Annotated in this window: 50 protein-coding genes, 1 tRNA gene and 1 pseudogene (2 of these 52 cut by a window edge); 26 read left to right on the forward strand and 26 right to left on the reverse strand. The window is 59.7% G+C overall.

What is annotated here, in order from left to right:
* Together AC0L14_RS09770 and AC0L14_RS09775 are read left to right on the forward strand one after the other, a co-directional pair.
* On the forward strand, nucleotides 1-265 hold the 3' portion of the coding sequence (locus AC0L14_RS09770; protein ID WP_473749308.1) for a hypothetical protein. Its footprint begins 32 nt before the window's first position; the window shows 265 of its 297 coding nt (coding positions 33-297); its start codon lies off the left edge, out of view; its stop codon occupies nucleotides 263-265.
* Nucleotides 258-1,790: an FAD-dependent oxidoreductase gene (locus AC0L14_RS09775; protein WP_473749309.1), complete on the forward strand. Its 1,533-nt coding sequence runs from the start codon at nucleotides 258-260 to the stop codon at nucleotides 1,788-1,790. The genes AC0L14_RS09770 and AC0L14_RS09775 overlap by 8 nt, the downstream gene beginning before the upstream one ends.
* Before the next feature lie 40 nt (nucleotides 1,791-1,830).
* Here AC0L14_RS09775 and AC0L14_RS09780 read toward each other — a convergent pair whose 3' ends face one another.
* Nucleotides 1,831-2,601, reverse strand: coding sequence for a TIGR01458 family HAD-type hydrolase (locus tag AC0L14_RS09780; protein WP_473489105.1), 771 nt, complete (start codon nucleotides 2,599-2,601; stop codon nucleotides 1,831-1,833).
* A 102-nt stretch (nucleotides 2,602-2,703) separates the two neighbouring features.
* Nucleotides 2,704-2,964: a hypothetical protein gene (locus AC0L14_RS09785; RefSeq protein ID WP_473749310.1), complete on the reverse strand. Its 261-nt coding sequence runs from the start codon at nucleotides 2,962-2,964 to the stop codon at nucleotides 2,704-2,706.
* A 770-nt stretch (nucleotides 2,965-3,734) separates the two neighbouring features.
* On the opposite strand from AC0L14_RS09785, the gene AC0L14_RS09790 reads away from it, so the two are divergent.
* The 5 genes from AC0L14_RS09790 to AC0L14_RS09810 all read left to right on the forward strand — a co-directional run bounded on the left by AC0L14_RS09790 (nucleotide 3,735) and on the right by AC0L14_RS09810 (nucleotide 11,082).
* Entirely contained in the window at nucleotides 3,735-4,943 is a 1,209-nt protein-coding gene (locus AC0L14_RS09790; RefSeq protein ID WP_473749311.1) for an acyltransferase family protein, read from the forward strand.
* A gap of 1,094 nt (nucleotides 4,944-6,037) precedes the next feature.
* On the forward strand, nucleotides 6,038-6,733 hold the full coding sequence (locus AC0L14_RS09795) for a Crp/Fnr family transcriptional regulator (RefSeq protein ID WP_473637406.1): 696 nt from the start codon (nucleotides 6,038-6,040) through the stop codon (nucleotides 6,731-6,733).
* A gap of 411 nt (nucleotides 6,734-7,144) precedes the next feature.
* Nucleotides 7,145-7,915 (forward strand): response regulator transcription factor, encoded by a 771-nt coding sequence (locus AC0L14_RS09800; protein WP_473489101.1) that lies wholly within the window; start codon nucleotides 7,145-7,147, stop codon nucleotides 7,913-7,915.
* 118 nt (nucleotides 7,916-8,033) lie between these two features.
* Nucleotides 8,034-9,917, forward strand: coding sequence for a GNVR domain-containing protein (locus AC0L14_RS09805; RefSeq protein ID WP_473489100.1), 1,884 nt, complete (start codon nucleotides 8,034-8,036; stop codon nucleotides 9,915-9,917).
* Between the two features lie 298 nt (nucleotides 9,918-10,215).
* Nucleotides 10,216-11,082 carry a sugar transferase gene (locus tag AC0L14_RS09810; protein WP_473528716.1) on the forward strand — a complete coding sequence of 289 codons (867 nt, stop codon included), beginning with the start codon at nucleotides 10,216-10,218 and terminating at the stop codon, nucleotides 11,080-11,082.
* A 72-nt stretch (nucleotides 11,083-11,154) separates the two neighbouring features.
* On the opposite strand, the gene AC0L14_RS09815 is transcribed toward AC0L14_RS09810, so the two are convergent.
* The gene (locus tag AC0L14_RS09815) at nucleotides 11,155-11,397 is read right to left on the reverse strand and encodes a hypothetical protein (RefSeq protein ID WP_473489098.1); all 243 of its coding nucleotides are present in this window, start codon (nucleotides 11,395-11,397) and stop codon (nucleotides 11,155-11,157) included.
* 150 nt (nucleotides 11,398-11,547) lie between these two features.
* Here AC0L14_RS09815 and AC0L14_RS09820 point away from each other — a divergent pair, with 150 nt between their 5' ends.
* Entirely contained in the window at nucleotides 11,548-13,023 is a 1,476-nt protein-coding gene (locus AC0L14_RS09820) for a hypothetical protein (protein WP_473749313.1), read from the forward strand.
* Between the two features lie 12 nt (nucleotides 13,024-13,035).
* Here AC0L14_RS09820 and AC0L14_RS09825 read toward each other — a convergent pair whose 3' ends face one another.
* The 3 genes from AC0L14_RS09825 to AC0L14_RS09835 all read right to left on the reverse strand — a co-directional run bounded on the left by AC0L14_RS09825 (nucleotide 13,036) and on the right by AC0L14_RS09835 (nucleotide 16,267).
* A complete protein-coding gene (locus AC0L14_RS09825) occupies nucleotides 13,036-13,809 on the reverse strand; it encodes a TylF/MycF/NovP-related O-methyltransferase (RefSeq protein ID WP_473489096.1) in 774 nt (257 codons plus the stop codon).
* A 140-nt stretch (nucleotides 13,810-13,949) separates the two neighbouring features.
* Nucleotides 13,950-15,272, reverse strand: coding sequence for a polysaccharide biosynthesis/export family protein (locus AC0L14_RS09830; RefSeq protein WP_473749376.1), 1,323 nt, complete (start codon nucleotides 15,270-15,272; stop codon nucleotides 13,950-13,952).
* A gap of 128 nt (nucleotides 15,273-15,400) precedes the next feature.
* Nucleotides 15,401-16,267, reverse strand: coding sequence for a glycosyltransferase family 2 protein (locus AC0L14_RS09835; protein WP_473749315.1), 867 nt, complete (start codon nucleotides 16,265-16,267; stop codon nucleotides 15,401-15,403).
* Between the two features lie 342 nt (nucleotides 16,268-16,609).
* Between AC0L14_RS09835 and AC0L14_RS09840 the strand changes: the two genes are divergently transcribed.
* The 4 genes from AC0L14_RS09840 (at nucleotide 16,610) to AC0L14_RS09855 (ending at nucleotide 21,196) form a co-directional block, all read left to right on the forward strand.
* A complete protein-coding gene (locus tag AC0L14_RS09840) occupies nucleotides 16,610-17,893 on the forward strand; it encodes a glycosyltransferase (RefSeq protein WP_473528778.1) in 1,284 nt (427 codons plus the stop codon).
* 233 nt (nucleotides 17,894-18,126) lie between these two features.
* A complete protein-coding gene (locus AC0L14_RS09845) occupies nucleotides 18,127-19,110 on the forward strand; it encodes a class I SAM-dependent methyltransferase (protein WP_473749316.1) in 984 nt (327 codons plus the stop codon).
* A 30-nt stretch (nucleotides 19,111-19,140) separates the two neighbouring features.
* A complete protein-coding gene (locus tag AC0L14_RS09850; protein ID WP_473749318.1) occupies nucleotides 19,141-20,100 on the forward strand; it encodes a glycosyltransferase family 2 protein in 960 nt (319 codons plus the stop codon).
* Between the two features lie 40 nt (nucleotides 20,101-20,140).
* A complete protein-coding gene (locus tag AC0L14_RS09855; protein ID WP_473749319.1) occupies nucleotides 20,141-21,196 on the forward strand; it encodes a DUF707 domain-containing protein in 1,056 nt (351 codons plus the stop codon).
* Here AC0L14_RS09855 and AC0L14_RS09860 read toward each other — a convergent pair.
* The 5 genes from AC0L14_RS09860 to rfbF form a co-directional block, all read right to left on the reverse strand.
* Nucleotides 21,183-22,355, reverse strand: coding sequence for an acyltransferase family protein (locus AC0L14_RS09860; RefSeq protein ID WP_473749320.1), 1,173 nt, complete (start codon nucleotides 22,353-22,355; stop codon nucleotides 21,183-21,185). The genes AC0L14_RS09855 and AC0L14_RS09860 overlap by 14 nt on opposite strands.
* Nucleotides 22,356-22,500: 145 nt before the next feature.
* On the reverse strand, nucleotides 22,501-23,718 hold the full coding sequence (locus AC0L14_RS09865; protein WP_473749321.1) for a class I SAM-dependent methyltransferase: 1,218 nt from the start codon (nucleotides 23,716-23,718) through the stop codon (nucleotides 22,501-22,503).
* Nucleotides 23,715-24,968 carry a class I SAM-dependent methyltransferase gene (locus AC0L14_RS09870; RefSeq protein ID WP_473489089.1) on the reverse strand — a complete coding sequence of 418 codons (1,254 nt, stop codon included), beginning with the start codon at nucleotides 24,966-24,968 and terminating at the stop codon, nucleotides 23,715-23,717. The genes AC0L14_RS09865 and AC0L14_RS09870 overlap by 4 nt, the downstream gene beginning before the upstream one ends.
* Nucleotides 24,969-24,987: 19 nt before the next feature.
* Entirely contained in the window at nucleotides 24,988-26,031 is a 1,044-nt protein-coding gene (locus AC0L14_RS09875) for an NAD-dependent epimerase/dehydratase family protein (RefSeq protein WP_123149260.1), read from the reverse strand.
* On the reverse strand, nucleotides 25,967-26,806 hold the full coding sequence (rfbF, locus tag AC0L14_RS09880) for a glucose-1-phosphate cytidylyltransferase (RefSeq protein WP_077381112.1): 840 nt from the start codon (nucleotides 26,804-26,806) through the stop codon (nucleotides 25,967-25,969). The genes AC0L14_RS09875 and rfbF overlap by 65 nt, the downstream gene beginning before the upstream one ends.
* Before the next feature lie 134 nt (nucleotides 26,807-26,940).
* Between rfbF and AC0L14_RS09885 the strand changes: the two genes are divergently transcribed.
* From AC0L14_RS09885 to AC0L14_RS09895, 3 genes are all read left to right on the forward strand, one after another.
* Complete coding sequence (locus AC0L14_RS09885) at nucleotides 26,941-27,333, forward strand: PIG-L family deacetylase (RefSeq protein WP_473749378.1); 393 nt, start codon at nucleotides 26,941-26,943, stop codon at nucleotides 27,331-27,333.
* A 373-nt stretch (nucleotides 27,334-27,706) separates the two neighbouring features.
* Nucleotides 27,707-28,459 carry an FkbM family methyltransferase gene (locus tag AC0L14_RS09890; RefSeq protein ID WP_473489087.1) on the forward strand — a complete coding sequence of 251 codons (753 nt, stop codon included), beginning with the start codon at nucleotides 27,707-27,709 and terminating at the stop codon, nucleotides 28,457-28,459.
* Nucleotides 28,460-28,632: 173 nt separating this feature from the next.
* Nucleotides 28,633-30,717 (forward strand): oxidoreductase, encoded by a 2,085-nt coding sequence (locus AC0L14_RS09895; RefSeq protein WP_473749322.1) that lies wholly within the window; start codon nucleotides 28,633-28,635, stop codon nucleotides 30,715-30,717.
* 285 nt (nucleotides 30,718-31,002) lie between these two features.
* Here the strand turns inward: AC0L14_RS09895 and AC0L14_RS09900 are convergent, their stop codons facing one another.
* The gene (locus AC0L14_RS09900; protein WP_473749324.1) at nucleotides 31,003-31,545 is read right to left on the reverse strand and encodes an oligosaccharide flippase family protein; all 543 of its coding nucleotides are present in this window, start codon (nucleotides 31,543-31,545) and stop codon (nucleotides 31,003-31,005) included.
* A complete protein-coding gene (locus AC0L14_RS09905; RefSeq protein ID WP_473637474.1) occupies nucleotides 31,484-32,941 on the reverse strand; it encodes a DUF4214 domain-containing protein in 1,458 nt (485 codons plus the stop codon). Before AC0L14_RS09905 ends, AC0L14_RS09900 begins: the two co-directional genes overlap by 62 nt.
* Nucleotides 32,942-33,349: 408 nt before the next feature.
* On the opposite strand from AC0L14_RS09905, the gene AC0L14_RS09910 reads away from it, so the two are divergent.
* Nucleotides 33,350-34,504 carry a glycosyltransferase family 4 protein gene (locus AC0L14_RS09910; RefSeq protein WP_473749379.1) on the forward strand — a complete coding sequence of 385 codons (1,155 nt, stop codon included), beginning with the start codon at nucleotides 33,350-33,352 and terminating at the stop codon, nucleotides 34,502-34,504.
* An 8-nt stretch (nucleotides 34,505-34,512) separates the two neighbouring features.
* Here AC0L14_RS09910 and AC0L14_RS09915 read toward each other — a convergent pair whose 3' ends face one another.
* Genes AC0L14_RS09915 through AC0L14_RS09925 form a run of 3 tightly spaced genes read right to left on the reverse strand, consistent with a single transcriptional unit; the run spans nucleotide 34,513 to nucleotide 37,419 of the window.
* Nucleotides 34,513-35,466, reverse strand: coding sequence for a dihydrodipicolinate synthase family protein (locus AC0L14_RS09915; RefSeq protein WP_473749326.1), 954 nt, complete (start codon nucleotides 35,464-35,466; stop codon nucleotides 34,513-34,515).
* Nucleotides 35,456-36,451, reverse strand: coding sequence for a Gfo/Idh/MocA family protein (locus tag AC0L14_RS09920; protein ID WP_473749327.1), 996 nt, complete (start codon nucleotides 36,449-36,451; stop codon nucleotides 35,456-35,458). Before AC0L14_RS09920 ends, AC0L14_RS09915 begins: the two co-directional genes overlap by 11 nt.
* On the reverse strand, nucleotides 36,448-37,419 hold the full coding sequence (locus AC0L14_RS09925; RefSeq protein ID WP_473749329.1) for a Gfo/Idh/MocA family protein: 972 nt from the start codon (nucleotides 37,417-37,419) through the stop codon (nucleotides 36,448-36,450). The genes AC0L14_RS09920 and AC0L14_RS09925 overlap by 4 nt, the downstream gene beginning before the upstream one ends.
* Before the next feature lie 112 nt (nucleotides 37,420-37,531).
* Between AC0L14_RS09925 and AC0L14_RS09930 the strand changes: the two genes are divergently transcribed.
* The 7 genes from AC0L14_RS09930 (at nucleotide 37,532) to AC0L14_RS09960 (ending at nucleotide 44,759) form a co-directional block, all read left to right on the forward strand.
* Nucleotides 37,532-38,281, forward strand: a complete 750-nt coding sequence (locus AC0L14_RS09930; RefSeq protein ID WP_473546187.1) for a FadR/GntR family transcriptional regulator — start codon at nucleotides 37,532-37,534, stop codon at nucleotides 38,279-38,281.
* 41 nt (nucleotides 38,282-38,322) lie between these two features.
* Entirely contained in the window at nucleotides 38,323-39,909 is a 1,587-nt protein-coding gene (locus AC0L14_RS09935; RefSeq protein WP_473749331.1) for an ABC transporter substrate-binding protein, read from the forward strand.
* Between the two features lie 82 nt (nucleotides 39,910-39,991).
* On the forward strand, nucleotides 39,992-40,951 hold the full coding sequence (locus AC0L14_RS09940; RefSeq protein ID WP_473749332.1) for an ABC transporter permease: 960 nt from the start codon (nucleotides 39,992-39,994) through the stop codon (nucleotides 40,949-40,951).
* The gene (locus AC0L14_RS09945) at nucleotides 40,951-41,841 is read left to right on the forward strand and encodes an ABC transporter permease (protein ID WP_473749333.1); all 891 of its coding nucleotides are present in this window, start codon (nucleotides 40,951-40,953) and stop codon (nucleotides 41,839-41,841) included. The genes AC0L14_RS09940 and AC0L14_RS09945 overlap by 1 nt, the downstream gene beginning before the upstream one ends.
* 19 nt (nucleotides 41,842-41,860) lie before the next feature.
* Complete coding sequence (locus AC0L14_RS09950; RefSeq protein WP_473749334.1) at nucleotides 41,861-42,778, forward strand: dihydrodipicolinate synthase family protein; 918 nt, start codon at nucleotides 41,861-41,863, stop codon at nucleotides 42,776-42,778.
* Nucleotides 42,779-42,780: 2 nt separating this feature from the next.
* A complete protein-coding gene (locus AC0L14_RS09955; protein WP_473749336.1) occupies nucleotides 42,781-43,788 on the forward strand; it encodes an ABC transporter ATP-binding protein in 1,008 nt (335 codons plus the stop codon).
* 2 nt (nucleotides 43,789-43,790) lie between these two features.
* Nucleotides 43,791-44,759 (forward strand): ABC transporter ATP-binding protein, encoded by a 969-nt coding sequence (locus tag AC0L14_RS09960; RefSeq protein WP_473749337.1) that lies wholly within the window; start codon nucleotides 43,791-43,793, stop codon nucleotides 44,757-44,759.
* Between the two features lie 32 nt (nucleotides 44,760-44,791).
* On the opposite strand, the gene AC0L14_RS09965 is transcribed toward AC0L14_RS09960, so the two are convergent.
* Nucleotides 44,792-45,280: a nucleoside deaminase gene (locus AC0L14_RS09965; RefSeq protein ID WP_123149285.1), complete on the reverse strand. Its 489-nt coding sequence runs from the start codon at nucleotides 45,278-45,280 to the stop codon at nucleotides 44,792-44,794.
* A gap of 17 nt (nucleotides 45,281-45,297) precedes the next feature.
* On the opposite strand from AC0L14_RS09965, the gene AC0L14_RS09970 reads away from it, so the two are divergent.
* A complete protein-coding gene (locus AC0L14_RS09970) occupies nucleotides 45,298-45,534 on the forward strand; it encodes an RES family NAD+ phosphorylase (protein WP_473749338.1) in 237 nt (78 codons plus the stop codon).
* A gap of 86 nt (nucleotides 45,535-45,620) precedes the next feature.
* Here the strand turns inward: AC0L14_RS09970 and AC0L14_RS09975 are convergent, their stop codons facing one another.
* From AC0L14_RS09975 to AC0L14_RS10010, 8 genes and pseudogenes are all read right to left on the reverse strand, one after another.
* Nucleotides 45,621-47,261 (reverse strand): ABC transporter ATP-binding protein, encoded by a 1,641-nt coding sequence (locus AC0L14_RS09975; RefSeq protein WP_473749339.1) that lies wholly within the window; start codon nucleotides 47,259-47,261, stop codon nucleotides 45,621-45,623.
* The gene (locus tag AC0L14_RS09980; protein WP_473749340.1) at nucleotides 47,258-48,181 is read right to left on the reverse strand and encodes an ABC transporter permease; all 924 of its coding nucleotides are present in this window, start codon (nucleotides 48,179-48,181) and stop codon (nucleotides 47,258-47,260) included. Before AC0L14_RS09980 ends, AC0L14_RS09975 begins: the two co-directional genes overlap by 4 nt.
* 3 nt (nucleotides 48,182-48,184) lie before the next feature.
* Nucleotides 48,185-49,099: an ABC transporter permease gene (locus AC0L14_RS09985; protein ID WP_473488775.1), complete on the reverse strand. Its 915-nt coding sequence runs from the start codon at nucleotides 49,097-49,099 to the stop codon at nucleotides 48,185-48,187.
* A gap of 82 nt (nucleotides 49,100-49,181) precedes the next feature.
* Nucleotides 49,182-50,693 (reverse strand): ABC transporter substrate-binding protein, encoded by a 1,512-nt coding sequence (locus AC0L14_RS09990; RefSeq protein WP_473749343.1) that lies wholly within the window; start codon nucleotides 50,691-50,693, stop codon nucleotides 49,182-49,184.
* A 107-nt stretch (nucleotides 50,694-50,800) separates the two neighbouring features.
* On the reverse strand, nucleotides 50,801-51,706 hold the full coding sequence (gene kdgD, locus AC0L14_RS09995; RefSeq protein ID WP_473749344.1) for a 5-dehydro-4-deoxyglucarate dehydratase: 906 nt from the start codon (nucleotides 51,704-51,706) through the stop codon (nucleotides 50,801-50,803).
* Between the two features lie 62 nt (nucleotides 51,707-51,768).
* The gene (locus tag AC0L14_RS10000) at nucleotides 51,769-52,521 is read right to left on the reverse strand and encodes a FadR/GntR family transcriptional regulator (RefSeq protein ID WP_473528736.1); all 753 of its coding nucleotides are present in this window, start codon (nucleotides 52,519-52,521) and stop codon (nucleotides 51,769-51,771) included.
* 159 nt (nucleotides 52,522-52,680) lie between these two features.
* On the reverse strand, nucleotides 52,681-53,130 hold the full coding sequence (trxC, locus tag AC0L14_RS10005; RefSeq protein ID WP_473488779.1) for a thioredoxin TrxC: 450 nt from the start codon (nucleotides 53,128-53,130) through the stop codon (nucleotides 52,681-52,683).
* Between the two features lie 31 nt (nucleotides 53,131-53,161).
* A pseudogene (locus tag AC0L14_RS10010) lies at nucleotides 53,162-54,723 on the reverse strand (bifunctional aminoglycoside phosphotransferase/ATP-binding protein).
* Between the two features lie 383 nt (nucleotides 54,724-55,106).
* Between AC0L14_RS10010 and AC0L14_RS10015 the strand changes: the two are divergent.
* Nucleotides 55,107-55,943 carry a universal stress protein gene (locus tag AC0L14_RS10015; RefSeq protein ID WP_473528737.1) on the forward strand — a complete coding sequence of 279 codons (837 nt, stop codon included), beginning with the start codon at nucleotides 55,107-55,109 and terminating at the stop codon, nucleotides 55,941-55,943.
* 227 nt (nucleotides 55,944-56,170) lie between these two features.
* Here AC0L14_RS10015 and AC0L14_RS10020 read toward each other — a convergent pair.
* Nucleotides 56,171-56,247 (reverse strand) — tRNA-Pro (locus AC0L14_RS10020).
* 203 nt (nucleotides 56,248-56,450) lie between these two features.
* Here AC0L14_RS10020 and AC0L14_RS10025 point away from each other — a divergent pair.
* Nucleotides 56,451-57,671: the 5' portion of a phosphomannomutase/phosphoglucomutase gene (locus AC0L14_RS10025; RefSeq protein ID WP_473488782.1), read on the forward strand. It continues 300 nt past the right edge of the window; 1,221 of the gene's 1,521 nt are visible here — the first part of the coding sequence; its start codon is at nucleotides 56,451-56,453; its stop codon lies beyond the right edge, outside the window.

The raw sequence follows: 57,671 nt of genomic DNA on the forward strand, positions 1-57,671 counted from the left end.
TTTGCGTCAGTCCCGCGATGCGTTCGACAAGCGACGTTGCAGCCGCGGCAACGCGTCCAAAACGCCAGGAAATCGACGGCGTGTACTGCCCAACCGGCAACGAAAGAGGCGGCCGGACGTTTGGGCACCAGCGGTGTCCGAGAACCTGAAGGCGCGCCAGCCCGGCAGAAGGTATTCCGAGGCTGGTGACCTGAAGATTTCCCGCTTCTCGGCCGTACAGGCGATCTTGTCACTGGATCGCGCCAAGGGAGAGGAAAATGGCTGAAGGTCATACCAAACCAACCGGGCCGGATCTGGTCGAGGGCATCGCGTTATCCGACCTTGCCGATGGCGCAAAGCTCCTCGGCCATTGCGGCGATGAGCAGGTGCTGCTGGTGCGCCGCGGGGCTGAGATCTTCGCCATCGGGGCGACATGCACACATTATGGCGGGCCGCTCGTCGACGGTCTTGTGGTGGGAGACACCGTCCGGTGTCCTTGGCATCACGCGTGCTTCGATTTGCGTACAGGCGAGGCCTTGCGCGTTCCAGCTTTCAGTCCACTCGCTTGCTGGTCGGTGGAACAACGCGATAATTGGATATTCGTGGGCGAGAAGCGCAAACGGACGGCACCCAAGCAGCGCGATGGAGGCTCCGGCCAGGTTCCGGAGAAGATCGTCATTGTCGGTGGCGGCGCGGCCGGTTTCGCGGCGGCAGAAACACTGCGGCGCGAACATTATCAAGGCAGCCTTGTCATGCTCAGCAACGACGAAGCGCCGCCCGTTGATCGGCCCAATCTTTCCAAGGACTACCTCGCCGGCAAAGCACCGGAGGATTGGATTCCGCTGCGCCGAGAAAGCTTCTACTCGAAGAACGATATCGACCTGCGTCTCAATGCGAACGTCGCCAGCATCGATGCACGTTCTGGCGAAGTTGTATTAGCGGACGGGGCCCGGACTGCTTACGACAGGCTGCTGCTTGCGACCGGAGCCGAACCGGTTCGCCTGACCATACCCGGCGCCGACCAACCACATGTTCACACGCTGCGCTCGTTCGCAGATTGCAAGGCGATCATCGAGCGAGCCACGACTGCGCGCTGCGCCGTCGTGCTTGGCGCCAGTTTCATTGGCCTGGAGGTTGCCGCGGCCCTGCGCTCGCGCGAGATCGAAGTTCATGTCGTGGCGCCGGAAAAACGGCCCATGGAACGGATCCTGGGTCCGCAAATGGGCGACTTCATCCGCGCCCTCCATGAGGAGAATGGTGTCGTATTCCATCTCGAGGACACCGCGAGCAGCATCGACGGCAGTAAGGTGAAACTCAGCAGTGGCGATACGTTGGCGGCGGATTTCGTCGTCGTCGGCATCGGCGTGCGACCGCGGACAGGGCTTGCCGAAACGGCGGGGCTCATCCTTGACCGCGGTGTCGTAGTAAACGCCTTTTTGGAGACGAGCGTACCAGGCATCTTCGCGGCCGGCGACATTGCGCGGTGGCCAGATCCTCACAGTGGTGAGAACATTCGGGTCGAGCATTGGGTAGTTGCCCAGAGGCAGGGGCGAACCGCGGCCCTCAACATGCTCGGCCGTCGCGAGAAATTCGTCGCCGTGCCGTTCTTCTGGAGCCAGCATTACGATGTTCCCATCAACTACGTCGGCCATGCCGTGCAATGGGACGAGATCGCGATCGATGGAGACATCATTGCCAAGGATTGCCTGCTCCGCTTCAAGCTCGAAGGGCGCACGCTGGCTGTCGCTTCGATCTTCCGCGACATCGAAAGTCTAGGGGCCGAGGTGGAAATGGAGCGCCAAATCACCTAGCGAAGCGCTCGCTGTACGGCCGGTTCAGCCCGCGCGACGATCAGTCTCGGCGCGCAATGATCCAGTCGGTTGCCGCCGCGAGATCGGCGACGGTTGCGGTCGGGCGCGGATCAAACCGTTTCTCATCGCCCTGCCGGTATTTGCCTGTCCGCACCAGCAGCGCGCCCGAAAGTCCGGCGCGCAGGGCGCCAGCTATATCGGCCTCGGCGTCGTCGCCGACCATGATCGCCTGATCTGGCGGACAGTCCATGCTTGCCAGCGCCGACAGAAAGAATTCCGGCGAGGGCTTGCCGAGAACGGTTGCGCGTTTCAGGGAGGCAAATTCCAGTGCCGCGACGAATGGCCCTGCATCGAGGCTGAGCTCGCCGTCAGCATCCCGAAACGTCCGGTTAGTGGCAAGAGCCAGCAATTCGGCCCCCGCGCTCAGTTCGCGGAACGCGTCATTCAACGCCGCATATGTGAAGGCCTCTCCGGCATCGCCGACGATGACGGCGCGCTTGTCGCGATCCGGCAGGTCGCAAAAATCCGGCGCAAGGCCGGGGTGAACCAACAAGTATGGCGCGCGGCCATTGCGAAGCAGCCATTCGCGTGCAGCGTGCGCCGGCGTGAAAACATCTGCATTGGTAACGGTCAGTCCCATCGCCTCCAGACGTTCGAGAACCCTCTGTTTTGACGAGCGCGTGGTATTGCTTATGAAGCGTATGGCCAAACCGGCCTGACGCAAACGCGCGACGGCGTCGATCCCGCCTGGTATGGCGATCTCGCTATCGTAGATAACGCCTGCGAGGTCCAGCAGTACACCCCTTGTCATTGGTCCAGCATGACCACGAGTCCGCCATGCGTCAAATCCGGAACAAGGCCATTGTTGTTCCGTTTGGATCAGGGCGGGCAGGCGCACTCGATTAACCGACGGTCACTGCCACCATTCGCGGAAGGCCGTGCGGGCGGCTTCGGCCAGCGTCGCGATCTCCCTGTCGGGAACCGTAGGGCCAGAGTCGCGGGCCAAGCGGCGCCCAGCCGCCGCCATCGCTTTGTCGAGGGTGAATTGCACCGCCGCCGGGCGAAGTGCCAACACCCGCATCAGGCTGATGCCGATCTGGAAGGGCAGGCGCGCGGTCGGCCATCGCGGCCACCAAGTCGCTAAGCCGGTCGACTCCGCAAGCGCAGGAGGCACCTCTTCGCGCCGCAATGTGTGTGGACCCGCAGACAACGAGGCCGGACGCGACCCGCAACCGACAACGATCCCTGCCGGGCGGCGGTGAACGGCGACGTTGGGCCCTATCGGAAATCCGCCGGGAGCGATCTTTACAGTTGGCCGCCCAGCCATTCCCGCAAATCGCGGTCTTGCTGACTTTCGGCAATGGGCGGCGAGGGCCGCATCCGGACATACCAGATGGCGGCAAGCACTCCGGCAGCCCACGCGCCGGCGAAAACATTCGCAATGAGGTCGATTGGAACCTCCCAAGCCGGCCAGAACATTAGCACGGCATCATTTAGGGGCGCGACACCAATTAGGAGTAGAGCAGGTGGAGCCGTGGGAGCAGAGGGAGCGTCACCGCAGTCCACCGTCTCAACCAGCTTGCGAGGATGCAGCCAGCCGGCCAAGGCCTGGATGGGCGCTTGTGAATCGGAACAATCGTCGCGGCCAAGATGGCGATGAGCAACAGCCATGCGGCCTTGAAGGCGGCGCGTAGCATTCTCAGTCAATAGCAATGATCGGAGGATCGGTCGCAACGCTCAACGTATTAAGGCGCCGAACAATCCATAAGTTATTAAACCTCACTTGGAGGAGGCCATGCGTAGCAGATCGGTGGATCTGCCGCAGGAAACAGGTCATATCCGACGGTTAATCAATTCGGCTTATGTCCGAATGTAGTAGCAGGTGTACTGACCGTTTCACGATAGTATTCGACCTTGGCCTCTGGCAAGGTTCGGAAACATTATATGGAACGCAATGTCCACTACCACGTCATGGACTTCTTGCGCATTTTTGCAGCGCTTTTGGTGTTACTGAACCATTTCGCGACATTCGCCTGGAGCAGTGCGTCAGTCGCCGAGGGAAGCGATGTCGCCTTTGGTTTTCTGTCGGCGTTTGCCGGTTTGGGTGCTGTAGGGGTCGAAGTTTTTTTCGTAATTTCCGGGTTTGTCATTGCCATGAGCGCCTCAGGCGAAGGGGGCGCGTCGCACGCGCTGCGTTTCGCGCGCATGCGCGCTACGCGTATATTGCCCGCCTTGTGGCTGTCCGCGCTCGTCAGTCTGGCCGCACGAGCTCTTTATGGCGAGGATTTTTCCCATCTTCTGATGGATTTTTGTAGATCCGTAATATTATCCCCTAAAGGCCCTTATATCGACGGGGTCGTATGGTCTCTCGTCGTCGAAGCCGTATTTTACGTCTTGGTGGCCGGGTCAATTTTGTCGAGGTTTCGTTTATCACTCTATGATCTGGCCAAAATAATAGGGTTTTCCAGCTCGGTATACCTTCTTGTTCTCTCCGGGTTGCACTTGCTGCCGCCGTCCACGCGGCCGGAAGAAGCGATATCAGTGCTGTCGCGGTTCCCCTTCAAACTGCTTCTGCTGCAGCACGGCGTTTTTTTTGCTACAGGCATGATCTTCTTTCTTGTCAGGAACGGCGGTGATGACGGTAGCAAAATGGGGCATGCGGCGAAGACAGTATTGATATTGTTTTTTGGCAGTATGAGCACGGTTGAGATCTTCATTTCGATTGAACGCGGTTATGAGTACAAGCTATCAGCAGTGATAATTTGGTTGATCTGCATGTACGCAATGGCAGCAGGAATAAAATATGGTGAGTTCGTTAAACATAATCTTTATAGATACAACGCACTTGTGAAGTATATTGGAGGGATAAGCTACCCTATATATCTGAATCACTATTCATTTGGCATGATTATGGTATGGTGGTTGTTTTCATTGGGTTTTCCGATGCCCATTGTTTTCGTTCTCTCCATCCTGCTCATTTTAGGTTTGAGCATGGCCGTTATGTGGTTGGAAAAGAGGATTCAAAACGCCGTCAGGGGACGGTTCCCTAAACCCGCCGCCAAACGAGATCAAAATGGCGGTTTAGCGTCCCCGATAGGGAATCAGGAAACCCCACGGCTATTGGGTGGTGAGCAGTGGGGACGTAACCGATGAGATGCGGGCCGACTACATCAACAGCCAGGTCCTGCCCGAGTCAGGCGACATTTTCAGCGTGACCTGAACTCAGTCCGCCAAGGGTATACCAATTTGGCGGTGGAGCGTTCACGCTATGGAGCGCAATTAAGGCGGTTGAAGTGCCGCGCGCCCTAAGCGCTGGATTCCATGATGCGCAAAAGCCGATGCGCCCCCGTTGCACGGGGCTTCGGTCGGTGGCATCGGCACTCCAGACATACCCTCTTCCGGGTACGTGGCAGGCGGTCTCTTCGCAGTTGCGAGGTAATCGGGGAGTCATAGCTACCGCGAATGAGGTATACCTTGCCACTGTCGCGGCTGAAACCGGAGACAGTTTGGCTCGAAAGAGGGGCGTCAATCGACCCATTCCGGGTCCTGGAACTGCAGCGAAGGTTACTCATCGAGCCGGAGTAGTTCCGAGCGTCTGAACTAACGCTCTTGTCCGTTGAAACGTCGTCACGGCAAAGAGAAAATCTCGTGCCGGCCCCAGTGGCGAGCCGCTGGTCCTGTGAGGCAGCTGACCTACAGCGGCTTGCAGCGTTGCACTTGAGTGAATCGGGGCTGCTCGAGTTGGAGCATTCCGAGGGGTTACCTGCGAGTGAAATCAGAGGGTTGCATAAAGGTTGCATAAAGGAAGTGGCACGTTCCGCCCGATTGAACGACCGGGCGGTTCGCGCCGGACAACGTCAGCGCGACCTCAAGTCAGCAGCGATGCTTGGCTTGCAGTCGGTACGGCGAGCCAGTCACACCGAAGGTCGTAAGCGATCCGTAAGCGTGCGTGTTCGAAAGTTGCACGGTGAGTGGCTGGTGTTACCAAGCGCTTCCGACCGCCGGAGGCCTTGCCATTCGAATGGATGGTGCAGAGAGTCGGTCAAACTTTATGATGAATTTCGGGTCCTACTGCGCTCGATCAGGCGTGATCCTTGCCTTTTTGTGAGAGTGCAGTGCAATATCACCCATTGGTTGTAGCCCGCGCAGGGTACTCAACATGTCAAAGCTGGAGTACGTTTTTGCGTAGGGAGGTTATCTAGGGGCGGATTGGCGGGGTTCGAATGACGTATGCTACAAGCCTTTCATTGAGTGAGAATGAACACCGGCCGACGTCAGTCGCAATCAAAAGCGACGATAAGGCGTATATCAAGGCGCTAGGCTTCGTGCCAAAGCGATATGCGGCGGAAACCGCTATCGTCAATCAGGGCGAGGACGGCGATCGCGTCTTCATAATCGAGTCTGGCTGGGGATGCATTTCCCATGATCTTGCCGGTGGCCAGCGACAGATTTTGGATTTTGCGCTGAAGGGCGACATTGTCCGGCCACAGACGTACTCGGGCACTGCTCTTGAGACATTTGTGGCTCAAACCGACCTTGCGGTGTTAGAAGCCTCGACCAAGACACTTGCTCTTGGCGCAGCGAAGTCGCCCTACATAGCCTCCCTTTTTCTCGAAACTCTCGCGCGCCAGAGAGCGATTGTTGCCCAACACCTAACCAATGTAGGTCGACGCAGCGCCTTGGCGCGTACAGCGCACCTGCTGCTCGAACTGAGAGCGCGATTGGAGCGCGTCGGCGCTGGCAGTCGCACTGCCTATGCTTGCCCTCTCACCCAGTACGACCTCGCGGACGCGCTCGGGCTGACGCCCGTCCATGTCAATCGAAAGCTGCGGGAATTGCGGGAACGCGGGTTTCTGGAGTTCCGCCAAGGTCATGTCCGCGTGCTGGATCGACTGGGCGTAACGAAATTTGCCGAGTTCGATGACAGATATATCGATGGTTGACACTTACATTGGCGCTCGACGCCAAGGCGGCGCGACGCGCGTCAAAGCAACACCGCCATCGGCGAAGCCGGCTGTCCTTTATTTTCGGCGACTACCCGCGCCTGGCAAACAACGCGAGATCCAGATTCCGGTCGGTGTGTTCTCTGATACCCTCCTTCCTAGACCAAATGAATTAGGAAAAGTGAAGGAGTAGAAATTTTTTAAGTTTTGTTAACCTAAATTAGTGAAGGCGCATCTTTTCGGCGATAAACATTATGGACGGGATAGTGCTGGTCCATGGCGGGGCTTGGGAAATCCCACAGTTATAGTGAAGGCGACGCGAACAGAACATCGCTCGTGGGAAATAGTATTTGCCTGAAGTCCATCTCGTACTGGTCTTGAAACGTGGGTAAAAGTTTGGGGAGTAAGTTCATGGTTCCGACAATTCAAATGGATAGCAAATCACCCGGTGCACTGGAATTCGTATCGCGGACGACCGGGAATGGAATACATCTTCATAGACACGGCTTAGCCGAATCCTGCCTGGCTCTGCTGGATGAGCGAGTGCTTGACCGACAATGTCTTGCGCAATGCCTGACCGCCTATGGCATCGGGAAGGAAATCCTGTCGTTCAGTTCGATCGAAGAGTGGCGGCATCAAGAGAATACACTGTCGACGTCGGCTATTCTGCTGAACGTGGGCAGCCGAAAGGTGACAGACGCAAAGACCGGCAGCGAAATCGCCGATCTTGTGAATGAGGCCCACCCGGTTCCAGTGCTGATTTTGGCCGATACCGACGATCTAGAGCAGATTCTGAAGGCGTTGAATTATGGCGCAAAAGCCTATATCCCGTCGTCGATCCGTTTCGAAATCTGTGTTGAAGCCGTAAATCTTGTCCTTGCCGGTGGCACATTTGTCCCTGCAAGCAGTGTGCTTGCCCAGCACAAGGCAATCGACACGGGCGTCGATGTGACAAGGCCCATGGCGAGTGTGTTCACGGAGCGGCAAGAAGAGGTCGTCCAGGCTCTCAGGCGCGGGAAGGCGAACAAGATAATCGCTCACGAGCTCAACCTCCGAGAGAGCACGGTCAAGGTCCATATCCGCAATATCATGAAGAAGCTGAAGGCGACGAACAGGACGGAGGTCGTCTACAAGCTCAATGAGATGTTTCCTGGCGTCCACGTGTTGAGCCGACCGAGCTAAACGGTTTTGTCGTCATGACAGCGGCACGCTGCATGCTCGCAATGGAGTCCATCGGTGGCGATCCTGCTCGACCGTTGCAGTTCGCCGCTCTTTTCGCTGCAAGATATGGATTGAAGCCATGCTAGACCGGCCGTTGGCGGCAATTGCTCACAAGCCATGGCTCGGGGCGGATGCCGCGCAGGACTTTATCAGCCTCGCTGACGTTGTTTCATTTGTTCGGCAGTACCTTTTCTCGATACTGGCGTTCATCGTCGCCGGAATCGTTTGCGCCACGTTTTACTTTGCTACATCGGATCCTATTTATGTCGCGCGAACCCAGATCCTGATCGAACCAAAGATACCCAGAAACCTTCAGCAGCAACCCGCCGAAGTGAATCTGTCGCTCGATACCGCTCAGGTCGAGAGTCAGCTCGCAGTTCTGCGCTCCCAGAAGATCGCGATGATGGTGATCGATGACCTTGGACTCATGGACAATCCAACGTTCAGGGATATGCACGGTCCGAACATCGGCGAGAGGTTTCGCAGGGCTTGGATGAGTGTCGTTGAGGCCGGCGGGCTCAATACCAGCTATGCTGCATTGACCAATTTCTTCCAACGAGTGCTGCCCGGGCCGGATCGAATCCAAACCAATAGTCCGCAGCTGGAATCCGAGCGTCGGCGTAGCGCGGTCGAAATATTCAGCGATGGCCTGGATGTCCAGCGCGTCGGTGTCTCGTATGCAATAGACATTTCGTTCCAGTCTCTGGACCCGGCATTGGCGGCACGCATCGCAAACGCCACAGCGGAGGCGTTCGTGCGTGAGCAAGTGCAAACGACAACAAAAGCGGCCGGCGAAGGCATCGCATGGTTGGAAAGGCGGATGCGGGAGGTCGGCGATCAGATGAACAGGGCGACCAGGGTCGCCCAGGAGTTTCGCGCAAAACACGACTACAGCATAGGTCAGGACGAGACGCCCATCGAGGGACAGGGTCTCGCGCCCAGCGAAGAACAGCCAGCACACCAGACAACGCTAGAGCAGTTGGAAGTTACAGCCGACACCTATCGCAAGATGTATGAAAGCCTGCTCGGGGCGTATACGAACTCGGTCGACCAGCAGCCTTATCTGATCGCCAATGCTCGTGTCATTACATCCGCAACGAGCCCAAAGAAAGCAAGTCAGCCGCGCAAGACGCTGATCCTCGCCTTTGGCGCACTTGCCGGAATGGTGGCTGGCATCGGATTTGCCGTGGCGCGGCGCGGCCTCGATCGGAACGTGAGGACTCCGCATCAGATCCGCCGCGAACTGGGCCTGGCCTGTATCGGAGAATTGCCGGTGGTCAGTTTCAGGCGGGGTGGTTTTGGCCGGCTTGACGAGGTGCTCAAGAATCCGGACTCTTCATTCAGCGGCAGCCTCGGGAGCGTCAAGGCGATCATGGGCTTGGCCGGGGCCACCCCTTCAAGACGTCGCATCGGAATCACATCCGTGTCCCCCGGTGATGGAAAGAGCACCGTTGTAAGCAATCTGGCGGCTCTGTGTGGGGTGTCGGGCACCGCGACCCTCGTGATCAACGCCGACCATAGGTCGGCACTGGCCAACGAACTTCTCTTGTCCTCCGATCTCAACGTGATCGATGGGGATTCCGGGAGCCGCAAAGATATCGGCACGCAAATCCAGTTCATTGAAAAGACATCGTTTTATTACCTGAAGAACGATGTGTCGAGTTCGACGAATTTGCTTGTTCCCGATAATATGGAGAAATTACTGAGCGACGTTGGCGCCTACAGTGTCGTCATTGTTGAGCTCCCACCGTTTAGTTCAGGTGCCGAAGGGCTTGCTGTCTGCCCGCTTCTTGATGGCGTGATTGTGGTGGCGCAGTGGGGCGTGACGCCGCTTGATCAACTGGAAGACCTGACGCAGACACTCAAAAACACCAATTCGTCCGTCCTTGGCGTGTTGATGACACGTGTTCGTTCTGTTTCGGCTCATCGTTACCGGAAGCGCGCAGGCCAAGCACCGCGCTGACATACTGTCTTTCTCGCGGCGGTGTCAGTCGAGCGCGAGCCCAGCGGCAAGTCTCGACACCGCCTGTCAATTCGAACACCTGCCTGTCAAAATGAATCTGCGCCCCTGGCAGGGCGATCGATTCCGATATCGTGCCACATTGGACGGAGCAGCCATTCGTCCGTACCCCAGCCTAGCATCTTAGGGGTAGCCCCCGCTGCCAATCATCCCCAATCTACCACCTTTTCCCTGCTTGCCGGAGATCATCCGTCGTTGACAAAATGCAAACGAAAACAGCTGAAATCGAGCGCAAGCGAAAATGTCCAACGTGATCGAAAGCAACCTGCGGCACTGCGATGACTTGGCTATTGAAGACTGGGCCATTCTGGTCGGAGCCAGGCCTGCGGCGACATTGCTTCTTCGGCGTGAAAGCGACGCGCCCGCCACATCGAACACGCCAGACCCATCGTCGCCTCAACTCAACGCAAGCCAAGACCATGGCACCGTCTCGCTTGAGCCGGATATGCAAACGGCAAGCATTGAAGACGACGCGCGGGGCGACCGGCGACAGCCTCTCGGCGGTTGGGCCAAGAGGCTGCTGGATCTGATGGTAGCCTCGACAGCGCTCATCCTGGCCAGTCCGATCCTGGTTCTGATCCCGCTTCTGATCAAGGCCACCACAGGCGGTCCGGTGCTGTTCGTTCACCGCCGTATTGGATTCAACGGAAAGGTCTTCGACTGCTACAAGTTCCGCACCATGGTACAGAATGCCGAGGAGGTGCTCGAACGGCATCTGAGCTGCAATCCACAAGCCGCCCAGGAATGGGCAGCCAACCAGAAACTGAAGTGCGATCCGCGTATCCTGTTTTTCGGAAACATGCTTCGCAAATCGAGCCTGGATGAGCTGCCGCAGTTGTTCAACATCTTGCGGGGCGACATGAGTTGCGTCGGTCCGCGTCCTGTCGTTGCCGACGAATTGCAACGCTATGGCGCCGCATCGCATGAATATTTGAAGACGCGGCCAGGACTGACCGGCCTCTGGCAGATAAACGGGAGAAACATGATCGAGTATTCGCATCGCGTATTGCTGGATACGCGGTACGTTCGGACATGGTCTCTACGCCTCGATCTTTCGATCCTGATGCGGACGATACCGGCAATGATGAAGTTTGATCAGACCTCCTGAACTTGGCTATGTCAGGGGGTGCGGCAGAAACGGCCTCAAGCGATTGGCGCCCGCAAGGGATTGCCGCCCACTCTATTGTCGTCTTGGGCGGTGCCGCAGCACGGCAATTGCAAGGCCGACCAGATAGGCAATTTGGGTGACGACAACAAGATAAAACGTCGAGCGGATGGTGCTTTGAACAGTCAGGTGAAGAAAACTGCCTACAGCGATGCTGCCGACGATCACCACCAAGGTCGCCACTATCAGCGCCGGCGCGCGCAGCGTAAGCCCTATTGTCAGGGCAACGCCCGCAACGCCGACAATGGCAAGCAACACGGCGACCTCCTTCCAGGGGCAATTTACGCCGCGCAAGACCAACCCTGTCCCAAGGAAATCAGAGTCGCTCGTTTTTGTGAAGCCAACCATTTAGCTCAGCGGTTCCGGCGGCGCCGTCAGGGTCTGGATCATTGATGGTCGGAGTGTGAAATGCAGGTTTCCCTCGTTGGGGCACTGATTTGCACGGGACTCCTGGCCCTCGTCGTTTATATGCGCTGGTCGCTGATCACTGCACTGATTGCCTCGCTGGCTTTTGGTGCGACGGCAATCGGGACAATAACCTCGCTTGGCGGTTCATCGCCGCTTATCTTTACCGTCTTTGATATGCTCGTGATAGTAGCCGCGCTGGCTCGACGGGGAATCTGGAGAGAAATAGGCGCGGTCTTCGTTCGTATAGGTGCCGCATGGATCGTCTGCGCGCTGATGATCTATGTCTGCATCGGAGCGCTGTTATTTCCGAGGCTCTTTGCAGGGCAGACAAGCGCCTTCGTCGCTTCCCGCACCGGCAAGGGCGTCTACGAAGCGGCCTTGGCGCCGGTATCGGCCAATATCTCTCAGGCGGGATACTTTGTTCTGGGAGGGCTGACGTTCCTGGCGGCCTGTCTGCTGCTTCAGCGCAGCGGCACGTTGGCCGACATCAGGCGAGGCTTTTTCCTTTGGTTCAGCTTGCACGTGCTGATGGGCATTCTGGATTTGTTGGGCAAGGTGACCGGCGCCGGCGACATCCTCGCCCCGATTCGTACGGCCAACTACGCCATGCTGACGCAAGTTACGGAAGCTGGGTTTTGGCGGATCGCGGGGGCGTTTTCAGAGGCATCGTCGTTCGGTGGGGCATCGCTGGCAGGGCTGGCGTTCACCTACACCTATTGGCGCAAGACCGGATCCAAATTCGCATTGGCGTTAGGAGCGGCCCTGTTTGTTCTTCTGCTGCTGTCGACATCGTCGACCGCCTACGTTGGTCTTGCAATCGTAAGCGTGCCCGTTGTCTTTTCCATCGTGAAGTCGCTCGCTTCAGGTCGGCTGAGGTCGGGGGAGGCACTGCTTATCGCGTTGCTACCGCCCTTGCTCCTCTCCGCGATGGCCGCCAGTCTGTTCTATCCGCATTTCTTCGATCCGGTCTTGCAGCTTGTCGACAACACGGTAATCAACAAAGTCACATCAGCCTCCGGCCAGGAGCGCAGCTACTGGAACTACAAAAGCCTGCAGTCTTTCTTCGATACAGGTGGACTGGGGGTCGGGTTGGGAAGCTCGCGGGCCTCGAGTTGGCCGATCGCGGTGCTTTCCCAGTTGGGGCTGTTCGGCACCGCGATGATGACAGTTCTGTTGGCAATGCTGGTGCGGGGGGTGCGGGGTGGCCGCTATCGCATCGATCCCGAGATCGACGCGATCGCGTCGAGTGTCCGCGCTTGCGCCTTATCGGCGCTCGTGGCTGGATCCCTGGCAAGCGGCGGCGCCGACCCGGGTATTGTGTTCTTGATTCCTCTCGCTGTCGTTCTTGTCAGCCGGTTCTTGCCTGTTGAAGACGACAGTGTTGCTGAGGCTCCTGTAAGGACGCTCCGGCATTGGCGCGATTCCAGCGAACAGGTGATTCAATCGCAGGTCGGCACTGTTCCCGGCCGCGCCTAAAGCGATATAGGCTCAGAGCTTTCGGAAGTATCCATGAGCTCCGAAACCCATAGTGCTATCGAATCCACCATACAAAAGCGCAACCTTTTCGGGTTTATCGCTAAGGAACTCGTCGCAGGCCTTCTTTACCCCCGGATAGAGATCGACCGAGTCGAACAATCCAGGATCACTGTAGTCGTCTATCAGACATGCAGCACCCTTTGATAGGCGAGGATACACATACTCCAAGCTGACCTTGACCGAGTCGTATAGGTCACCATCCAGATGCGCAAATGCAATTTTGTCCGGCAACTGTGTGGGAAGCGTATCTTCGAACCATCCCTGGTGAAGAATAGGCTGACGAAGATTCAAACGCTTGAAGTTTGCCATGAGCGCATCCTTCGTAGTGGCCATGTCGCCCTTGTGAGCGTTGGCGTGGCCGTCTTCGGCACTGGCGTTCGGGAGACCTTCGAAGCTGTCATACAAGTGAAGGTTCCTGCTTGGATCGTAGTGCTGAAGTATGCGTTGGAATACCACGGCTGACTTGCCTTCGTGGCATCCCAATTCACAGAAGTCTCCCGGTACGTTGTAGAAAAGCGCTGCGCCTGCCAAGTGATACATGTCCATTCTCTGTTCAACACTGGTCATCCAGCCCGTGCGAACAGGTGGTGCGAGGACGAGATTTATTCCAAGTTTTCGGAGAACCTTGTTGGCAAAGCGAACCGCCTGAGACTTGGATGGCTTCTGTTGAATCCATTCATCGAACGTGTTGGTCAAGAAGACGTTCGGTAGTTCAGTTGCTTGCATAGCGAAGTCTCTTTTCCTATCAAAGAACGCGATGGCGATAGAGCCATATAGTGCGTGTATTTGTCAAAGGAAGTTACCTGATCTACATCAAGCAGTCGCGCGTTTCTACCTAATCCTTCTTGCAAAGACCCGCCGGGAGGCTACGGAATGCCTACAGTATCGCCGACGGTTTCTGCTTTGAGTTCTATTCCTGGCGCCTCATGCCGCTCGGTCGATGTCAAGTCCAGCGCGCCTGTTTCATCTGGAGCCAGTGGTATTTCAATCTTGATCGTGTCTCCGGGCTCCACGACACTCGTCTCGTTAGCTTGGATTTGCACTGTCGTACCATCCGCCGACGGTCGGAAAATCGTGTAGATCGGCGCAGCCAGATCCGCGTCGGCTCGCCGGGCAAGAAGATTCGGGGCAGATATCGCGGAGTCGTACAATAGCCGCCTTGCTGTTTCTGTCTTGCTGTCGAGAGCATCGAGTTCAGCTTGAGTTTGACGCAGGTCGATCGTTATCTCTTTTTTCCGTCCGTCCTCGAGTTCGAGAATTGATATGTCTGTCTTACTGATTTCCTGACGCCCGCGCAGCAGACTGGTTTCCGCCGACAACCTCTCGCTCTGCGCCTGGGCAAGGGCTCGTTCTAGAGAAAATTCCCGCGGCGCCGCCGCAAGACCTTTGACCACAAGCGCCGAAACCGCTGTCAACTCTTTCTGGATGGAGCCGATCTGCTTGTCGAGGAAAACGAGTTGCGCTCCCAGCGAGGCGAGTTCTTTCTGGAGGAACTCACGCAGACCTTGAAGCGCCTTGATCTGAGTGTCCAATCCTTCGCTGCGCGCTTGGAAGATCAAACGCTCCTGCTTCAAGAGCATAGCAAAGACGTCGTCCTGAATACGCGACGTCAACTGGGCCGGAAACTTAATGTCGCTGGCATGCGAGAGTTCCGCCTCGAGTCGTGCCTTGCGAGCGAGGAGACTGGCCTCGCTCAGTCTAAGCAGGCTCACATCCCCTTGGCCCTGGATCACTTCGCGCTCGAACCTGGCATCCCTGTCCTCTCGAGTCCGCAACCCGCCCGCGATGCTCAATGCCTGCAAGACGGTCAGTCCGGGCCGGTATGCGAATTCTCCCGACTGCGTCACCTTGCCGACAACATAGAACGGTCGGAACTGGACGATTTCCACCGCCGTATTCGGTTTTCGCGCAAGGCCGACACTTTTCATCAGCCTGTCGCCGATGGAGTCCGCAATCTCGCCGGTGGTGAGGCCGGCAGCCTTGATTTCACCGACCAGCGGTAGCGAAACGGAGCCGTTGGGACCGACCGTGTATTCGTCGTTGAGAGCCTCCCAGCCAAATATCGTGTCGCGCGACGCACGCCATTCGTAGACCTTGATGCGGAGCTTATCCTGCGGGCCGAGCACATATTCTTTGGCGTTTGCGGCCGAAACACCCAACATGCAGGCCAAGGACATCACCGCCGACATCACGACGTGGAGCAGGCGCCAAGCCTGGCGCCGATTGGACAGCCTGCCGGAGCACCGGGCTCGGTGATTTGAGCAAGTGCCTCTGTCGATCGAAAAGGACGGGTCATCGAGCATCTTTTACCTCTGCGTTAGATCTCCAGAATATATTCTGGCTGCACCCGGCCTCTTGCGACGTGTGAAAGAGCCAGGAGATTGCCGCGCAGACGTCCTCTCCGGTCGATATAGGATTCCGGCCAGAGGCTGCGCGCGAGATTGGCAAGCAGATTTTTGCTCATCAATCTAAGTGCGACAGTCGATGGAACGGTCCCTTTGCGAACGAGGTAGATTGGGTTCGCCACCTGAGAATAGCCGAAACGAACGCCGTTTACGCGACCGCTCTTGATGCCGAGATGAACCCCGCGGATCGACTGCAAAAAGACGACCCGCCCTCTGGCTCTCAATTGGCTGGTGAAATCAACGTCTTCCTGCCACCCATAGAGCACGAGCCGCTCATCGAAGCGCAGGCCGCCGATGAATGCCGCCCTGATCGACATGTTGCATCCATAGGCGCTGAGTCGATCCATGGCGCGCGCTTCAGTCGCTGTGCCAGCTTCGCGAAGCGCCTGGATACCCTCGTCCCACGTGAGCCCCGCAGTCGTCGCACCGTCCTTCAGCACGTTTCCAGTCACCACGGCCCAGTCGGGCTGCTGCTTGAACGCCCGCGATACGCCTTCGAGATAGTCGTCTGCAGGAATGAAGTCGTCGTCGAAAAAGGTGATTATGTCGAAACAGTCGCCTGCGATATCGAGTGCGACGTTACGCTGCGCCGGCAAGCCGGTTTTTCCGAATACACGCGATACAGGAAACCGGCAAACTATGTTGTTGGGAGTATGATCGGCGTCAGGAGCCGAGACTATCACCGCGTCAGGGAGCAGGGTCTGTCGCTCAAGCTGTGCGAGAAGCCGAGCCACATGTTCCCTGCGACCAAACGTTGCGACTATAACAGCCACTTTCATCGACGATCAACTCTCCTCGCGGGCAATGGATGCAGATACGGCGCGCGACCACTGCTTGCGAAGTGAGCGCGCTATGATCCTAATCCGCCGGTCGCGCCGATACAGCCTGCGCATAAGGTTAGCGTTGAGGCGTGCTTAGGCCCATCGAAGTAGGAGACGTACCTCGTTGGAGTACATCCGGCCTCGGGAGGGTGCGGCGCTTAACCCGATAGGCAACTTGTTTGGACGGGACAGACGACACACAGTCGCTGAGCATCCGGGCAACAAGAATTCCGGAAAAAGGTGCCAACATTCCGTGAGGGGCAAAGCATGCGCCATGTGCGACAGCCGAAAGCAACCACCATGGTGGGCCGTGATGCCAAACATTTGCGATCCATCAGCAAGACGCCATTTGCCGCGATAGACCGCAACGCCCGCATCGCCGTCGTGCATGATTGGTGCCCCAACTTTCGGGGAGGGGAGCAGGTCCTTGCTCGGATCTGCAAGACTTTTCCGAGAGCCGAGGTCTTCACCCTCTTTGATTTTCTCCCGAAGGAAATCAAGGAAGAGTATTTTCCAGGCGTAATTTTCCACGTTTCCGGCATGAATCGACTTCCGTTCGTGGAAAAGTACTACAGGTCACTTTTCTTTCTCTGTCCGTTTATGATCGAACAATTTGATGTCACAGGTTATGACGCGGTAATTTCCTCTTCGGCCGCATTCTCTCGAGGCGTTCTGACTCGCCCAGACCAACTACACCTGTGCTATGTGCACAGTCCGGTGCGGTATGCGTGGGACGAACAATTCTCCTATTTGCAGCAAGCCGGCTTGGGATTTGGACCGAAAGGTCTTGCCTTTCGTTACATGCTTCACAGGCTGCGGACCTGGGACACCCGAACGGCACATGGTCCTGACCTGATGCTGGCAAACTCGAATTATGTCCGCTCTCGAATCGAACGGATTTACGGCCGCGACGCGCGGGTAGTCCATCCGCCCGTCGCCATCGAGGATCTTAAACTCGTCGTCAACAAGGATGACTACTACGTCACGGCCGCGTTCCACGCCCCGTATAAGCGTACGGATCTGATAATCGAGGCGTTCAGCAAAACGCCGTCGCGTCGCCTGGTTGTTGTAGGCGACGAAGTACAATCCAAGCATCTGCGATCGCTTGCCGGCTCCAACATAGTCTTCACCGGTTATCTGCCGCGGCATGAATACATCGAAAGAATCGCCAATGCTCGTGCGATGGTGTTCGCTGGATGCGAGGATTTCGGGATAACGCTTGCCGAGGCCCAGGCGTGCGGCACGCCATTGATCGCCTTCGGCCGCGGAGGTGCGCGTGACATTGTCCGGCCGCTTGGCGAGAGCGCCCATCCGACAGGTGTGCTCTTCGACCGTCAGGCCGTCGATTCCGTAGCTGGGGCCATCGATCTATTCGAGAAAAATGCGCTGTCCATTACGCCGCACGCCTGTCGCATGAACGCGACCCGGTTCTCCGAGGAAAGATTCGACCTGGCGATTCTCGACGCCCTCGGCCTGGCCCAGTCTGTCCAACTCGCTCGCGCAACCGAGTACAATGAACTCTTCGGAGCCGAGAGCTCGACGCGCGATATAACCGGTTCACTTATCGAGCCAATTCTACAATGAATTCATTTGACCTTCACATGGCAAGCAACAGCAAAGCGCTTCGACCGGCCGCGTGTCCGTGCTGCTCGGCGCCCGTCAGCCGGTCAATCTACCGGGTCGAATCCATCCCGGTGCATAGCTGCGTCCTGCTTAATTCGGCCCAAGCAGCCCACGCCTTTCCCCGCCGCGACCTTGACCTCGCATTCTGCGAAGCATGCGGGTTCATATTCAACAAGGCCTTTGACGAAACGGTCATGGGCTATTCGACCAATTTTGAGGAATCCCAGCATTTTTCCGGCACCTTCAACAATTTCGCGAAGGGACTTGCACGCGAGATTGCACAAAAATGTGCGATAGCCGGCAAGCACGTGTTGGAGATCGGCTGCGGCAAGGGTGAATTTCTCCGCGAACTTTGCATATCGGGTGGCGCCACCGGGCTCGGCATCGATCCAGCTTATCGAGCCGACAAAGGCCGTAATGACGAGTACGGCGACGTCAAGATCATCGTCGATTTTTTCGGACCAGACTACCAGCATCTCCAGGCGGATACGGTCCTCTGTCGCCACACGCTCGAACACGTAAGCTCGGTTTCGAGTTTCGTGCGGCTGATCCGCAAGATGATCGGCAAAAGGACCCAGGATTGGGCCGTATTCGAAACGCCCGATGCAAAACGTGTGCTCGTCGAGAGCGCGTTCTGGGACATTTACTACGAGCATTGCTCCTATTTCAGTCCTGGCGCGCACGCACGCCTGTTTCGCCAGGAAGGTTTCGACGTTACCGATCTGGAGCTCGTCTATGACAACCAGTACATAGTTCAGTATGCCCGGCCGTCGGCAGGCCGGACGACACCGAGATTACCGCTCGAGCACGATCTGGAAGTGATGCACCGTTTGGCGGAAACCTTTCCCGCTCGCGTGCGAGCCGTTCAGAATTCCTGGCAGGAGCGCATTCGCGCCGCGCACGCCGCCGGCCGGCGGGTCGTCCTGTGGGGCGGCGGCTCCAAGGCAGTGTCGTTCCTGACGACCTTGCAGCTTGGAGACGAAGTCTGGGCAGCAGTCGATATCAACCCCTACAAGCAAGGCAAGTTTACGCCCGGAACCGGTCACCCGGTCATCGCGCCGAGCGACCTGTTGGACACTCCGCCTGATCTCGTCATCGTCATGAACCCGATATACCTGAATGAAGTGGCGCAATCCTTGATTGCGCTCGACCTGCGACCGGAAGTCGTCGCGGTCTGATTGCGCTCTCGTCAAAGAAGAATCCGGAAAATGGAACGTTCCAAGTCGCCGCAAGTGTCCCTTGGTATGCCGGTTTACAACGGCGAGAATTTCGTTGCCGAGGCGATCCAGTCGATCCTTGAGCAGGACTTCGATGATTTCGAACTTGTCATCACCGACAATGCTTCGACAGATAGAACAGCCGATATATGTCTGGAATACGCGCGGCGGGACAAGCGCGTCCGCTATGTCCGAAACGCACGCAATTTAGGGGCCGCGGCCAATTTCAATCGAGCTTTCGAATTGAGCTCGGGCGAATATTTCAAATGGTGCGCGCACGATGACCTCATGAGCAGCGGTTTCCTGATGGACTGCGTGCGTGCGCTTGACGCGAATGCCCGCCACGTCATTGCCTACCCGCGACTGCTGGGAATCGACGAGACCGGGCAGCTGACTTCCTATGTCGAAAGGGTGCTGCCGGACATGCAAGGATCGTCGCCCGCGTCCCGCTTCCGGTTGATGGTTGCTGCGCACGGATGGGATGCGGCGATGTTCGGCCTTTGGCGTCGGGATTCCTTAGTCAAAACGACATTGCACGAGCCCTACTACGGCTCCGACTGTGCGCTTCTGGCCGAGATGGCTCTTCTCGGGACGTTTGTTCACGCGCCCAACGCGATACTATACAGCCGCGACCATCCGACGCGCTCGGTGCGGTTGCCGAGCTCCGAACGATTGGCTTGGCAAAATCCTGGCGGCTCTAATGCAAATGCGTTTGAATTGTCGAGGCGGCTAAAACACCTCGTCGCGATTGCCTATCGGCACAGGCGCACAGCACCGATGCGTATGACACTGTTTCATCTGGTTGCATGGATCTTGGATCCGCTGCTCATCGCGAGATTTTGCCTGGAACTTGTGGGCGTTGTTTCTCCGAAGCTTCGTACCAAGCTCCGCGGCGCTGGGCTGGGAGCGCTGAAACGCATTCATGCCGTCTCAAACCGATCTCCTGGCTAGAAACGAGTGATCTGGTGCGGCGCCCGCCGGGAGGCTTTGCATGAACCTTCGCCAAGTCACGCCCGCGGCCGCAGCAGTGTCAGCCTTTCGGAAATTGCCGGAGGGCTCGGGCAAGAGAAATCTGGTGATCGTCCGGGCAGGGCGTAGCTCTTTGCATGCCGGCTGGACTGAGGGGACGGGCGAAGCCGACTTCGATCTTCTCGTGGCCGCCTACGAGCCTGGCGTCTCCCATGGACAGAACGATTTCAGCGTATTTCTGCCGGGGCGCAAGATCGCCGGGTATCATGCCTTGTTTCAATGCTACCCTGAAATTGTGACGCGGTATGATCTCATTGCATTGATCGACGATGACATCGAGGTGACGAAGCTGGACTTGAATCGCCTGTTCGCAATCGGCCGCCAATATAAACTTGATCTGTTTCAGCCAGCGCTGTCTTGGGATAGCTATTTCTCCTACGCAGCGACACTTGTCAGCGGCAAGCGATACTTGTTGCGATATACCAACACGGTCGAGATGATGTGTCCGGTGTTCAGCGCCAGGTGCCTGCAAACGGCGTTGAAATTATTCGGGCTTGGCTACGAGACGGGAATAGACCTTCTTTGGACCCGCCTGACTGACATGCCTTGGTTGCGTTACGCCATAGTTGACGATGTCGTTGTAAGACACACGCGGCCAGTCGGGACAACAAAGTCGCTTCAAGGTTTCGCCGCCAACGAGCGTTACGACGTACAGGTTGATGCCGTGCTGAAGAGGTTCGGCGCTGCGTTTCGCGGGTTCGTAACCTATGCAGCGGTCGACCAGCGCGGGCAGCTCATCCGGTCTCGCTTTCTGATCGGCCTTAACTCGCTGTCCCTTTGGCGGGCGCTGTCCAAGACGCCACTTAAATGGGCGCAGTTTATGCGCCGCTCAACCGACTATACGCGACACTGCTGGCTGAGGCCGGTCAACCTGCAACGGATCGACGTCGATGGAGTGGTAAAGTCAGGCCGCCAACCGCAAAAGGTGGGTCGCCGAATGCCACCGCCTGGATCTACCGAGCGTCCGTCCACCCGCTCATCCGGAAAATCGCAAGGTACTGGTTTCACGTCGTCTTAGATTGTGAGTCTGACTCTAAGGCATCTGGCCTTTGGACTTTCCGGGTAGTCCCCATCACAGTTTCCTCGGTAATGGCGCGCGGCTGCATGGGAGGCGGTGCCACAAACAGCCTGGCGAGGCGTTGGTAGATGCCGAGGTCACCAGCGAATGGACGCTCCAGCAGATGATAGGTTGCGAAACCCACGGCTACCGCCGCCGCCATGGTGGCGGGCGCGAGCAGGGCGCGAGCAGCGTCGTTCAACTCCAACCGATTGGCAAGGGTGATGACCGCCGCGATAAAGAAATAGTGTGACAGATATATCGAATAACTTGCGTCACCCGCACGTTGCATCAGTGGAGAGCCGATCCTTGTCCCCGATTGCTCCAGCCCGACTACTCCCGCCACAATCAAGCCGGATGCGATGCCGAACCTCAGGAAGGTATCGGTCGGTGGCGAGACGGGGACGTCGCCGAAACCGATGACTTCCCCTCCAAAAGCGAGCCAAGAGACCCCGGCGGCGAGGCATACCCACCACCTCATGGGATTTCTGGCGGTGCGCGCCGAATCGTGGAAGTAGCCCGCCGCCAGCACTCCCAATACGAAATCCATCAGGATTGGCCGCGTATAGAAAAAAGCCGCGACCCCATAATCGGAAAGACCTCCAATGCTGTTTCCGATACCGGCAAGAGAGACGATAACAGCGGTGATCGCCATGAGCCTGGCGCGTTTGGGCAACAACAACGCGACTGCAAAAATGCTGTAAAAAAACATTTCGTAGTTCAAAGTCCAACCAAGGTAGTAAATTGGGTAAAGGCTATCTGGCGTTTTCTCAAACGGAATAAAAACTAGAGATTTTGCGATTTGAGAAACTTCTATTTGAGTGCTGTTTAAAACATCAGGCATGGTCGCGCTCAAAATCACTATAAGAATTGTGAAAAACGCGTACAGAGGGGCCACCCTAAGGATACGCTTCCTGTAGAATTGAATGGGCCGTATATTTTTATTTTGTGTCGTGCGGACCATGATGAATCCACTTATGACGAAAAATAGGTCCACACCTCCGTATCCAAAACTCCTGAGCCAATGCGGAAGGACGTCGGTCACGATCAGTTCCTGGGTATGAACCCAGACCACCAAAGTCGCGGCGATCGCCCGCATGACCTGAACATTGAAAACCATACCGGAAGGATTCCCGACTTCAACGTGGGCTTGGGCTCCGCATTTTCCTCTCGTCGCTGCCTACAAGGCGGGCGCTCCAGTCAACCTCGACCGGATCGACATCGGTGGGATCACAGACGCAAAGCGCAAGCCGCAGATCGCCGAATTATGCCACAATGATCTCCGCTGAGAGACCGAGCTTGCAGGCGGCCTGGGCAACTTCGTCTCGATAGAGCGGATTCATCACGACGATAGACTGCAGGGGCTTGCCGCGCAGGCTCTCGGGAGCAACCACCGGTGTCCCGGTGCCAGGAGCAAAGCGCCCCTGCTTGTGCGGGTTGACGTCGACCAGCGCCCCAATCCGCGCCCCTTCAGGAACGATGTTGACGAATGTAATGCCCTTTGATCCCGCACCCCAGACAACGGTCTGCTCCGGGTCTCGTGTTGCAAGGTAGCTGCGCCACCAGGCGACCTTGTCGCGATAGGTTCGGTCGAATCGGTGGACGAGCGCATCGATCTTGTCAGATTTTGAATACGGGGCCATCATCCGGGGTTCGCTAGGCTTTGCTTCGATGAAGAGGTACTGGTCACCGAACGACGCGCCCTGGTTAAGCACCTCGAATCCTGCTGTCTCCATCGCCACCCGCAGTGAGTGCGGCGTGAAGTAGGATACATGCTCGTAGATCAGATCCCAGATCCCCATGTCGCGCAATGTATAGAGGGCATTAGGCACTTCGATGTAAAATACGGTGCTCGGCTCAACGCCTGGATGGGAGCGAAGCCCATGCAGGAAGGCGATCGGGCTGGCTATGTGCTCCAGGACGTGACGGCAGGAGACGAAGTCAGGCTTGACGTCCGGATAGGCATCGCTGAACCAGTCATTGATGAACTCGACGCCGGCGACGTCGTCGCCCCGATTGTCTTCGAAGCTCCTGTCGAAACCAATGCCTCTGGCGCCGCTGGTTGAGCAAAGCCGTTTGAGGAAATCACCCTTGCCGCAACCGATATCGACGACCAATTTTCCGTCAATCGCGTAGGCTGTGGACAGGCGACCCGCGAGATCCTCGACAAAGGCCACGAAGCGCGGCGAGAAATGCAGGGAGTTCTCGTAATTCTGCGTATAGCCGATCCGACCATCTTCGAACGCCGCGTTGAAGAAATGTTCACAATTGCGGCAAAACGCGAGGACGAATTGGCCGGTCGGCGCAGCAGCGGCCGACTCTGCGTCAGGGTGCAGAGAATTGCACGAAAATGGGATGGCGTCCAATGATACCGAATGCAGCAGATCCTTGCACCGACAGACCGGACAATCGCCGCGAAGACGCATCGAATTCGTCACCGGTTCATGCGCCTCGCAGGCAGCGCTTTGGACTTGCACGGTCACACGATCCGCGGGGTCGGCACGGGGACGATGAATTTTCCGCCCCTGGCTCGATATTCAGCCTGTTGTTCCATGATTTCATCGAGGAAGTTCCAGGCAAGCACCAGAACATAGTCAGGTTGCGCCTCCAACAGAGCTTCCGTAGAACGGATCGGAATTTTCTGACCGGGCATGTGCTTGCCCTGCTTGTGGGTGTTGCGGTCTACGACGAAGTCGACGAGGTCGCGTCCGATGCCGACCGTATTGATCAAGGTAGCGCCTTTGGCTGCTGCTCCATAGGCAGCAATTGAGGCGCCGCTGGCTTTCAGCCGGTGTAGCAATGTGGAGAGCTCGACTTTCAATTTGTCGACCGTCGCGGAAAAATCGAGATAGTAATCAATGGCGTCAATCCCTCGTGCTCTTTCATGAGCGATCTGGTTGGTGACGCTCGCTCCGACATGTTCCCGCATTTCGACATACAGGCGAAGTGAGCCGCCATGAATCGACAAGTGTTTTACCTCGTTGAGATAAAGGCCATGCCGTCGAAACAGCTTGTCCAATGCCGTCACTGAAAAATAGCAGAGGTGCTCGTGGTAGATCGTGTCGAATTCGCAATGGTCGATCATTGGTTCGACATATGGCGCCTCGATCACCGCAACGCCGTCGTCCTTGAGCAACCGCGCAATGCCTGCAACAAAACCATTGGTGTCGGCCACGTGGGCGAGAACGTTGTTTGCGTGAATGACGTCGGCCCGCATCTTCTGTTGGCGAAGCTTCTCCGCCAGTTCACGGGAAAAAAAGGCCAGGCGTGTCGGCACGCCTATTTTCTCCGCAGCGGCGGCAGGTCCTTCGGCGGGGTCGATGCCGAGTACTGGTATGCCCGCCTCGACATAGTTCTTCAGGAGATAGCCGTCGTTACTCGCCAACTCGATCACAAAGCTGTTGGCATCCAAGTTACGACGCTCGATCAAGTCACGCGCATTGTCTCGGGAGTGCCTCAGCAGCGCTTGCGAGAACGAGGAGTAATAGGGGTAAGCATCGGCAAACAGAATTCTCGGGTTAACCGTCTCCGTGATCTGTACCAAACTGCAATCACAACAGAAGGCGACGTTGAGTGGGAAGGCCGGCTCTTCCTGGTCATCGTCGACGCTCACGGGAAGCCGATCGGCAAGTGGCGTCGTGCCGAGCTTCAGGAACGTGTCGATATGACTCCCGCCGCAGGAGCGGCAAACCTGCTCGGTTACAGATGCTGCACCAGCAATCATCATGGCCATGGCTCCCGGCTGTGTTTGCTCAAACCGCTACCGCAAACTGCGGCATGCGGCGCAGATCGGTATCCAGTTCGCCATCTTGGATCAGCTTCTGCACATGGGCGATGCGCTTGAATCGCTCGCCCTCGAAATCCCCAAGTGCAAGGCCTGCTGCGCGAAATGTGTAATAGAGCTGTTCGATACCGCGCCGCGCCGTCCATTGCGGCTTAAAACCGTGCAGGCGGCGACCAATATAGGTGCAGTCGACGCGATAGCACCGCTTGTCTGGCCCGGCGTCGGGCGCGAACTTCACGCGGCTGTCGGGAACGATCGTTTGCACCAACTCCGCGATCTCCCGAATCTGATAGTTTTCCGTGGTCAAGCCGACATTGAATGCCTCGTTGTGGACCAGCTCTCGCTCGGCTTCGAGTACGGCAATATAGGCCAGCGAAATGTCCTCAACATGGACGATTGGACGCCATGGCGAGCCGTCGCTCTTGAGATAGACCAGGCCGGTCGTGTAGGCCCAGGCGGTCAGGTTGTTGACGACGAGATCGAAGCGGATGCGAGGCGACAGGCCGTAGGCAGTGGAAGCACGCAGGAATGTCGGGCTGAACGATTGATCCGCCATCGGCGCGACCGCTCGCTCCACATTTGCCTTTGAGGCGCCGTAAGGCGTCACCGGGTTGAAGGGAGCATCTTCAGTTAGAAAGCTGTCGCCGGCCGCGCCATAATTGCTGCAAGAGGAGGCATATAGGAACCGCTGGACACCGGCGGCCTTGGCGAGCTGCGCAAGCCTGACCGAAGCGCCGCAGTTGATCTCTTCGGTAAGGAGGGGTCGGTAGTCCCCCAACGGATCGTTTGAAAGTCCTGCGAGATGGATGATCGCGTCGAAGCCGGCGACGTCGTCGATTTCGATGTCACGGATGTCTTTCTCGATCGTCGGCACTTCGGCCAACGTCCCTACGAAAGTGCATGACCGGAAGATGTCGCTGTCTAGTCCCGTGACGTGATGGCCGCGTTCAAGCAGCATCGGAGTCAGGACGGAACCGATGTAGCCGAGGTGGCCTGTAACCAGAACTTTCATCGATCAATTCCCATGTTTTCCAGGGCGCCTGCCCGCTGTCCCACAATTTCTGAAGGAGATGCTTTTCGCGGATGGTGTCCATGCATTGCCAGAAGGATTCGTGGCGATATGCCATCAGTTGGCCGTCGGTTGCGAGCCGTTGCATTGGCGCGTGTTCGAACATGACGTCGTCGCCATCGATATAGTCCTTTATGCCCGGCTCGAGCACGAAGAAGGCGCCATTGATCCAACCCTCTGAGGCCTGTGGTTTTTCTGTGAAGTCGACAACGCGATGGCCATCGAATTCGATGTGCCCGTAGCGTGCCGGCGGACGCACCGCCGTCATCGTTGCAAGCTTGCCATGCGATTTGTGGAAGGCGATCAGTTTATCAAGGTTGACATCCGAAACGCCATCGCCCCAGGTGAGCATGAATGTCTCGTCGCCCATCCAGTCGATCAGGCGTTTTATGCGGCCGCCCGTCAGCGTATTCAGCCCCGTCTCCACAAGATCGACGGACCAATCAGGCAGCGAGTTCGAGTGGCGCTTGACGCTTCCCGATGCGGCATTGACAGTCAAGCTGCCATCGAATGCTACATAGTCACTGAACCAGCGTTTGATGTATTCGCCCTTGTATCCCAACGCGACAGCGAACTCGCGGTGGCCGTATGCATAGTAATGCATCATAATATGCCAGAGGATCGGCTTTGCTCCGATCTCGACCATTGGTTTCGGCCGGATTTCGGTTTCTTCCGCCAGCCGTGTTCCCAATCCGCCAGCCAGAATTCCTACCTTCATTGTTTTCTCACCCCAATCGCCTACAGTGTTTTGCTACCATGCGCAGGTCGGGTTGAACCACACCGAAGAAGGGATGATCGGAACCATCGATGCATGACGTCAGGCATACGATTGGCGCTATGCTCGATACAGCGATGCGTAAGCGGTCTCATCCATTCGACGTAGCAGACTGGCAGGCGACGGCTGTCATCATTGCACCCCATCCCGATGATGAGACGTTGGGATGTGGAGGGGTCGCCAGCAAGAAGTTCAGCTCGGGCGCCGATATCCGGTTTATTTTCGTTACCGATGGTTCGGCATCCCATTCAAATCGGCTTGATATGGAGGCCCAGCGGATCACCGGTGAGGACGAAGCGATCGAGGCGGTTTGCCGGTTGGGCGGATCTGCCGATCGGAGTGGGGAAAAGGGGCAGGCCGACCACGCAAAGGCCTGTTGGTGCGCAATCCCGGCGACTTCAGGTCAAACTGGGAGCAGCAGGAAATCACCTCGCGTGGCTCCCTCAACAGTCTTTCGGTGGCCGATATGAATGACGATGGCCGGCCGGACCTCATCATGGCAATCTGGACGGGCGGTTCGTCGAGCAACTGGTCGGCGAAGGTTTGGAGAACCATCTCGGCGCCCGCGCGGTCGACCTCGACGGCGACGGCGATCGCGAGTTCGTTTCAATTGGATGGGATGCTCCCAAGGATATCCATGTCTGGCGCAACGATCCCACCGTTCCATTGGACCGAAAGGCCGGCAGATACCCAGAATGAGACAATCGGAGTAGCGATCAGCCGGAGGAAGTAGGAGGCGGCCAACCGTTGTCGGGCTCGATCCCGGGTGCACAATCTGTCACCTTCGCGGCGAGCGGCACGGCTGGCCCGCGTCCCGAGGCGTCGCAGATTGGGGAAGAGCGCGTGAGATTGACGGCAAAGTTCCTCGGCGTGTTCTGCGACGCACGCGTCATAGCCAAGGGAGAGGCTGCCGGTCTCAAGCTCGTGGCGCAGAGCGCCGACCCGAACTTTGTTCGCGGCACGTACGAGCCGCCCATCCAACAGGCGATCGCGGCAAACCTGGCGCCCGGCGACGCCTTTTTCGACATCGGCGCGAATATCGGTTTCTTCTGTCTCATCGCCGCGCGCCGCGTCGGGCCGCGCGGCCAGGTCTATGCGTTCGAACCTGTCCCCCGCAACGCCGCCGCTGTCGCAGAAAGTGCGCGGCTCAGTGGGTTCGACACGATACGGGTGTTCGCCGAAGCCGCGGGCGCGACAACCGGTCGTGGCCAGCTTCTGCTCGCCCATCACATCGGCGGCGCCACACTTGCCTCGGCGGGAGCACCGCCGGACATGAATGGCCGCCTGGAAGTCAGCATAGTCACTATCGACGATGCCATCGCCCACCGAGGCCTCAGGCCGCCCTCGCTGGTCAAGATCGACGTGGAAGGCGCCGAAATCGACGTCCTGGGCGGTATGACGGAAACGCTGCGGAGGCACCGTCCGAAGGTGATTTATGAGGTCGACGATGCATCACGCGAGGGGCTCGACCGCAAGGCCCGAAAGATCGCGGAACTCCTGACTGCTGCAGGCTACGCATTGAAACCGCTGCCAGCCTCCTATGGCAATGGAGGATGGCGGGTCGAACACGTCCTGGCGCAGCCGGTGGGCGCCTAAGAACTATATTTGCGGCGCTATCGAAGGGAATCTCATGCAAGGACAGCAAGCGTGATCAAACGGGAAAAGCGAGACGGTGCGCGACTTCTGCCCGGGGCTGCGACACGTCATCGATGCCTTGAAGAACCTCGTACGATTCTCGCGCAGTCCATGACGACGTGAGGAGGGTCTAGTTGTTGCACCGTCATGACTGGGCAGAAACTGCTGAAGAGGCTGGGTCCGGCGTTGCCCGGCCGGAGGTTCTTGTCGCAGACAATTTTCAAGACGAACGCGCCCGCGGTGCGGTAATTGGCACCTTGGCAGTTAAGGGAGGTGTCAGGCGAGGACGCGACATCGAACATCAGATCGCGATCGATCACGGCGCACTTCGTTTCCAGCCGCTCGTCAGGCCAGGCTGGGGCCGGCAAGGGATCTCCTATGGTCCCTTTCAGCGAGAGGCTGGTCTGGTCCTATTGGTCTCGATCACCAACGGCCACAACACATCGCAGGGATCGCCATTGCCTGAAGACCTCGCCAGGCGAGTCTACCGTTGGCTGCGAGGACCCGGCATTGACCCATGGCCCGGCCGTCTGGTTTCCCTGATGCGTGCGCCACGAAAGAGGCTCACCCTTCGCCGTTTTTGGTGGTGGACGCTTAGCACCTCCAGGACCTACCGGGGATCGAACATCGACGAGAACCTGGCTGTCGGTTGGTTCCCCAGTGAGGCGCCGATTAATCCCGTGGAAGAGGGCTGCGGCTTTGTCGTGCATGCCGCCGAAGGCGAAAACGGCGAGTTGTGGGCTCGTGTAGGAAAGCAATGCCTTAGTGCGTTTCGGCGCCTAAAGAACGTTCATGTCTATTACGTCGTGGCGTTGCGAGAGCAGGGCGCTATCTATTATGCGGCAGCCGACCAAAAAGCTCACGGTCTTGCCGCTTTTCCGATGATGCGTCCGATCGCGATCGATCCTTTCAACAAGGACGAAAAGCTGTTTGCGGGTGTTCATCAGTCGGCACTTGGCCAGATCGGGTTTCGGGTCGACACACGCGTCCAAGCGGTTCAAGTCGGGCGGATACCTGAATTTTCGACGCTGTTTGGCACCGCCCACGCTGCCGATGCACTCGTTGAAGGCTGGCCGGGGCAAATCGCTGCGATCGGGGGGCGGTGGCATTTTTCGCAGGACGCTGGCGGTAACCTATCCGTCGTCGATCCTGGTCGCCCTTCAGGATTGATCCACGGACTGCTGGAAATTGGCGCCGTCTCGGATGTGTGTGGTCTCGTCTTTCGGTTTCGGGACAAGGACAATTTTTGGGTGCTGAAACTGTCGACGCTCGGATGGACCTTGGTGCGCAAGCAATCGGGCAAAGAGATTGCGATCGTGACCGGTACGGAACACGCTTTGCGCGAGTGTACTACCCATTCGGTCCAGATTCTTGACTGGAACGGTCAGGTGAGCTGCTTTCTGGACGGGTTTCGCCTTTTCGAAGCGTCTGTCGAGGCCGATTCAGTCGAGAACGCTACCGGAGTAGGTATATGGAAAAGCTTCGACAGCGAGCCGCGCTGGCATAGTTTCGAGGCTCATCCTTGCGAAGTTCCCATCCCATTAATGGCGCCTCTGGGGGCACCTTGGAAGCAACTCGGAGCAAGCCTGTCCTACGCCGACGGCTTTACCGGTACTGCCGGCGAACTAGATCGCCGCACGTCGGAGCTGGGCGGCGGGCAATGGGCCAGAACACTGGGCACCGGGGTCATCGACGTCGACGGGCTGGGCAGCGCCCGTGTGCGCGCGAGCGTAGACAGACCGAACCCGGGTCGAACATTCTATTCACTGCCATGGGACCTACCGGGATTCGCCGATCTCGAGGTCACAATCGAGCCTCCTGGGGAGCGCCGAGGACAAGATCAGCGCGGCCGGGCAGGACTGCTTTTCTGGCAAGACAGCGACAACTACGTTTGTGTCACGACTTGGCTCGACGACGTCTACCAGGGTGCTTCGATTTCGGTGTTCATCAAGCGGCTCGGCTTTGAGGAACTTTATGACGCGGTTTGGACCAATGTGGCGGACAAGGTCGTTTGGGGAAAACGTTTTCGCATGCGCGTTGCATTCGACGGAAATCGGTTTGCAATCTTGATCGACGACGAACTGGTGATGCAGCGAAGCCTCACCGACATCTATCCCGATGATGCCGCCCTTCAAATTTTGCGGGTCGGACTCGCCGTCAACTGGGAGTGGGGAGATGACACGGGCTCGGTGTTCACGTCGTTCAAGGCCCGGCGCTGAGCGAAAGAGCGGTTTCCCTTTCCAAGCCGTGAACGGTTGGGCCTTATCGTACAGGTCCCGGGTCGACTGGGCTTTTTTCCCCCGAATAGAGATCGGCGACCAGCGCGGCTCCCTGCCGTCCCAGTTTTGCCGCCTGCCTGGATCTCCAAGAAGGCCGATGATTTGGGCTGCAAGCGCTTTCGGGTCATTCTTCTCAACCACAACGCAATGGCGGTTTCGACTGCGGCCTTCGTGAGTTGCATCCACACGAGGCTCCACACGCAAACACACCAGCGATAACCATGCCTACGCCCCAACGCGCCGCCGACTACCGAGCCTGTAAGCGTGCGACGGCAAAACAGTCGAAAATTCAGTTGCCGCTTTGAGGACTGCCGCCGGTACGACACCAAACGCCTGGATCACAACGATGGCGCTGGTCCATTTTATGGGCGCCTCCAAACACGGTTGGTCGAACGCGGCCGCGATGGCACCGGCGGATATCCAGATAAGTGCAGTGATCGCAACGCCTGTCGCCGCAAGGAGGCAGAAAGCCGAACCAAGGTGGATGGGATCGATTTCCTCTCGCTGGATATTGGCGTCAGGTAGACCCCTCGTTACCGGAGCAGCCGGAATATTGGGCACCACCATGGCGAGCGCCGCAAGCCCGAACGCCTCGGGGCCAAGGTGCCGCGCCACACCACAAATATGCCGAACATTGCGATCTGTCGGCCCCAGGTCTTGACAGCAGCCCAAACAGCGCCAGTGACGACCTGTCGGCCGAAAACGTTCATTGAACCCCCTGCTGAGTCTCGTTCTGAAACAGAACCGTGTGTCTCGAGCGAAACTCATACGAATGGATCAATTCCGCCACGATCTGTTCTCCACTTACCTCGCCGCTGTCCAGTTTCGATACGTAAGCAGAAAGCCCCTGGCCGTCTGGCTCCCGTCCCAGCAATGTCCGATAGAGAAGGGCCACAAATTGCGCATTTCCAAGCCCAACTGGCTGATTGTCAGTCCTGAATTCGACCGAAAGCAACATCTTCGTCAGTGTCGGAAAGATAGATGGATCCTTCTTCATCGCGACGACCTCGCGCCACTGCTCGGTCGGAGACGGCATGCGACGCAAGATTAGGCAGTAAGCATATGCAATCTGGTTGGCATGGTTGAAGGCAGACTTGTCGAACGCATCAAGCGAACAGGGGTGAAATGCACCGGCATCGGCAATGGGGGGTACCGACGTCTGGGCCGCAGGCGGCAAGCTCTTCGTCGAGACCGTCGGCGAACTCAAGCCGGCATCGCCGTCCGCAATGACTTTCTTTACGGCATCATATGCCAGCTTTTGCCCGCTCGGCGCCCATAGCCCGTTGTCACGCTTCTTCAGGCGGACGAGGCCCATAAAGGCCTCGTAGCTTGGCGCCCAGTACGTCTCGTCGAGCAGTTCGTAGATATGGGCAGCCTCCAATCCATATAGAGATTGATATCTGCGCAGGAGCGTCATGATCTGGACCAGACCTTCGGCCTGCTGCTTTTCCCCTCGTTGGCTGCCGCCACTGTAGTTGAACTCTGTCAGCCAGATGGGTTGGCCGAACGTCGCCAGGAATTTGAATGCTTCCTCCGGGTCACCCTCGTAAAGGTGCCAGACCGATATATCCCATTTGATACCGTCCTGCAGCATGCGGATGAACGCTGCGCGGTGACCCCAGCCGGCCGTTCCCATTGCTTTTCTTATGGTCGGATCCACTGCGACGGTTGCATCCGATAGACCGCGCAACACTGCGCTTACTTTCGCCCAGCGCGGACTGAAATAGTCGGACGTCTCGGTGCCCCCGGCAGGGCCCCAGGAGCAGTTGTATTGTATTCCGCTGTCCTGCATCTCGCAGGGCATCAAGATAGCGTAGTTCTCCATCTCGTTGCCAAGCTCCCAAACGCGGATGTCGTCCTTGAAGCGGGATACGAGTGTCGACGCGAGATCGTAGGCCTGCGCATAGAGGTCATCGACGGATTCATTGTCGAGGTCTAGTTCGGGCGTGATTACCGGTAGGATCTGGACTCCGCGCTCCTTGCCCGCTTTGACCAGTTCGGCAAGTTTGGTGGCGCTGTCGGCGCTGGAAATGTTGACGCGATACGACTTCATGCCGAGGTCGCGGATATAGTCGAGTTGCTGTTCGATCGATATCCCAGGATAGGCGTTGAAGGGATGGCCGTTCACCCCCCATAGCAGATCCGCTGCGCACGAAGCCGTCATGCCCAGCAGGCATGCCAGGGTTGTCCAAAGACGTCTGGTCGCGGCGACGGCCCGTCCAATGGAACCTGGTTGCGATGGATTGGTCGGCCGCTGCATCAGCGCGAACTTGCTTGTCTTGCGCCAGACATTTTCGGCATCACTCCATTCGCTGAACTCTGCCTGACATCCATCCGAGCACGATGATTGAGACCTGCCGCACTGCCCAACGCAGTCTACCACTGCCGCGCCACGCCGAACCTCAAACATTTGGCGTAAACGCCCATGATTTGCCACGCCATTCGGATGAGAGCTGCCGGGAAGCCTCTCGGGCAAACGACCGGTTACGTCCCAAAGGCCAAGATGACCCTGCCGTCTTGGTCGTCCAAAGTCGCGGAACTGAGACATGGCGCTGGTGACCAAAACCCTGTGATGACACGACATTGGACGATCAACGGCCGTTTTCTCGCGCAGCCGACCACCGGAGTTCAGCGGTACGCACGCGAGATCGTTTCGGCGCTGGATGCCTTGATCGTGGGCCAAGCTCCCTTGGCGCGGGATCTAACGGTCGAGTTGCTGGTCCCACCGGGGACGCTTGACAAATTGTCCTTAGCCGCGATCCGTGTCAGGACTGTCGGCAGCTTCGGGGGGCATGCATGGGAGCAAGCTGTGCTTCCGGCCTATCTTCGCGGCGGCCTGCTCAGCCTCTGCAATACGGGCCCTCTCGCCGTACGCCGGCAGGTGCTGTGCATTCACGACGTCAATACACGGGCATGCCCACAGAGTTATTCATTTCCATTTCGGCTTCTTTACCGCACCTTAATTCCTGCCTTGGGCAGGACCGCGCTTAAGGTCGCGACAGTATCGCAATACTCTGCAGGTGAACTGACGCGCTATGGCGTGTGCCCGGCGGCAAAGGCCGAGGTTGTGGGTAACGGGCATGAACATGCGCTGCGATGGGCTTCTTGTCACTCGGAACAAACCCTGGCAGTTGCCGGCCCTGGTACGATCGTCGTACTCGGCAGTTCTATCCCGCACAAAAATGTCGGCTTGATCATTGGCATGCACGACCGCCTTGCCGCGGCGGGGCTACGGGTTGTTGTTGTGGGCGCGTCAACGCCCCGTGTTTTCGGCAGCATTGGCAACAAGACGTCGACGAACGTCATTTGGCTGGGAAGAAGGTCGGACGCGGAACTCGGCGCACTTCTGCGCGATTCCCTATGCCTCGCGTTCCCCTCCCTGGTTGAGGGTTTCGGACTGCCGCCCCTCGAAGCCATGACACTTGGATGTCCGGTGGTCATGTCGGACCGTGCCAGTCTGCCCGAAATCGGCGGGGATGCGGTTTTGTACGCATCACCTTGCGATGAGAATGCATGGTTCGATTGTTTCATGCGCCTGGTCCACGAAAAAGGCCTCAGAGCCAAATTAATCGCACGCGGTCGCGCAAGGACGGCCCGATTTCAGTGGGCCGCGTCGGCTCAACGGTATTTGGAACTGATGGCCAGCGCGGATGGATTTCCAGAAGTGCCACCACTTAGGGAAGTCGAATGCAATCCGAATGAGCGACGTGCGGCCGCAGCGCCCTGAACCGACGGTCACTGCCACCATTCGGGGAAGGCCGTGCGTGCGGCTTCGGCCAGCGTCGCGATCTCCCCGTCGGGAACCGAGCTGTAGGGCCAGAGCAGTCGCGGGCCAAGCGGCGCCCAGCCGCCGGCCGCCGCCATCGCTTTGTCGAGCGCCGCATCGCTGACAGCGTAGCGAGCGCGAAAAGGCAGAACGTGCGTGGCGAGAAAAGCCTGGATGCGCGTCTCGACCTCGGCAGCGGCTGCGACGTTGGTGCGGATCATCTGCCACCACGTCACCGCGCCCTTCGGGTTGAGGCAGGCAACATTGGAATAGCTGCCATGGGCGCCCTGTGCATACCCAGTCGCCAGCGTATGGCCGGGCACGAAGACCGAAAATCCCGGCAGTTCGCGGCGCATGTCGGCGTACCAGCTGGCGTCGCCGCCCGGCAGCTTGGCGCCGACCAGCGACGGCACGGCTGCACGCAGCCCGGCGATGCCTTGGAGCGTCAGGCGGTGCTTGGCGTGCGGTGGATTGTATAGCACCAGAGGCATGTCAGGCGCGGTCTCGCAAAGACCGCCGACGAAGCGCATGACCTCGTCATCGCTGGGCGGCCACCAGTCGGGCAAGGTGAATTGCACTGCCGCCGGGCAAAGCGCCGACACCCGCATCAGCCGCTCGCGCGCGACGCGCGGATTGGACTGGCTGATGCCGATCTGGAAGGGCAGGCGCGAGCGGCCGGCTATCGCGGCCACCAGGTCGCAAAGACGATCGAACTCGGGTTCGGTCTGGCAGTGGAATTCGCAGGCCGTGCCGTTGGAATAGATGCCATCGACACCTGATGCACAGAGCCGTGCGACCGTCTCGCCCGTCGCCTCCCAGTCGATCGCTGCACGATCGTCGATGGCCAGCATCACCGCGCCCCAGACGCCGCGCGGCGCGTGTGCGGGCAAGTGGCTCAGGTGGTCGTCCGGTTCAGCGCGCACCGGCGATCTCGTGTTCGCGCCGGGTTTCGTTCGACGCAAAGGCGGCCTCGATGATGCCGATGATCTTGCGACCATAGGCGCCGTCGACCGGCACCGGCTTGTCGTCGGCAATAGCATCGCGCATCGCGCTCCACTCACGCACCAGCGCATTGTGCATCCAGTTCGGCTCGAACGAACCGGGCAGGTCGATCCAGGTGGTATCGCGGCCAAGCATCGTGCCGCGGTCCATGTCGATGCGCAGCGTCCCCTGCTCGCAGACCAGGTCCATGGCGTAGCTGGTCGCGCCATTGCGATAGCCGACGCTCTGCATCTGGCCGAGCCCGCCGCCGGCGAAGCGCAGTCCGAGCAGGGCGGTGTCGTCGGCTTCCTGGTCATGGAACTTGGCGCCGAGCATGGCGCTTACCGACACGACGTCGTCATCCATCAGCCAGACCAGGCGGTCGAGCGCATGAATGCCGGCGGTCAACAGCATGCCGCCGCCGGTCGCCTTGCGCAGATGCCAGTCGCGGCGATTGTGCTCCATCCACAGCTTGATGATCCAGCTCGATCCGATGAGCGGCCGGCCGAGCGCTCCTTCCTCCAGCACCTGCCTGGCCGCCATGCAGGGCAGAGCGAAATGCATGAGATGGGCGACCATCAGCTTGACGCCACCGGCGGCCACTGCGGCGTTGATCGCATCGCAGGCCGCCGCCGTCGGCGCCATCGGCTTTTCGAGCATGACGTGCTTGCCGGCCCTTGCCGCACCGATCGCCATTTCGGCGTGGAGATGGTGAGGACTGGCGATGAGGACGGCGTCGACATCCCTGTCGTCGAGCAGCTTGCGCCAGTCGGTGTAGCCGCGACCACCGTGTTCGCTGGTGAAGGCGGCCAGGGCATCGTTGTTCCCGCGGCACGATGCGACGAGATGCAGACCGTGCACTTGCTTGATTGCCCTTGCGTGGGCGGCGCCGAAATCGCCGGCTCCGATAATGCCTATTCCAATCATCGTCCTGCCTTTTCATACGCGGCGTCGATCAGCGACATCGCCGCAACATAGTCATCGATCGAACTCGCCGGCGGCACTTTTCGAGCCAGCCGGTCGAGCGTGTCGCTCATGCACAGGCGGTAGCGCGTCGCCGGCAATTCGATCGGCAAGTCGACGATAGCGCCATCGTCGAGCGTCGCACAGATGGTGCGGTCGCCATAGTCGATGAGGGTCGCATTCTCACTGACGATGCGCCACTCGAAATCGCCGCCGGGGCGCATTGACGCGAAAGTGTATCCCGCCTCGACGACGAACAACGCTCCGGCAGCGTCTTCCAGCATAAGCAGCGCATGATCCTCGACCAGGGCGCGGTGAATGCGGTTCTCGATCGAAACGGCTTTCAGTCCAAGCCCGCCGGTTGCCAGGCTGAGCGCGGCGTCGACGCCGTGTATGCCGAGGTTCCTCAGCGCGCCGCCGCCGCCGATCGCCGGATCCACGACCCAGGCAACGCCTTCGGCCGCGTAGCGCTGCGGCGGGCCGTTGACCAGCCGGAACTGGCAATGCGCAACCGCACCGGCGCGGCCTTGGCTGCGCAGCCGTTCAAAGGCAGCGACGGCCGGCCCAAAACGGTTGGGCAGGGGAACACTGACAAACGCCTTGTGCTGCCTCGCCAGGTCGCGCAGCGCGGCCAACGCTGCGGTGCTGCTCGCCGCCGGCTTTTCCAGGATCAGCGGTATGCCGGCTTCGATGACGGCCCGCGCCCGCGCCGGCACCGTCGAAGGATGTCCCATCAACAGGACCACGTCGGGCGGGTTGGAGAGGATTTTCGCAAAATCGGTGATGAACGGCAAATGATGGCGCGCCGCGAAGGCGCGCGCATGCTCCGCGTCCTCATCCCAGATGCCGGCAATCTCGGCGCCACAAGACTTTGCGGCGTCGAGATGCATTTCGGCGTGCCAATGGCTTGAGCCGGCCAGAACTATCTTCATTCAGCGATGTAATCCTCTTGCTTGCAGGATATCCTATAAGTCGCTATGCTACAAGCATCGACCGCTTTTGCGACGCGCCATCGGGCGCATTTGCAGCGGCTCTGGGAGCAAAATGCCGGAACCCAAATCGATCTCGGAGACCAAGTTGATCTCGGAACAAAAATCGATCGAACCGCTGACCCGACCGCCGCTGCTTCACGTCAGCGTGCAGGAGAGCCTCAGGAAATATATCCAGAGCAACAAGCTCAAGGCGGGGGACCCCTTGCCTCCGGAGACCTTCCTGGCGCAGCGGCTCGGCGTCGGCCGCAACTCGGTGCGTGAAGCGATCAAGGCGCTGGAGTCGATCGGCATTCTGGAGACGCGTCGCGGCATCGGTGTGTTCGTCAAGGAATTCTCGTTCAAGCCCTTGCTGGATAATTTGGCATATGGCCTGCAGGATTCGTTGCGCGACGTGGAGGAGCTGCGCGAGATCCGCCGGGTCCTTGAAACCGGCCTGATCGCCAAGACCATCGAGATGATCAGCGCCGAAGACATCGCCGCGCTGCGCCAGCTGACCGAAAGCATGCGGCGGCGCGCCGAGCGCCAGGAGAGCTTTGCCGAAGAGGACCAGCAATTCCATCAGCTGCTGTTCCGCTGCCAGAACAATCACATGCTGAGCGCGCTGATCGACATCTTCTGGGTGGCGTTCAACAAGGCCTCGAACTTCACCAGCCTCGACAATCCAACACCGCTGGCGACATGGCGCGACCATCACGAGATCGTCGAGGCCGTCGCCGCCAAGGACGTCGACCGGGCGCGTCAGCGCCTCGACGACCACTACAGGGGGATTCAGCAAGTCATCGCCAAAAACCGGATTACCTGACCCAACGCCGGACTACCTGACAATGCCAAGGGAGGAAAATCATGCGCATCAAGACTATCGCTCGTCATCTGGCCGTTACCGGACTGCTGCTCGGCGGCATCGGCCTGGCCACCAGCGTCCAGGCACAGGACGCCAAGACCATTACCGGGGGCTTCGACGTCGGCCCCGGCGGCTTTCCCAAGAACTTCAATCCGCTGGCCGCGACCGGCGGCTTTACTTGGCTCAGCACCTATTTTGAACCGCTGGTCATCTACAACGCCGAACTGACCGAACTCGAAGGCGATCTGGCCAAGGACTACAAGGTCAGCGACGACAAGCTGACCTATACGTTCAACCTTGCCCAGGAGAGCTGGCACGACGGCAAGCCGTTCACATCCAAGGACGTCAAGTTCACACTCGAGCTCGCCAGGAACAAAGCCTCCGGCAGTTTGTTTGCCGCGCGCCTCGGCGACATCGCGTCGGTCGACGCGCCGGACGATCGCACCGTGGTCGTTAAATTGTCGAAGCCCAACGGCTCCTTCCTGTCGATTCTCTCGCAGGTGATGATCCTGCCGGAGCATGCCCTGGCCGCGATGCCGCCGGAAACGCTGGCCACGAGCACCTGGTGGTCCACCACTCCGGTCGGCACCGGCCCCTTCAAGTTCAAGCGCTATATCAGCGATCAATATGTCGAACTGGCCGCGGATGACGACTATCGCGGCGGCAAGCCGAAGGTCGACGTGCTCATCAACAGGTATTTCGAAAGCCCGGCGGCGGCCGTTGCCGCGCTGCGCGCCGGAGAAATCCAGTTCACCTATGTCGAGCCCGACGATGCGGTATCCTTCAAGAGCGACAGCAATTTCAAGGTGATCGAGGGCGCCTCCTATGTGGTCAACTACATCGGCCTCAACCAGAAGGTCGAACTCTTTAGGGATGTTCGCGTGCGCCAGGCGATCATGTACGCGATCGATCGCAATGCGATCATCGAGAGCCTCTATGGCGGGGCGGCCAAACCGGCCAATTGCGGCTACGTCGCGCCGCACCTGCTTCCCGAAGGCCTCGAACCCTATGCCTATGATCCGGCAAAGGCCAAGGCTCTGCTTGCCGAGGCTGGCTGGGACAAGATCAACGGCGACAAGCCGATCACCTTGCTGACCTATTACGGCTCGCCGCAAGCGGCCAATGTGATGGCTGCCATCCAGTCGATGCTGGCCGAGATCGGGATCAATGTGGTGCCGCGCGTCGTCGATACGCCGACTTATAACGGCATCGTCTACAAGGAAGGCACGCCGGACTGGAGCGCGTTTGCGATGGTCTATGCCGGCCTGCAGAACGGCCCGAATCCGGCTGGCATCAGCCCGGGTCTCAACAGGTCCCAGATCCCGCCGGCAGGCTTCAACACCATGCGCATCGAGTTCGACGATCTCAGCGCTGCATTGGACGCCGCGCTCGGCCAGACCGATCCGGCCAAGATCGATCAATCCTGGCAGCAAGTCTGCAAGGTGATGAACAAGGATCTGCCCTGGGCGACATTATGGGTGGCCAATCGCTATGGCGTCGCCTCCAACAAGCTGCGTGACTTCGTCTGGACGCCGGCGCCGGCCGGCGGTCCTTATGCGGCTCACCCGGAACGCTGGAACATCCAGTAAAATGGCTGGCGGGCCACTCCGGCCCGCCAATGAAACGGGCCGGCACGATGCCGGCCCCGCTCACCATCACCACGGACAGCCAATGCTGAGTTTCATTGCCCGCCGCAGCGCTACAGGACTGTTGATGCTGGTCGCCCTGAGCGTCCTCATCTTCATCCTTCTGCGGCTGGCGCCCGGCGATCCGATCGACGCCTATATCAATCCGTCCAGCCCGATGTCTGCTTCCGACCTCGAAGTCCTGCGTGACCGGCTTGGGCTCGACCAGCCGCTTCCCGTGCAATATCTCGCCTGGCTTCGCGCTGCGCTCGGCGGCGACTTCGGCTATTCGATCCAGCGCGGCGGCGTTGCCGTGCTGCCGCTGGTCATGGAGCGCATCGGCCCGACCGCGCTGTTGATGAGCACCGGCTTGGCCATCGCCATCGTGCTCGGCATTTCCGCCGGCATCTTCAGCGCCGTCCGCCGTAACGCGCTGCCCGACATCGCTCTGTCGGTGGTTTCTTTCGTCGGCATCTCAAGCCCGGCTTTTTTGACGGCACTTCTTGGGCTGTACTTTTTCTCGGTGCTGCTGCGCTGGGCGCCATCGGGTGGCATGCAGACCGCCGGCGCACCTTTTTCCGTATCGGACGTGCTCGCGCATCTCGTCCTGCCCGCCTGTCTGCTGTCCATCGGACACGCCGCGCTGATCATGCGCTACATGCGCGCGTCGCTGCTGGAGGTGCTCAACCAGGACTATGTGCGGACCGCGCGCGCCAAGGGAGTGCGCGAATTCTGGGTGATCATCAAGCACGCGACCCGCAACGCGCTTTTGCCTGTTATCACCCTGATCGGCTCGACGGTCGGCATCGCGATCGGCGGCGCCATCTTCCTCGAAAGCGTGTTCAACTGGCCGGGCATGGGCCTGCTGCTGGTCAACGCCGTCGGCACAAGGGATTACCCGGTGATCATCGGCGCCAGCCTGGTAATCGGCATCTGCGTCATTCTGGTCAATCTCCTGACCGATATCGTCTATGCGGTCGTCGACCCGCGCATTCAGGTGTCGTGATGACAATCACCGCGCCAGATCCGATAGCCGTGCCGCAAACCAGAGGACCGCTCCGCCGCGCGCTCGACCGCTTCTTTGAGAACCGTGCGGCGCGCGCCGGTCTGTTTATCGTCATCCCCATCCTGCTGGCGGTTTCGACCTATCCTATATGGTGGCCGTTCAGCCCCAACGCCATCGATCTCAGGGCGATCAACAAGGGACCGTCCGCCATTCATTGGCTAGGCAGCGACGGCGTCGGCCGCGACGTCATGGCCCGGCTGCTGCAAGGCGGGCGGATCTCGCTGCTGGTCGCCGTATGCTCGGTCGCCATATCGATCGTCATCGGCTTCCTGGTCGGCGCCGTCGCCAGCTTCGGCGGGCGCCTTGTCGACGGCACGGTGATGCGCTTCGTCGATCTCGCAATGACGCTGCCGCCGGTGATCTTCCTGCTCGTGCTCGCTTCGATTGCCGGCACCGGCATTGCGCCGACCATCCTGGTGATCTCGCTGCTCTCCTGGCCGGTGCTGTCGCGCATGGTGCGCGCCCGGCTGCTCGAGCTGCGCGAGCGTGACTTCGTCGTCGCCGCCCGTGGCATGGGGGCGGGGCTGCCGCATCTCCTGTTCCGTCACGGCCTGCCGAACTGCATCGACATTCTTGTCGTCTACGCCACGCTGCAGATCGCCAACGCCATTCTACTCGAAGCCGGTCTCTCCTTCCTCGGTCTCGGCATCGCGCCGCCCGAAGCCAGCTGGGGCAACATGCTCAATCTCGCCCGCTCCACCGTGGTGCTCGAGCAATATCCCTGGCAGTGGATGTTTCCCGGCGCCGTCCTCGTGCTCACCGTCCTGGCCATCAACTTCATCGGCGATGGCCTGCGCGATGCATTCGACCCCCGTTCCGATCTCACCTGACCTGAAGGTTTTTTCAAAAATGCCCCTGTTTACCGGCGTCGTGCCACCTGTCGTCACCCCGCTCCATTCCGATTTCAGTGTCGACTTGCCGTCGTTCACCCGGACGATCGAAAACCTGCTCGACGGCGGCGTCCACGGGCTCTTCGTGCTCGGCTCGACCAGCGAAGTAGTCTTCCATGACGAGGCCGGCCGCAGGGCCATCATCGAGCACGCGGTCAAGGTCAACAACGGCCGCGTTCCGATCTTCGCCGGGGTCATCGACCCGACAACCGATCGTGTCATCAACCACGCCCGGACAGCCAGATCGGCCGGCGCCGACGCTGTTGTGGTCACGGCGCCCTTCTATACCCGCACCAGCCAGCCCGAGATCGGCGATCATTTCCGCTATATCAAGGACGCGGTTGACATCCCGATCATCGCCTACGACATCCCGGTCTGCGTCCATGTCAAGCTGGAGCGCAGGACCACCGTCGGCCTTGCCAGCGAAGGCGTTATCGCCGGTATCAAGGATTCCAGCGGCGATGACGGCAATCTGCGTTATGTGCTCAAGGACATGGCCAACGATCCGAGTTTCTTCGGCATGACCGGGTCCGAGATCCTGGTCGACAGCGTGCTTGCCATGGGTGCGCATGGTGTCGTGCCGGGCCTTGCCAATGTCGACCCGCACGGCTACGTCAGGCTGTGGAACCTGATGCAGGCGGGTCAGCACGCCGAAGCCCGCCTGGAGCAGGAGCGGCTGTTGAAGCTGTTCGAGATCGTCTGGATCTCGCTCGGCAGGACAAGCGCCGGCTCGGCCGGCGTCGGCGCCTTCAAGACTGCGATGAAGAGCCTCGGCATCATCGCCTCCAACACCATGGCGCGGCCGCAACGCAGCTTGAACGACGAGGAAACCGCAAAGGTCGAAATTATCCTTCGCGACGTCGGATTGCTGCGCTGACCGTGGACGCTCCGATCCTTTCGATTTCCGGTCTGCGGGCGGTGTTCCGTATCGCCGGACGCGACATCGCCGCCGTGCAGGGCGTCGATCTGGTGATAGGTTCTGGCGAGACGGTCGCGCTGGTCGGCGAGTCCGGATCGGGCAAATCCGTCACCAGCCTGTCGATCATCGGCCTGCTGCCGAAGAAGATCGGGCGCATTGCCGAGGGATCGATCGCGCTGCGGCGCAGGGACGGCACTGTCACCGAGCTGACCGGCCTCGATCCTGAGTCGCTGCGCAAGGTGCGCGGCAACGACATCGGCATGGTGTTCCAGGAGCCGATGACCAGCCTCAATCCGGTCTACACCATCGGCGAACAGATCGCCGAGCCGATCCGCATCCATCTCGGCAAGTCGCATCGTGATGCGGCCACTGATGCCGTGCGACTGCTGGCTCAGGTCGGCATTCCCGATCCCGATCGGCGGGCGCGGCAATACCCGCATGAGCTGTCGGGAGGGATGCGCCAGCGCGCCACCATCGCCATGGCATTGTCCTGCGATCCGACCTTGCTGATCGCCGACGAGCCGACCACTGCGCTCGACGTCACCATCCAGGCCCAGATTCTCGACCTGCTGGCCGAGCTGCAGGCGCAACGCGGCATGGGCATTCTGTTCGTCACGCACAATCTCGGCGTCGTTGCCGAGATCGCCGACCGGGTCGCGGTGATGTATGCCGGGCGTATCGTGGAATCGGGTCCGGTGAGCGAGGTGTTCACTCGTCCGCGTCATCCCTACACCGCCGGGCTGATGCGTTCGGTGCCGCGGCTCGGCCAGGCCACCATGCTGAAGGCAGCAGGAACGCCACTTCCGACCATCGCCGGCAATGTGCCGTCGCTGGCCTTGCTGCCCAATGGCTGCTCCTTCGCGCCGCGTTGCGCCCTGGCTGTCGATGCCTGCCGCACTGCTGTACCGCCATTGTTCGCGGCGACACCGACCCAGCAAAGCCGTTGTTTGCGCTGGAAGGATCTTTGACAATGGACACCCCCTTCCTTTCGGTGAGGAACCTGACCAAGCATTTTGCGCCGACGGCGTTCTCGCGCGGTCCCGTCGTCAGGGCGCTGGAAGATATTTCCTTCGACATTGCGCGCGGCCAGGTGGTCGGTCTCGTCGGCGAATCCGGATCGGGCAAGACCACGATCGGCCGCTCGGTGCTGCGTCTCATCGAGCCGACGTCCGGCGAAATAAGATTTGACGGCGTCGATATCACCAGCCTGAGCGCCGGGCCGCTGGCTCGCCAGCGCCGCAAGATGCAGTATATTTTCCAGGATCCGTTCGCCAGTCTGTCGCCGCGCATGACCATTGGGCAGATCCTGACCGAAGGTCTGGATATTCAGGGCATCGGCAACAGGCGCGAGCGGCGGGCGAGGGCGGAGAAGGCACTTGCCGCGGTCGAGTTGCCGGTCGATGCCTATGACCGCTACGCCCACGAATTTTCAGGCGGGCAGCGTCAGCGCATCGGCATCGCCCGGGCGCTTACGCTCGAACCCGAATTCATCGTCGCCGACGAACCGGTCTCTGCCCTCGATGTCTCGATTCAGGCGCAAATCATCAATCTTTTGCGCGACCTGCAGGTCCGGCTCGGTCTGACCATGCTGTTCATTTCGCATGACCTGGCCGTCGTCGAATATATCTGCGACACGGTGATCGTTCTCTACCTCGGCCGGATCATGGAAGTCGCGCCTGCTGCCGCGCTCTATGCCCGGCCGCAGCATCCCTATACGCGCGCGCTGCTTTCGGCCATTCCGTCGCTCGACCCACTGGCCAAGCAGGGCCGGCAGGTGCTGAAGGGCGACATTCCAAGCCCGGCAAATCCGCCAACCGGGTGTGTTTTCCGAACCCGTTGCCCGGTTGCCCTGGATGCTTGCGCCGGCATCGTCCCGCCATTGCGGGCAACAACGTCCGATGGCCATCTGAAGGCCTGCATTCGCGACGACATCGCCTAGCACTCACTCGTTTTCCGCGCGCGCCAATTGAGCTACTTGTCTTTCCAGAAATCGGCCTGGAGTTGCGCCGCTTCATCGGCAAGCAGCGGGCCGACGACTTCAGTCGGACGCTGCCCAGCTTCGAAAACGATCGTGCAGGGGAGGTCGAGTGTGGGATTCTCGACGTGTGCACCCGTCAACCCTTTGACGTCATGTTCGCTCTGCCCAAAGACGACCCGTCCGATGCCGGCCCAATAGATTGTCCCGGAGCACATCGCGCAAGGTTCGGCCGAAGTGTAAAGTGTGCAGGAGGCCAGCTTTTCGAGACTGAAATTCATCCCCGCCCACGAGGCCAGCAGCCTTTCGGCATGAGCGGTGCGGTCGCCCCCTCCGGATTTGTAACCGTTGAGTTGCTCGCGCAACACATTGCCGTCTTTGTCAGCGAGGAGCGAACCAAAGGGATGTTCGCCAGCATCGCGGGCCCTGCGCGCGACTTCGAACGCCTGACGGAGCAGGCGCTCATCATAGGGGCGTTGTGGCATCGGCAGATCCTCCGGCAGTGCCGTTTGATCATAGTGCCGAACAATCCGCCGACTCAAGTCGGCGGATTCAGCTCGGCGATGAGTGGCTGAACAGCGTCGCCGCTGCTCTGTTCTTTGTACCGTCAGCCATTGTCCCGATCTCGGACGGACCAGACCAGAATGTCCTCGTCAATCCTCGTCATCCTGCCGCGGCCCGAATCAAAACCGTACGAGTCGATCCGTTCGAGCTTGACGTTCGGCTGTTCAAACGCTGACTGCGGGAGGATGAAACCCGGGCCGGTGCAGAAGTCTCCGCGACGCGCGGTTGGCACTGCCAGGCGTTGTTCGCGCATCGCCCGGACTATTGGGCTTGCGTAAGCCATTTGGGCCTGGGCACAGCCTGCAATAGGCTTTGCGTATATTCGTGGCGAGGCGCGCCGAACAGCGCCGCAGTTTGGGCTTCCTCGACGATCCTTCCATCTTTCATGACCATGATCCGGTCGGCGAAATGGCGCACGATCGGCAGGTCGTGGGTGATGAAAATATAGGAGAGGCTGAGCCTGGTCCTAAGGTCGGCCAGAAGATCGATCACCTGCGCCTGGATAGAGACGTCGAGCGCCGAAACCGCCTCGTCGCAGACGATCAGTTCCGGCTCGCTCGCAAGCGCTCGTGCAATGGCGATGCGCTGTCGCTGGCCGCCGGAAAACTGGTGCGGGTAGCGGTCGGCGTGCTCCGGCAACAGCCCCACCAATTCCAGCAGCTCTGCCACTCGAGCCTTCCACCTGTTCTTCGGCAGAATATCGCGGTGGATCACCCAGGGTTCGGAAATGATCGAATAAACGCGCATGCGCGGATTCATCGATCCGTACGGATCCTGGAATACCATCTGGACCTTGCGCCGAAACGCCATAAGCCGCTTCTCGTTCATTTCGAAGATGTTCTCACCGGCAAACACAGCCTTGCCGGCGCTTGGCTCGTTCAGCCCCAACAGCATGCGTGCGACGCTCGATTTGCCGGAGCCCGACTCGCCGACGATGCCGAGCGTTTCTCCTCTCCGGACCTCGAAGCTTATGTCGTCCACCGCCTTGAACGTCCGCTTGCTGCTGAAGGCTCCGGAAGCAAGCACATAGTGCTTGGTGAGATGTTCCACCTTGAGCAGGGTCTCGTCGGCGATCGTCGTCGAACCCTTGTTCGGCGCCTCCGCTGCGTTGCCGTGGGGCAGGGCGGAGATGAGGCGGCGCGTATAGGCGTGCTGCGGATTGCTGAAGACCTCCTTGGCGATGCCTGTCTCCACAACCTTGCCGCCGTTCATGACGATAATCCGGTCCGCCATGGACGCGGCGACTTCGAGGTCATGGGTGATCATGATCAACGCCATGCCGGTCTCGCGCTGGAGATCACGCAGCAGATCGAGAATCTGCGCTTGCACGCTGACGTCCAAAGCGGTCGTCGGCTCATCGGCGATCAGGATGTCCGGTTTCAGCGCGATCGCCATGGCAATCATTACGCGCTGACGTTGTCCGCCCGAGAATTGATGCGGATAGAAGTCAACGCGGTTTTCCGGCTCTGGGGTGCCCACGCGCCGAAGCAGCTCTATGGTCTTGGCGCGTGCGTCCTTGCCGGCTCCCGCGCCGTGGCTCTCATATACCTCCTCGATCTGGCGCCCCACCGTGTAGACGGGGTTCAAATAGGCGAGCGGATCCTGAAAGATCATCGCAATTCTGCGGCCGTTGATGCTTCGGCGCGCCTCGGCACCGAGGCCCGAGAGTTCGACGCCATCGAAGAGGCAGGAACCGGCCACGACATCGCCTGGCGGACAGTCGATGAGATCCATCACCGTGCTGGTGCTGACGCTCTTTCCCGAACCGCTTTCGCCGAGGATCACCAGTGTCTCGCGACGGCTGACGTGGAAAGAGACATCGTCGACGGCGCGTACCGGCTCATCGTCCGAAAGGAAATCGACGGTCAGGCCCTCGACTTTGAGAATGGTCGCGTTGCTCATCGGGCAGCTTTTCGCAATGTCTGAAGACGCCAGCGTTGCTGCGGATCAGCGACGGTGCGCGCCCAGTTCGAGAGGATGTTGAGCGACAGCGTCGTCAGCATGATCGCAAGACCCGGCCAGAATGCGATCCACCAGGCGGTGGCGAGATAGCCGCGGCCGTTTGCCACCATTGCACCCCAGGTAAAGTCAGGTGGCTGAATGCCGAGGCCAAGGAAACTCAGCGCCGATTCCGATAAAATGACGGTCGCGAAATCAATGGCGGAAATCGTCACAAGTGTCGGCAGGACCAGGGGTGCGATATGCCGGACGATGATCCGGGTCGGCTTCGCACCCATGGCTCGCGCCGCGCTGACGAACATGCGCTCGCGCAGCTCCAGCACCTCTGCGCGCGCCGTTCTAAGGTAGATCGGCATGCGCGTGACGGCGAGAACGATCACCAGGTTGGTGATGCTCGGGCCCAGCGTGTAGAGCACGATGAGCGCCAGCAGCAGCGAGGGAAAGCTCATGACGACATCGGCCAGGCGCAGGATGAGATGGCTGTACCAGCGCTCCGAATAGCCCGCTATCAGGCCCAGCGTTCCGCCAACCAGCATCGACGCGAATACCGCAGCCGCGGCAATGCCGAACGTGTTCTGCGCGCCGACAATCAGCCTGGTCAGGATGGGCCGGCCGAGGGTATCGGCGCCGAGGACATAGATCCAGCCGCTGGCCAGCGAGAACGGGGCGAGATTGCGCTGGCGCAGCCCCAGCCGCGAAGCGGCGTCGCCCACCAGCCACGGGCCGAGGACCGCCGCGATGACGACGATCGCCAGGAAAATAGCGGCGGCGAGCGCAAGCCTGTCGCGCTTCAAATAGGAGAGAAGCACGCTGCCGCTGCCTGGAACGGCCGCCGGCTTGATGTCGGGGGTGATGATCGTCATGGCTCAGTACCGGATGCGCGGATCGAGAACCGCATAAAGCAGGTCGATCGCGATGTTCAGGATGAAGATGGCGGTAGCCGTCACCAGAATGGTCGACTGGACGACAGCAAAATCGCGCTGGATGATCGAGTCGATCATCAGCTTGCCGATGCCGGGCCAGCCGAATATCGATTCCACGACGACAGCGCCGTTGACGAGACTGGTCGCCAAGTCGCCGGCGACCGTGACGACGGGCAGCAGCGAATTGCGAAGCGCATGCCCGAAGATGATCTTCTGACGAGGCAGGCCCTTGGCCCTTGCGGTCTTGATGTATGGAGAGGCAAGTGCGGACAGCATCGTTCCGCGCACGACCTGCACCAGGAGACCGAAGGGACGAAGCATCAGCACGAAGCTGGGCATGATCCAATGCGCCCAGCTTCCGGTGCCGGATGTCGGCAAAAGCCCGAGCCCTACGGCGAAGACAAGGATGCCGACGATGGCGACCCAAAAATCCGGCGCGCTTGCGCCGGCCAGGGAGACGAAGCTGGCGACACGGTCGAAGATGCTGCCCGGCCGCGCGGCCGCCAGAGAACCGACAAGGATAGCCAAAGCGGTCGACAGGGTGATCGCGACGGCGGCAAGTTTCAGCGTTTCCGGGAACGCCTCAAGCGCGACCTGCATCGCCGAGCGGTTCTGGCGCAGCGATTCACCGAAATCCAGCTGCAGAAGATCGCGCAAATAATCCAGAAACTGCCAATAGATCGGCTGATCGAGGCCGTTCAACCGCGCGAACGCGGCCCGAGCTTCCGCAGTCGAGTCCAGAGGCAGGTACAAGGCGGAAGGATCGCCGGTAAGCCGTGTCAGGAAAAAGACCAGCGTCAACAGACCTATGACCGACAGGATGCTGTGGAACGCGCGGCGTCCAAGATAGGTAATCATTTGGGATGCCCTTGGACGGATATCGACGGAGGCAACGGGTCAGGGCGCAGGGTCACGATCGGACCCAGCGCCCCCGTATCACTCAGTCTTTTTTGATAGCGATATTGGCCAGCGGTATTTCGCTGTTGGTGGTGATATCGGGCTTCCATTCCAGCCTGGTGCCAACACGGGTATAGCCGATCATATGGAACATCGGGATGTCCGCCACCACTTCGTTGCGGGCCTTGCCGAAGATCGCCTTGAAGCTGTTCGTGCGGGCCTCGCCGGTCGCCGCCAGGGCCGCGTCTATCTCCTTGTCGAATGCCGGATCGGCCAAGGTCGAGTAGCTGCCGCTCGATCGGTAGAAGATCGGAACCGTGAAGGCCGCATCGCCCTTGTTGTTGTCATGCATCATCTGCAGGAGATTGGGGCCGCGCTCCGGCGGGAACGGCTTTTGCAGATAGCGCAGCCAGTCGGCGACATCGAGCATGGTAAGCTTGACGTTGAGGCCGGCGTCCTGCCACATCGTCATCATGGCCTCCATCGCTTCGGCGCCGTTCGGATAGATGCCGTTTCGCCCGATGAGCTTGATCTCGGTGTCGACCGCGACACCCGCCGCGCGCGCCTCTTCGACGAGCTTTTTCGCCTCTTCCGGATCGTACGGCCAAGGCTCGAGCGCATCGTCATGGCCGTTGATCCCGGAAACGACCATTTGCGACGCACGCTTGACGTCGTCGCCGAACAGCTGGGCAAGGCCTTCCCAGTCGATCGCCAGGTTGAGCGCCTTGCGGACGCGCAGGTCATCGAGCGGCGGCTCGGCGGCATCGATGCGGATGGCGGTGGTTTCGGAGTTCAGGTAAGCGAAATCCGTCTCCGGATTGCTGGCGTCCTGGATGGCAATCGACGGCGTCAGGTCGGCTTCCCCGGTTTCGACCATGGCCGCTCGAATCGATGATTCGGGCCGCCAGACATAGGTTGCCTTGGTGATCTCCGGCTTCTTGCCCCAATAGCCATCGAACGCGTCCAGCACCACGGTTTGCGGGGAAAAGGTCGATAGCGTGAACGGGCCGGTCCCGACCGGATCGTTCACCGCCTGGTCGACCGGTGTCTTCGGCGAGACGATCATGACCACGCTCAACAGCGTCGGCATGATGGGTTCGGGCCTGTCCGACTTTATCTCGACGGTCAGATCGTCGACCGGCGTCAGCGTCAGCTTGGCATCGCCGAATTTCGCAATGTTGCTGCAAGTGATCTTGCCGCTGATCATCCTGTTGATGGAGAATGCGACCGCATCCGCGTTGAGTTCCGTTCCGTCCTGGAACTTCACGCCCTCGCGCAGCTTGATCCGCCAAGTCGTCGGGTCCACGCTGGTCCATTCGGTCGCCAGTTTCGGCTGAGGTTGTCCGGTGGTCGGATCGATGACGGTCAACGATTCAACGACGTTTTGGCTGAGTATCTGGCCGACATTGGTGATGATGGTGCCGCAGGGCTCCAGATTGGCCGGCTGCTCCGGCAGGACGATACGGATTTCCTGCGCCGCTTCTTGTGCGACAGCCGATGGCGCGGCAGCGGTCATCAATACGACAGCTGCAATCGTATGAACGCTTCTATTCATGTCTCTCCTCCCTTTGATCTTCCGCTTGGGATCTTCCGTTCTGGCTGTCGTGCGACGGGCGAACCTCCTCGGCGCGTTCGTCCGACAATTTGCCGATCTCCCGGCGACTAGCCGGCGATTTTCGTGATCAGTCCGCGCAGCATGTCTTTCTCCTCCGGCTTCAGATCCGTCAGCGGCGGCCGAAGGGGACCGGGTGTCCGTCCGATGAGTTCGACGCCTGCCTTGATGATCGACACTGGATAACCTTGCTCGCGATCGCGCAAAGCCGCGAAGGGGAAGAAGAAGCTGTGCAGGATTTCTTCCATCGCAGCGCGATCGCTTGTCCGCATCGCCCTGTAGAAGCGCTGTGCCAATTCCGGCACAAAATTGAACACCGCAGAGGAATAAGTCGTCACGCCGGCGCCGTTGAAGCCCTCGGCAAAGAGCTCATGCGTGGGCATGCCACCGATGTAGCAGAGACGATCGCCAAGTTTTGCGGTGACGTGGCGGACAAGATCGATCTTGCCTGTGCCGTCCTTGAAGCCGATGAGGTTTGGGCACTCGTCAGCAAGGCGAGCAACCGTGTCGGCATTGGCGACCGAGTTCGCACGGTTGTAGATGATGACGCCTAGGCCGGTGGATTGGCACACGGCTTTGACATGCCGGAATATCCCCTCTTGCGAGGCCTCCATCAGATAGTGAGGCAGAAGCAAGAGACCGTCGGCTCCCGCAGCCTCGGCGCGGCGGGCGATTTCCGTAGCGAGCGCCGTGCCGTAGCCGCAGCCGGCGATGATCGGCACGTCTCCCGAGGCATCCTTGGCTGCACGGGTAACGTCGGCGACCTCTTCCGGCGACAGGGAGAAGAACTCACCCGTGCCGCCGGCCGCGAACAGGGCAGCGGCGCCGAACCCCGACAGCCATTCCACATGCGCGCGATAGCTTTCGAGATTGAGGCTGAAATCCTCGTTGAAATGTGTGACCGGAAACGACAGCAGCCCTGAAGCGACACGCGACTTGATTTCATCTGGCGACAAAGGAACTCATCCCACAATTAATATGATGTCATCCAGATTCATATGATGAGTATGCGGACGAGTCAACTGCTGGTGTTGTCTTGATTTGTCGAGCGCCGGACGGTGAGGGCACGATAGCGCTTAATCCCCGTCACCAAATGGCGGCGCATCGCCTCACGTGCCTTTTCCGGGTCACGGGCGAGAATCGCATCCGCGATTTCCCTGTGCTCCTCCAGAATTGGATGGTCGCGATTGGGCAAGGGGTCGATGCCGCCCATCATCGTCTTGAACTTCACCCGCGGGATCATCCGCCGGCCGACATGTTCGAGGAATGCCTTGAACCGGGCGTTGTTCGTTGCGGTGGCAATCGCCATGTGGAACTGGAAGTCCGCCTCGTCGGTGGGTTGTCCTTGCGCCATGAGATCGGCGAACCTTTCGACCTGGGCCTCGATTTCGGCCTCCTGCGCCGGCGAACTGCGGGCTGCAGCAAGGCCCGCTGCCTCGACTTCGATGCCGATGCGCAGCTCGAGCTCTTCGATGATGTCCGAGATCTTGTTCGTTTCGTCGGTGAAGAGCTTCAATCCCTCGTCGACGGGTTTCGGGCCGAGAACGAAGACGCCGGCGCCTTGCCGCGATTCCACCAGCCCGTCGGCGCGAAGCGCGGCAATGGCCTCCCGGACGACAGTGCGGCTGAACCCGAACCGGTCAATCAGCGCGGGTTCTGTCGGCAATTTGTCGCCAGGCGCATAAAAGCCGGCTTCGATCTGGCCGCGCAGCGCATCTGCGACCTGAGAAACGAACGACCTGCGGGACGTTCGATGTTCGGCCTGCTGCATGGGTCCTCCAAACTTTGCCGGGTCATGAGGATCCATACTCCCAGTGCGGGTCAAAAGCGAGGTCATCATATGAAATTTGTCACAGCCATCAGGTCATCATGTGGCTTTCTGCGCTCGCTGGCTGATGCGGCCACGGCGATCATCCACACGTGACGGCTTTCAGGCAGCGGCCGTCGGCAGGTGATCGCGGACCCACCTGACGATCTGCCCCGCCGTCATGGCGCCGGATGTGCGCGCAACCTCCTGTCCGCCATGGAAGAGGATCATCGCCGGGATGCTGCGAATGCCGAGCCTGGCTGCAACGGCCTGCTCATTATCGGAGTTGAGCTTGATCAGGCGAACATGCGGCTCCAGTTCGTTTGCTGCTGCTTCATAGGCCGGCGCCATCATCTTGCAGGGGCCGCACCACGGTGCCCAGATGTCGACGACAACGGGGAGGCTGCTTCGTTTGACGTGGCGATCGAAGCTCTGTGCGTCGACGTCCTCGGGATGGCCCGAGAACAGCTTGGAGCCGCACTTTCCGCATTTCGCGTCCCCGGCATCCCGTCCAGGCGGCAGGCGATTGACCCCGCCGCATTTGCCGCAAACCACCAGTTTTTCCTGCGTCATGCCCATTCACCCATCTTTATGCGCGTCGCCGTCACGATGCTGTCTTGAGTGGAGCACCCTGCGCAGCAGCGGCCGCTTCCGAAACGCTTGCCAACTCGGCGGCGATATCGGCGAGCTTTCGATCGGCGTCGACCTTGCGCCAGGTGGACGGGGTGGCCTTTCGTTGCAATTGCCGCGAAAGGATATCGATGGTGGCATCGGAAGGGCCACCCCGGCGCTCGCTTACCCGTCGCCAAAGAACAAGCGGATCCGCCTCCAGCCAGAATCCGGCGAAAGCAACGTCTCTGCCGTTTGCCGCCTTCTCGATGCGGTCGCGATCGGCCGGCCGGTCGAAGACGGCATCGGCGACCACCGAACCGCCTTCGGAAAGGATCAGGTCGGCGCGCCATGCCATTTCGCGGTAGACGCGGTCCGACACATCAGGTCGATAAGCCCTGTCCGGCAGCTTCGTTTCGGCCGGCACCCCATGCATGGCTTTGCGGATGCGGTCGCTCTCGACAATGCGCGCGCCGGGCGGCGCGCCGACATGTGCGGCGAGTGCCTCGGCAACGGCCGTCTTGCCAGAACCACTCAAACCGCCGATGGCGATCAACCGCGGCGGCCTTGGCTGGAGAAGTGTTCGGGCAAGCTCGAAATAGGATCCGGCCTCGGCAATCAGCCCGCCGGAATCGGCACTGCCTTCCTCGATCTGGGTTGCGGTGACATGCGCGCGCACCGCGGCCCGCACTGCCATGAAAAACGGCAAGAGAATGAAGCCGTCCTCGTCGTCTGCTTCGTCGAGGTAGCGGTTCATCACCAGGTTGGCGAGTTCCGGAAAGCCGCGATGCCAAAGGTCCATCAGCAGGAAGGCCAGGTCGTAAAGCACATCGATGCTGGCGATCTGGTCATTGAATTCAATGCAATCGAAGAGGCGGGGCTCTCCGTCGAAGAGACAGATGTTGCGCAGATGCAGGTCGCCGTGGCATCGCCGGATCTTGCCTGCCGCCTCCCGCCGGTCGAGCAACTCGCAATGACGGCCGAGGGCGGTGCGAAAAATCCCGGTGAATGCCTTTATCTCGGCTTGCTCGAAAACATGGCTGGTGGCAAAGCCGGCTTCGTTGATGGCGAGCACGCCTGCCAGGTTCGAGGATCCGCTGCCCTTGTGGACCTCCGGCGCGCCGCGATGATAGCGCACGATCATGCGCGCGACCGCCGTCATCAACGCAGGCGTCAGTTCGCCGCCGACTGCCATTCGATCGAGCAGCTTCGACTGGTCGAAGCGGACCATCTCGATCGCCGCATCGACCAGTTCGCCGCTTCCATCGAAGGCGAGCTTGCCGCCGGCCTCTCGCGTGATGCGCCGCACCCCAGATAGAGACCGGGCGCGGTCTTGGAGTTGAGCTCGACCTCCTTTTCGCAAGCGGCGAGCCGCAGCGCCGCGGTCGAGAAGTCGACATAGGGCAGCTTGACCGCTCGTTTGATCTTGTAGGCGCGCTGGCCAACCAGGAAGACACGCGAGATATGGGTTTCGATCGCCTCGACCGGCCCGCTCTCGCCATATGCGGCAGGGTCCATCAACATCGCGGCCACGGATTCCTGATCTTCGACGATCATCGGATGCCTCTTTATCGTATCCAACCTTTGGAATCCGACGAGCGTGGTCGCTGAAATTCCGCGCCATCAGGCCCTTGCTGCCGCAGCGTCTGGATATAACCAGCCAAGTCACGGATGCGTTCCGTGATGATGCTTCTCCGGTGTTCGGGCGGTATTTCTTAGCGTCCTCCGGAAGAAAGTTGGCGACCACACAGGCATGTCGCGATCGCCATGTTCCGGCACGACGTAACGGCCTGAAGCCTATTGGCGTCGGCACTGGCCACGTTGATACGGATCAAATGATGCGTGGCGACGTTCTTCACTCAGCGCCAGGAACGCGCCGAGCCGTCTCGCTGTTATTGCAACGACGATTTGGCTTTGACGCAAAATCGGGAGCAGCCACCATGGCTTTCAGGACGATACTTACCGTTACGGGACCGAACAAGCGAGACGGCGATCTCAAGCTTGCCGCCGATCTATGCAACGAGATCGGCGCCCATCTTGCTGTTCTGGTGGTTGCCATTGCTGCGCCGCCACCAGTCGGAGAGTACGCCGCGGTCGTTTCAGAAGCCTGGCTCGAACAGCGTCAGGCCGACGAGAATCTGTCGAAGAAGCGAACCGCTGCCGTGTCGGCTTTTCTCGCCGGCAGGGTTCTTTCGGCCGATGTCTCCAGCGAATATCTGGAAGCCGGCTGGGCCGACGACACCATCGGCCGCCGTGCCCGCTACGCCGACATTACGGCTATTGGACCGGAGTTGCTTGCCAACGAAACGCTGAAAAGCAAAGCGATCGAAGGCGTATTGTTTTCTTCGGGAAAGCCCTTGCTGCTCATCCCCGAGGGACCGAGGCCGACACTGAAGCCGAAACGCGTGCTGATCGCCTGGGACGCCCGTCTGGAGTCATCGCGTGCCGTCCGCGAGTCGCTCGACATGCTGCCAGGTGCCGATGAGGTGCACCTTGTCATGGTCGATCCGGTGGAGGACGAATACCGCCACGGGGCCGAACCCGGAGCCGACGCCGCTGCCTATCTCGCGTGGCATGGCGTAAATGTCACGGTCGACCGGCTGCCCAGCTTGGATCATTCAGTCGCCGACGTGCTTCGCAGGCACGCGGTCGACATCGCCGCCGATCTGATGGTGATGGGCGCCTATGGTCATTCCCGGTTGCGCGAGCGCATCTTCGGCGGCGTCACCGTCTCGATGCTTGAAGACCCGTCGATGCCGATCCTTATGGCGCACTAGCAAGACTCACGGCGGTCGTTCAAATACTGAAGCGGTGGGCCGGCGGGACCTCTGCCGGCCCTTGCTTTGGAGAATCCGTCAGGAGTTACAATGGTACGGCTAGGGCTGCCGTTCTTCGCGTGCCAAGCACCGACACGATTGGCCGCGAACTGCCTGTCAGGAGACATCGGTCAGTCCGCCGGCCAGAGGACGGCAGTTTCGGGAAACGCTTAACTATTTGTTTTTTCTGGTCGGAGTGGCAGGATTTGAACCTGCGACCCCATCGTCCCGAACGATGTGCGCTACCAGGCTGCGCTACACTCCGTGACCAGACCGCGGGCTTATAGCCGCCGCACTTCGTTCCTGCAAGCGCCAATGGCAACGCTTCTGTCGCATTTCTTCCGCTTTCGCCTTAACCTCATACGGGTTTCAGTTCCCTGCGGGATAAACACCGCTTAAGGGCTCGTGTTATAGGCATGGCCACCTGCGTTAAAACCACTCTGAATCCAGCCGCTTGGAGTTACTGTCTTGTCCCTGAAGATCGTTAGCGAAGCCCTTCCCAACACCTTCGAGTTTGAAACCTCGGCGCTGATCAAGGCGTCCGGCTTTCGTGAGTATGATGCGCGCTGGTGGTTCGGCCATCCTGGATCTGCGAAGCCGCCTGAGCTCAACCTGATCGGTGTCCAGGCGCTCGGCATGGGGCTCGGCACGCTGATCCGGCGCCTGGGCGCCGGGCCGGATATCGTGACCGGTCATGATTTCCGCTCCTATTCGCTGGCGATCAAGCTGGCGCTGGTTTCCGGGCTGATGGCCGCCGGCGCGCGGGTTAGGGATATCGGGCTGGCGCTGTCACCGATGGCCTATTTCGCCCAGTTCGCGCTCGACACGCCGTCCGTCGCCATGGTCACCGCCTCGCACAACGAAAACGGCTGGAGCGGCGTCAAGATGGGGGCGGCGCGTCCGCTGACCTTCGGCCCGGAGGAAATGAGCGCATTGAAGACGATCGTGCTTGCCGGCGACTTCGATCTTATCGGCGGCGGCTCCTATGACTTCGTTGCGGATTTCCGCAAAACCTATCTCGACGACCTGACCCGGGACAAGCGCATATCGAGAAAGCTCAAGGTGGTCGCCGCCTGCGGCAACGGCACCGCCGGCGCCTTTGCACCTGAAGCGCTGGAGCGGATCGGGTGCGAGGTGATCCCGCTGGACGTCGAGCTCGATCATACGTTTCCGAATTACAATCCCAATCCCGAAGACATGAAGATGCTGCACGCGATCCGCGACAAGGTGCTGGAGACGGGAGCCGACGTCGGGCTCGGCTTCGACGGCGATGGTGACCGCTGCGGCGTGGTCGACAATGAAGGCAACGAGATCTTCGCCGACAAGGTCGGCGTCATGCTTGCGCGCGATATCGCGCGACTGCATCCCGGCTCGACTTTCGTCGTTGACGTCAAGTCGACCGGATTGTTCAACACCGACGCCGCGTTGCGCGCCGATGGCGCCATCACCGACTATTGGAAGACCGGCCATTCCTACATAAAACGGCGCGTGGCCGAGCTTGGCGCCATCGCCGGTTTCGAGAAATCCGGTCACTTCTTCTTCAATCCGCCGATAGGGCGCGGCTATGACGATGGTCTCATCACAGCTATCGCCATCTGTCAGATGCTGGATCGCAGCCCGACCAGCAGCATGGCCGATCTCTATCGCGACCTGCCGCTGACCTTCGGCACGCCGACCATGTCGCCGCAC

The organism is Mesorhizobium sp. WSM4841, from assembly GCF_055811515.1.

Bases quoted from the DNA above. Each gene is read 5' to 3' on its own strand.
- AC0L14_RS09775 (WP_473749309.1), top strand. From the start codon at position 258: ATGGCTGAAGGTCATACCAAACCAACCGGGCCGGATCTGGTCGAGGGC.
- AC0L14_RS09780 (WP_473489105.1), bottom strand. From the start codon at position 2,601: ATGACAAGGGGTGTACTGCTGGACCTCGCAGGCGTTATCTACGATAGC.
- AC0L14_RS09790 (WP_473749311.1), top strand. From the start codon at position 3,735: ATGGAACGCAATGTCCACTACCACGTCATGGACTTCTTGCGCATTTTT.
- AC0L14_RS09800 (WP_473489101.1), top strand. From the start codon at position 7,145: ATGGTTCCGACAATTCAAATGGATAGCAAATCACCCGGTGCACTGGAA.
- AC0L14_RS09805 (WP_473489100.1), top strand. From the start codon at position 8,034: ATGCTAGACCGGCCGTTGGCGGCAATTGCTCACAAGCCATGGCTCGGG.
- AC0L14_RS09810 (WP_473528716.1), top strand. From the start codon at position 10,216: ATGTCCAACGTGATCGAAAGCAACCTGCGGCACTGCGATGACTTGGCT.
- AC0L14_RS09820 (WP_473749313.1), top strand. From the start codon at position 11,548: ATGCAGGTTTCCCTCGTTGGGGCACTGATTTGCACGGGACTCCTGGCC.
- AC0L14_RS09825 (WP_473489096.1), bottom strand. From the start codon at position 13,809: ATGCAAGCAACTGAACTACCGAACGTCTTCTTGACCAACACGTTCGAT.
- AC0L14_RS09830 (WP_473749376.1), bottom strand. From the start codon at position 15,272: ATGTCGGCGGTGATGTCCTTGGCCTGCATGTTGGGTGTTTCGGCCGCA.
- AC0L14_RS09835 (WP_473749315.1), bottom strand. From the start codon at position 16,267: ATGAAAGTGGCTGTTATAGTCGCAACGTTTGGTCGCAGGGAACATGTG.
- AC0L14_RS09840 (WP_473528778.1), top strand. From the start codon at position 16,610: ATGGTGGGCCGTGATGCCAAACATTTGCGATCCATCAGCAAGACGCCA.
- AC0L14_RS09845 (WP_473749316.1), top strand. From the start codon at position 18,127: ATGGGCTATTCGACCAATTTTGAGGAATCCCAGCATTTTTCCGGCACC.
- AC0L14_RS09850 (WP_473749318.1), top strand. From the start codon at position 19,141: ATGGAACGTTCCAAGTCGCCGCAAGTGTCCCTTGGTATGCCGGTTTAC.
- AC0L14_RS09855 (WP_473749319.1), top strand. From the start codon at position 20,141: ATGAACCTTCGCCAAGTCACGCCCGCGGCCGCAGCAGTGTCAGCCTTT.
- AC0L14_RS09860 (WP_473749320.1), bottom strand. From the start codon at position 22,355: ATGGTTTTCAATGTTCAGGTCATGCGGGCGATCGCCGCGACTTTGGTG.
- AC0L14_RS09870 (WP_473489089.1), bottom strand. From the start codon at position 24,968: ATGGCCATGATGATTGCTGGTGCAGCATCTGTAACCGAGCAGGTTTGC.
- AC0L14_RS09875 (WP_123149260.1), bottom strand. From the start codon at position 26,031: ATGAAAGTTCTGGTTACAGGCCACCTCGGCTACATCGGTTCCGTCCTG.
- rfbF (WP_077381112.1), bottom strand. From the start codon at position 26,806: ATGAAGGTAGGAATTCTGGCTGGCGGATTGGGAACACGGCTGGCGGAA.
- AC0L14_RS09885 (WP_473749378.1), top strand. From the start codon at position 26,941: ATGCGTAAGCGGTCTCATCCATTCGACGTAGCAGACTGGCAGGCGACG.
- AC0L14_RS09900 (WP_473749324.1), bottom strand. From the start codon at position 31,545: ATGAGTTTCGCTCGAGACACACGGTTCTGTTTCAGAACGAGACTCAGC.
- AC0L14_RS09905 (WP_473637474.1), bottom strand. From the start codon at position 32,941: ATGACGGCTTCGTGCGCAGCGGATCTGCTATGGGGGGTGAACGGCCAT.
- AC0L14_RS09910 (WP_473749379.1), top strand. From the start codon at position 33,350: ATGACACGACATTGGACGATCAACGGCCGTTTTCTCGCGCAGCCGACC.
- AC0L14_RS09920 (WP_473749327.1), bottom strand. From the start codon at position 36,451: ATGATTGGAATAGGCATTATCGGAGCCGGCGATTTCGGCGCCGCCCAC.
- AC0L14_RS09925 (WP_473749329.1), bottom strand. From the start codon at position 37,419: ATGAAGATAGTTCTGGCCGGCTCAAGCCATTGGCACGCCGAAATGCAT.
- AC0L14_RS09930 (WP_473546187.1), top strand. From the start codon at position 37,532: ATGCCGGAACCCAAATCGATCTCGGAGACCAAGTTGATCTCGGAACAA.
- AC0L14_RS09935 (WP_473749331.1), top strand. From the start codon at position 38,323: ATGCGCATCAAGACTATCGCTCGTCATCTGGCCGTTACCGGACTGCTG.
- AC0L14_RS09940 (WP_473749332.1), top strand. From the start codon at position 39,992: ATGCTGAGTTTCATTGCCCGCCGCAGCGCTACAGGACTGTTGATGCTG.
- AC0L14_RS09945 (WP_473749333.1), top strand. From the start codon at position 40,951: ATGACAATCACCGCGCCAGATCCGATAGCCGTGCCGCAAACCAGAGGA.
- AC0L14_RS09950 (WP_473749334.1), top strand. From the start codon at position 41,861: ATGCCCCTGTTTACCGGCGTCGTGCCACCTGTCGTCACCCCGCTCCAT.
- AC0L14_RS09960 (WP_473749337.1), top strand. From the start codon at position 43,791: ATGGACACCCCCTTCCTTTCGGTGAGGAACCTGACCAAGCATTTTGCG.
- AC0L14_RS09965 (WP_123149285.1), bottom strand. From the start codon at position 45,280: ATGCCACAACGCCCCTATGATGAGCGCCTGCTCCGTCAGGCGTTCGAA.
- AC0L14_RS09975 (WP_473749339.1), bottom strand. From the start codon at position 47,261: ATGAGCAACGCGACCATTCTCAAAGTCGAGGGCCTGACCGTCGATTTC.
- AC0L14_RS09980 (WP_473749340.1), bottom strand. From the start codon at position 48,181: ATGACGATCATCACCCCCGACATCAAGCCGGCGGCCGTTCCAGGCAGC.
- AC0L14_RS09985 (WP_473488775.1), bottom strand. From the start codon at position 49,099: ATGATTACCTATCTTGGACGCCGCGCGTTCCACAGCATCCTGTCGGTC.
- AC0L14_RS09990 (WP_473749343.1), bottom strand. From the start codon at position 50,693: ATGAATAGAAGCGTTCATACGATTGCAGCTGTCGTATTGATGACCGCT.
- AC0L14_RS10000 (WP_473528736.1), bottom strand. From the start codon at position 52,521: ATGCAGCAGGCCGAACATCGAACGTCCCGCAGGTCGTTCGTTTCTCAG.
- trxC (WP_473488779.1), bottom strand. From the start codon at position 53,130: ATGACGCAGGAAAAACTGGTGGTTTGCGGCAAATGCGGCGGGGTCAAT.
- AC0L14_RS10015 (WP_473528737.1), top strand. From the start codon at position 55,107: ATGGCTTTCAGGACGATACTTACCGTTACGGGACCGAACAAGCGAGAC.